This window comes from Polaromonas sp. A23 (assembly GCF_002001015.1).
Classification (GTDB): Bacteria; Pseudomonadota; Gammaproteobacteria; order Burkholderiales; family Burkholderiaceae_C; genus Polaromonas.
Map to the genome: position 1 here is coordinate 279921 of NZ_MUNO01000018.1, position 43431 is coordinate 323351.

A 43431-nucleotide genomic window follows, 5' to 3' on the forward strand; every position below is an offset into this window, starting at 1 on the left:
GCCATTGCCGTAGGAGCCGTAGTTGTGCCTGTTGGGATTGGACTTGGCCAAGATGATGAAGTCCCGCATCGTTTTGGCCGGCGAAGCGGCAGGAACCGCAAAAAGGCTGGGGGTGCGGGCCACTTCGGAAACGGGTGTCAGGTCCCGTATTGGGTCATACGGCAACTTGCGGTACAGGGCTGGTGCCTGAATCAGGGCCGTGATGCCCATCAGTACGGTGTAGCCGTCGCCCGGTGCCTTGGCAACAACGTCATTGCCGATGTTACCGCTGGCGCCCGGCCGGTTTTCGACGATAACGGGCTGCTTCCAGGCTTCGGACAGTTTGGCCCCGATCATGCGCGCCAGGGTGTCTGTGGCGCCCCCGGCCGGATAGGGCACGATGATCTTGATGGGCTGGGAAGGGTAGTTGCCGGCCGTTTGCGCCATCAGCGATGTGCCGCTGGCCAGCAGGGCCGCAAGCATCAGGCTGCGCCGGGCGATGAATCGTGATTTCATTTTTTTGTCTCCTGAGAGGGTGGTTGGTGTGTGATGCGCTTACTGCCGGAGGTGGCAGGAACTACTGACAATGGAAAGCTTCAAGAAGCGCGAGCCCGATCGCCTGCGCTGCATGGGATGGCGAGGTCGTGGGTCGGCCGTGCAGATCAGTTCGCTCCACAGAAAATTGCATGTGTGCATTTTTTTGTCTCCTCCACGGAGGGCGCCAGATGTCCCTCACGTGACTGGAGAGTACGCACGCGTTGGCATGCAGGCAATGACCAAATAAATCAAAAAGGGGTGGCAGAAAGTGCCAGGCCGTGCGAGTGCTTCGAGGTATGCACTATGGATTGCAGGTTAAATCCACAATGGCAGGAGCAAGATTACTCAGGCACCGGCGTCTTGGGCGTGAAGTCGCAATACGGCGCCACCGCGCACTGCCAGCACATGGGCTTGCGCGCCACACACACATAGCGCCCGTGCAATATCAGCCAGTGGTGCGCGTCCACCAGGTACTCAGGCGGAATGCGTTTGAGTAGCTTCAGCTCCACTTCCAGCGGGGTCTTGCCCGGCGCCAGGCCGGTGCGGTTGCCGAGGCGGAAGATGTGTGTGTCTACCGCCATGGTGGCTTCGCCGAAGGCGGAGTTGAGCACCACATTCGCCGTCTTGCGGCCCACGCCGGGCAGGGCCTCCAGCGCTTCGCGGCTGCGTGGCACCACGCTGTTGTGCTGCTCCACCAGCATGCGGCAGGTTTCCATCAAGTGTTTGGCCTTGCTGCGGTACAGGCCGATGGTCTTGATGTAGCCCTCCAGCCCTTCAACGCCGAGGTCCAGGATTTTCTGCGGCGTGTTGGCCACCGGGAACAGCTTGCGCGTGGCTTTGTTCACGCCCACGTCCGTTGCCTGCGCGCTCAGCAGCACAGCGGTCAAAAGTTCGAACACGCTGGTGTATTCGAGCTCGGTTACCGGCAGGGGGCTGGCGGCTTTCAGCGTGGCAAAGAAGGGGGCGATGTCGACGGTTTTCATGGCGCCAAGTCTAGCCGCGCTTCAAAAGCCCTCCGGCTTACAGCGGCCGCACCGGAACACACAACAGGCAGCGGAAAGCCCCGGTCTTTTCGTCCACCACAAAATCACCTTCGTGCAGTTCCAGTGAAGGTTTGTCGTCGGCCTGGTAGCCGCTTTGCGGCAGCCACTCGCCGAACAGGCGCATCCAGGCATCGTGAATGGTTGCGCCCGTGCCGGTGAAGGGCGCGCAGGCATAACGCCCGCCAGCAAAAGTCTGCACACCCATTTCGCCTTGCGGCTGGAAGGCGGCATCGACCTCAAAGCTGCAGTCATAGCGGCATTTGTCGGCGGGGGTGACTTCGGGATCGTCCTGAACGATGCCGTAAATCCGTTCCGGGTCCAGTCCGTGCTGTCCGACCCATGCCCAAAAGCGTTGCCAGGTGGCGCCAATATCGGGGTGGCCATAGGGGCCGGTATGGCGCATGTAGGCCAGGCGAAGGGCGGGCAGGGTCTTGAGTTCGACTTGCATAAGCATTCCTTTTTCAGTGGTGGGCTGACCCGATGGCCAGCTGTCACCATCCTGCGGAAAACCCGGGTCGGCGGCTTGATTCGCCTTGCGCACCTCTTGATGAATCTTGCTCAGTTGCTCGCGCCGGCTGGCCGACCAGCTGCGCCAGCCACCACGCCGCCACGCGGTGGGCGTCATGCCGAAGTGCGCGCCAAATGCCCGTGTGAACACTTCGGCCGACGCAAAGCCTACCTCCAGTGCCACCGCCAGCGCAGCCTGGGGCGGTGAAGCGAGCAGGCGCTGCGCTGCCGCCTCAAGCCTCAGACGGCGCACGCAGTCGGCCAGCGTCTCGCCAGTCATCGCCTGAAACATGCGATGGAAATGCCAGGGCGAAAAATGCGCCACGCCTGCCAGTGTCTGCAGATCCAGCGTGTGGTCCAGGTGCGTGCTGATGTGATCCACCACCCGGTTGATGCGGGCGACGTAAGCACGCCTGTGGTCGGGCACGCTCATGGAAGCTCTGCAATGAATTGTTCAGCCTGCGCCAGCATGCCGGTGCGTATGGTCTTGAAAACCCGCTGCGGAAAGCCCGCCGGCAACTGCGCTTCAACCTGATCCAGCGCTTCAGGCACTTGCAGCACCAGCGCCACCATGTGGTCAAAGGCGCCGGGCACACCGCATTGCTGCGCCAGCAGTTGCCAGTGGCGGGTGCGGATCTCATGCAGATAGTAGTGCGTGTTTTTGCTACGCAGTGCCATTGCCAGTTTGGCCCTGCGTGGGTGCAGCTGGTTGGGGCCCGTGCCCATGATGGGCCAGACCGACAGCACGTCATACAGCGGTGTCATGCGGTAGCCACCACCCCGTTCAAGAAAGATGGAAAAGTTCTTTGCGTGGCCATCGGTGGCGGCCATGAGCCAGAAAGCGAGCTGGGTGCTGACAAAGGTCTGCTTGTCCTCATCCGCGCGGCTACTGTTGTCCAGCTGGCGAAGAATGGCCCGTATTCCCGGGCCGCCCTCGTTTTCATACTTTCGCTCGCCGGCCACGCCAAGCGCCTGGCAAAAGTCTTCCTGCGGCAGGCGTGCAATCCATGGCGCGCGTCCTTGCGGCTGCTGAAGCGCGCGATCGAAGCGTTCCACCACCAGCACTTTGCGCTGGCCGAAGTGGGCTATCTCGCATCCGGCGACTGGCAGTCCAAGCTGTGCAAGTATCTGAGCGCATAACCATTCGTTTTCTACAGAGGAGCTCATGTCAGCGCGCATGTTTCCCACAAGCCCCAAAGGCAGTTTGAAAATATGCGTGGTGGGTGTTGCGCCCACCGGCCTGCACCACTGGTCTTTGTGCCAGAGCAGGGCAGTTTTCTCCTGCGCGCCAGCTATGGAGATACGGAAATCATCCGTTAATTCCTGGCCCACAACACGCCCGCCAGTGACCGCGTGGTTGATTGCACGCTCTACTTCCGACTCATTCAACGGCAAGTACTCGATGCGGTCGAAGCCATCAGGTGCCATGTCAGGCGGGAGCAACTGCACAGACCCCACGCAGTCGCGCCCGATTGCAGCCAGCAGATCAAACGCTTCGATGCTGCCAGTGGTGAACTTGTCACGCAATCGCCGGCGAATGGAGTCGCTGTCGGGCAACAGATTGTCAAAAAAGTTGCGGACCACTTCTCCGCGGTGCGGGAGGTTGTCCGGTGTGAATGGCAGGGAAAGCGACAGCCAGCGCGCGGCGGGCGAAGCGGGCCAGTTTTCGTCATAGTTGAAGCGATGTTCTCCATCAACCATCGACCAGGTGCCCACACGTTCGCCATTGGCCCAGACGCCGAGAACACTGTCTTGCGGATTTGTGCGGGGGCGGCGAAAAGTCACCATGTGTCGGGCCCTGGCTCGGCGACTCGGTACGCAGATGGCTCTTCAACCATCAGGCTGTAGCCCATGGCCGTGACCATGCGGGAAATCTGATCGAAGGCGGTGACTTCTGGCGCGGCCTCTATGCGGGCAATACGCTTTTGCGTAACGCCCAACCGTTCGCCAAGCTGTGTCTGCGTCAGGCCTCGCGCCTGCCGCAACGAACGCAGGATGGTGCGTAGCTGCTGTGGGTTGTCAACGGGGTATTTCATCGATACTCCTCAAAAGTAGTTATGTGAATTTACTACTTTAAAGTAGTTAAGTCAAATTACTACCTTTAAGGAGTTAATTCAACCCCCTGGCAGTGGCAAGCTACCCCGCCTTCCGAATCGTCCCCTGCGCTGCCGCGCACAGCGTGCGCTCCCCACCGCGCAGCACAAAAATATCGCAACGGCACACCGCCTGCGTCTTGCCGCTGCCCACCACCGTGGCCACGGCCAGCAGGCGCTCGGCGTCTTTGGCGGGGCGCAGGTAGTTGATCTTGAACTCCGACGTCACCGAATCGCCCAGCACCGAGCCGCCGGCAAAGGTCAGCGCGTTGTCGGCCAGGTAAGACAACACACCGCCGTGCACAAAGCCGTGCTGCTGCAGCAGGGCGGGCGCTACCGGAACAGACAGCTCTGCGCTGCCGGGCGCAAAGGCGTCGAGCCGCGCATTCAGTATGGCGCTGAAGGGTTGCTGGCTGAGAATGTGTTGCCCTTGGGTGAGCATGTCAGCTGGCATGTTGGCTCCTGGGAAAGGATTGTGCGGGCGCCTTGCCGCTCGACCGCCACCAGCGCAGGAAGCGCACCCAGGGCGACCAGGCGACGAACTTGGGTGAGTTGCCCAGCTCGTCCTGAGCCCGCGACAGAAGGTCCTCGACCAAAGCGTTGTGCAACGGACGCACTACCAGCGGCCAGAGCAGGCGGGCGCTGCCTTCGAGCTTCATCTCGATGCGGTGCTCCAGCACGCAATGCTTGGCCGTCGCGTCCAGGATTTCGCAGGCGTGCCAGCCGTTGAAACCTTTTGGCTCGGTGAACCGAAAGCGGATCGATTGGCCCGGCACATGCGCTTCGACGAAGTAGCCGATGGGGCCGTGGCCGCCCGTTGCGCCCACGCCCAGCGGCCGGTCGAACTTCATGCGCGGCCACACGTCGCTGGGCCACAGCGTGTCGGTCGGCGAGGACAGCGCGTCAAGCAGCGCGCCGACCTGCTCGGGGCTGGCGTACAGCAGGCGTTGATGGACATTCACCACTTTCATAAGAACACTCCTTTTGAAATTGTTCAGGCAGCCACCGCCATCCAGGCGGCATGCTCCAGTGCCGCACGCACCTTGGGCGCCACGGCGGGTGGGTTCTCGCTGGCCCAGTGCGGCGTGAGCGATATCGACGGCGAAAACACCACCGCCATCCAGACCGGAAAAGGCAGGGCGCGCATTTCACCGGCCGCCACCTTGGTGTCAATCCATTGCGCCAGCGTGCCAAAGGCCTCGGCGTTGGCCGCGCCCATTTCTGCGCCACCCGTCATGTCGCCGGTGCGCCGCAGTTCATGCAGCAGGCGCGCGCGGTCGGGGTGTTGCTCTACCCAGGCGATGTAAGCGCGTATCAATCCCTTCACACCCGACTGTGCTGTGGCTCGGCCGGTAATCGGCCCCAGCAGAGCGGCATGAAAGTCGCGCAGGGTGTGGGCGTACAGCGCATCGGCCAGCAAGGCCTTGGTGGGGTAGTGGTGGTACAGGCTGCCGTTGCTCACGCCGGCTTCCTGCCGCACCATGTCCATAGACGCGGCGCTAAAGCCGTGCGCCAGAAACACCTTGGCTGCGGCGTCCAGCAGTTTTGAGGAGGTCGAAGTCGGGTCCATGACTAGAGTATCACTCCAGAGTAACGCTCTAGTCAAGTACTCAGTATGAAAGTCTCACTAAGACAATTGTTTTGTCGGCCTGCCTCCCCGCGCTGCGGCCCAGTGCAGGCCCAGCAGCTTCACCATTTCGCGGCCCGCGGCCGACAGGGGGCGTTCTGTGCTGCTCAGGGCATAGGCCTGGTAGCGCACCGGTTTGGACAGCGGCCGAACAACCAGGTTAGGGCTGGGGAAGAGGCAGGCTGTCAGGTCGTCAACCACTGCCACGCCGTAACCGCTGGCGGCAACGCTGCAGGCCACATAGGCGTAGCGCACCTCCACCGTCGGCGTGAACGGCCTGCTGCGTTCGCCCAACACCTTGGCGATCATCTTGCCGTGTGCTGTTTCGGCGCCGAAGGAAATGATGTCGTGCTGCGCCAGCGCCTCCAGAGTCACCCGCTTGTGGCTGGCAAGCGGGTGCGTTGCAGCCATGGCGCACAGCACGTCGCCTTCGCCGATCAACTGCGCGGAGAGGGCCGGGTGCCCGGTTTGCACAAAGGCCACCACACCGATGTCGCACCCGCCGCTCAGAAGCTGGTCGGTGATCTGCGCATGGGTGGCAATCTCCACCGAAACATGCAGCTTGGGCATGCTGGCCTTCAGCCCGGCGATGGCGCGCGGCACCAGCTCCAGGGCGGTGCTCAGGTTGGTGACAATGCGCAGCCTGTCGGCCACGCCATGGTGCAGCTGCTCGGCGCAGGCCCTGACGCGGTCGATGCTGTGGTACGCGTTCTCGATCTCGCGCATCAGTGCCCGCGCCTCGGGCGTTGGGTGCAGGCGGCCGCCGGTGCGGTCAAAAAGCACCACACGCAGCTTGACCTCCAGGTAGCGGATCAATCGGCTCACGGCCGGCTGCGACACATGCAGGGCGAGGGCCGCGCCCGAGATCGAACCCGCCAGCATGACGGCCCGGAACACCTCAATTTGGCGCAAGTTCATGGCTTAACACGAAGTTATATGAAGTGGCTATTTTGGCATTACCCCTCATGACCTGTCCGCCCTAAACTGCGGCCATGTCACAAGTTCGCCACACCCGCTTTCTGGAACTGGAGAGCATTGCCGTCTGCGGCCTGGGTCTGATTGGCGGCTCCATCCTCAGAGCGCTGCGCGATGCGGGCTTCAGAGGCCATGTGACCGGCTACGACGTGGACGGTGCCACCTGCGATACCGTGCTGGCGCAGGGCTTTGTTCATGAAATAGTTGCTTCACCTGACGGGCTGTTTCTGGACCATGACCTCGTGGTGCTGTGCCAGCCCGTGGGCACACTGCTCGAATGGCTGGCCCACAACAAGATGCAGATGGCCGGAGGCCACGCGGTGTGTATCGACGTGGCCAGCGTGAAGATGCCCGTGGTGACGGCCCTGCGGGCGTGGCCGCACCACGCTGCCGCGCGTTTTGTTCCCTGCCACCCGATTGCCGGCAAAGCCAGCCATGGGTGGGCCGCTTCGCAGGGCGACCTTTTCCAGGGCAAGCTGTGCGTCATGACCCCCGACGCCAACACCGCGCAAGGCGCGTTTGAACTGGCCAGTGATTTCTGGCGCACCCTGGGCGCCAGCACCACCACCATGGCCGCGCCCGAGCACGACGCCGTGTATGCAGCCGTCAGCCACCTGCCGCAGGTGCTGAGTTACGCCTACCTGCACAGCCTGGCCTCGCGCGAGGGAACGGCGGCCTGGCTGGCCTACCGCGGCACAGGTTTCCAAAGCTTTGCCCGGCTGGGTTCGTCCGACGCGCAGCTGTGGGCCGACATCGCCATCCACAACGCGCAGCCCTTGATCGACGAGATCGACCGCATGAGCGATTCGCTGGCGCTGTTTCGCCAGTACGTGCATAACCGCAAGTTCAGGGAGCTGGCCACGGCCTTTTCATCGGCACGAAACTTCCATGCCAAAAGCGGGCCGATGGACGCCAGCTTTACCCCTTCGGCCTGAGGCTCAAGGAAATCATGTATTCCCACTCCCGCGTAAAAGCCGCTTTTTCGACCGGATTGCTATCATCCATTCGGCTTATCGCAAGCGGGCTGGAGCCCACGTTTTCGCAACCCTTAACCTCACCACCTCCCAGGAGTTTTTCATGAAGCTAAAGCAGTTTTTTGCCACCGCGCTGGTTGCCACCCTCGCCCTGGGCGGCGCCGTGCAGGCCCAACAGTTCTTCCGCATCGGCACGGGCGGCACAGCCGGCACCTATTACCCCGTGGGCGGCATGATCGCCAACGCGGTGTCCCAGCCCGGCAAGATCATCGTGACGGCCCAGGCGGCCAATGGTTCGCTGGCCAACGTCACCGGCATTGCCGGCGGCGCCATCGAGTCGGGCTTTTCCCAGTCCGACGTGGCAAGCTGGGCCTACACCGGCACCGGCGCCTTCGAAGGCAAACCCAAGATCAGCGACCTGCGCATGATTGCCAACCTCTACCCCGAGAGCATTCACCTGGTGGTCAAGAAGGGCTCGGGCATCAAGAGCGTGGCCGACCTCAAGGGCAAGCGCGTGGCACTGGACGAGCCCGGTTCCGGCACGCTCATCAATGCCCGCATGGTGCTGGCGGCCTACGGCGTGAAAGAAACCGACATCAAGCCCGAATACATCAAACCCAACCAGGCCGGCGACAAGCTCAAGGACGGCGCACTCGACGCCTTCTTCTTCGTGGGCGGTGCACCGGCCGGCGCTATTGCCGAGCTGGCCTCCAGCGGTGCCGGCATTGAACTCGTCGCCCTGGGCGGCCCGCAAGCCGATGCCCTGCGCGCGGCCAGCCCGTACTTCGCCGTGGACACCATTGCCGCCAATACCTACAAGGACACCGCAGCCGTGCAAACCCTGGCCGTGGGCGCCCAGTGGGTGACCAGCGCCAAGGCCGACACCGAAACCGTCTACCAGATCACCAAGGCGCTGTTCAACGACGCTACGCAGAAAACACTGGCTGCCGGCCATGCCAAGGGCAAGTTCATCACCAAGGAAAACGCCGTCAAAGCGGTGGGCATTCCGTTTCACCCCGGTGCCGAGAAGTACTACAAAGAAGTGGGCCTGCTGAAGTAATTCCATTTCTAAATCATCCGTGCACTTTGTCGGCTTCGCTAGCCGTACGTCTGTACTGTCGTCGCTTCGCCTTCGCGTTCACGAATGATGTAGAAAAGGAATAAGCAGCGCTTCCGCGCGACGTATTGCGGGCGAGCCATGACTCGCCCGTTCTTTTTTCTGGAGCTTGCCCCATGACCGCACCCGCCATTGCCACCGCCTTGCCTGACGACAAAACCCTGCTGGAGCTGGAAGAAAAGTTCGACCCCGAGATGCGTTTTCGCCCCTCGGTGCCGCCGGCCACGCAGATCATCAAGTGGCTGCTGGTGGCGCTGTCGTGCTTTCATTACTACACCGCCGGGTTCGGCCTGCTGCAAGAGGTTACGCACCGCGGGGTGCACCTGGCCTTTGTGCTGGGCCTGATTTTTCTGGTGTTTTCGGCCAGCAAGAAAGCCCAGGCTGAGCCCATGGCCCACGGTTGGGCCACCCCGGGCGGTGTGCCGCTGGTGGACTGGCTGCTGGGCCTTGCCTGTGCGGCCAGCGTGCTCTACATCCCCATGGTGTTTTCCGATCTGGCTTTCCGCGTCGGCAACCCCAGCATGCTGGACGTGCTGTTCGGCTCCGTATTGATCATCACCCTGCTGGAGGCCACCCGCCGCAGCATGGGCTGGCCGCTGCCGCTGATTGCCATTGGCTTCAGCATCTACGCCATGGCCGGCCCCATTTTCCCCGGCCTGCTCAAACACGCCGGCGCTTCCTGGTCGCAGCTGGTCAACCACCAGTACCTCACCAGCCAGGGCATTTATGGCGTGGCGGTGGGCGTGGTGGCCACCTATGTTTTTCACTTTGTGCTGTTCGGCGTCATGGCCACGCGCATCGGGCTGGGGCAGCTGTTTCTTGACATGGCTTCCAGCGTTGCCGGCCGCTACGCCGGCGGCCCGGCCAAGGTCAGCGTGTTCGGCTCCGCCATGTTCGGCATGCTCAGCGGCTCGTCGGTGGCCAACGCGGTCACCGTGGGTTCGCTCACCATTCCCGCCATGATTCGTGTGGGCTACAAGCGCGAGTTTGCCGGGGCGGTAGAAGCTGCGGCATCCACCGGCGGGCAAATCACGCCGCCCGTGCTGGGCGCTGCCGCCTTCCTGATGGTGGAGTTTTTGAATGTGTCCTACCAAACCATCATTGCCGCCGCCATCGTGCCCGCCTTCATGCATTTCTTCGGTGTGTTCATGCAGGTGCATTTCGAGGCCAAGCGCCACGGCCTGCGCGGCCTGACCGAAGAGGAAATGCCCAAACTGCGCGAGTCACTGCGCCAGCGCTGGCCCACGCTGATTCCGCTGGTGCTGATGATCTGGATTTTGGTGTCCGGTCGCACGCCTTACCTGGCGGCCTTTGTCGGCATCACCTCCTGCGCCATCGTCGGGCTGAGCACGCTGGCGCAGGGCAACACCGCGCGCAACTGGGGCCTGCTGGCGGTGCTGCACGGCATTCTGGTGGCCATGGCTTTTGTGGACTGGGGCACTGAAACCGAATGGATTCGCCTGGGCCTGTTTGCCGGCGGCGGCGCGGTGCTGGGTGCGGCGGCCTTGCTGGGCGGCGTGCGCGGGCGCATTGGCTACCCCGTGATTGGGGAAGCCCTGGAAACCGGCGCAAAGTACGCGCTGGCCGTGGGTGCCGCAGCCGCCACCGTGGGCCTGGTGATCGGTGTGGTCACGCTCACCGGTGTGGGCTTCAAGGTCAGCTACATCATCACCAGCGCGGCGCAAAGCATCTCGCAGGTGTTCAGCGTCATCGTGCCGGCCGGGCTGGCCAGTCAGCAGGGCATGACCCTGTTCGCCGCACTGGTCATGACCGGTGTGGTCTGCATCCTCATGGGCTGCGGCATTCCCACCACGGCCAACTACATCATCATGGTCACCGTGGCCGCACCCACGCTGGTGCAGCTGGGGGTGGAGCTGCTGGTGGCGCACTTCTTCGTGTTTTATTACGGCGTGCTGGCCGACATCACCCCGCCGGTGGCACTGGCCGCCTATGCCGCGGCGGGCATGGCCGGCGGCGACCCCTTCAAAACCGGCAACACCGCCTTCCGCCTGGGGCTGGCCAAGGTGCTGGTGCCCTTTGTGTTTGTGTTTTCGCCCAGCTTGTTGCTGGTGGCCAAAGGCTTCACCTGGTACGACTTTGTAGTCACCTTCACCGGCTGCGTGCTCGGCATCACCGTGCTGGCCGCGGCGCTGAGCAAGTTTGCGCTGGTGGAAATGAGCCGCTGGGAGCAAGCCCTGTGCGTGCTGGCCGCGCTGCTGCTGATTGCCCCCGGCCTTACACCCACGCTGCTGGGTGCGGCGCTGTGCCTGCCCGTGCTGCTGCGGCAAATCACCGCCTGGCGCCTGGCGCAGCGGGGGCTTATACCCGCTTGAGGCGGCTTGAAGTGGCCTGAGGGGAGGGCGGGAAGGTTGCCATAGGGTTTGCCGTTGCGAAAGCAGGAATCCTGCGCGCGACGGCGCTACCATCTACACCTACCTACCCATTCCTCCCAACTCAACGCCCCTCACCATGTCACTTCCCTTTGCCGACCGCCTCAACAACGTAGAAACCTCCGCCATCCGCGAACTGTTCAAGCTGCTGGGCAAGCCCGGCATCATCAGCTTTGCCGGCGGTTTCCCCGACAGCGCCATGTTTGACGTGGCCGGCATTCAGGAAGCGGCCAACAAGGCCTTGACGGAGGAGCCCGGCGGCGCGCTGCAATACGGAGCCACCGAAGGCTACAACCCCCTGCGCGAACAGCTCGCCGCCTTCATGGGCACCAAGGGGGTTGATGTGTCGGCCGATGGCCTGATCGTCACCACCGGCAGCCAGCAGGCGCTTGATTTGCTCGGGAAAACCATGATCAGCCCCGGCGACAAAGTCATTGTGGAAGGCCCCACCTTCCTGGCCACCATCCAGTGCTTCCGCCTTTACGGTGCAGAACTCATCAGCGCACCCATTGACGCCAACGGCGTCAAAACCGACGAGCTGGAAAAGCTGATGGCCGAGCACAAACCCAAGTTTGTGTATTTGATTCCCACCTTCGGCAACCCCAGCGGCGCCATGCTGAGCCTGGAGCGCCGCAAGAAAGTGCTGGAGCTGGCCGTCAAGTACAACACCCTGATCGTCGAAGACGACCCGTACGGCGACCTCTACTTCAACGCCGCACCGCCTCCCAGTATCCTGAGCCTGTCGAAAGACGTTCCGGGAAGCAGGGAACTGATTGCCCATTGCGGCAGCATGAGCAAGGTGCTGAGCCCGGGCCTGCGCGTGGGCTGGATGATCGGCCCCGCCGAGCTGCTGGCCAAGGCCACCATGTGCAAACAGTTCAGCGACGCGCACACCAGCACTTTCGCTCAGGCGACGGCAGCGCAATACCTCAAAGCCGGCCGCATGCCCGCCACCCTGGCCAATGTGCGCAAGGTCTACGGCGAGCGCGCCCTGGCCATGGGCGCTGCGCTCAAGCGCGAGCTGGGTGACGCGGTGGAGTTCACGCAGCCGCAAGGCGGCCTGTTCTTCTGGGCCCGGCTCACGGGTGCGGGCGGCAAAACCAAAGATGCCGGCGAGTTTGCGAAGAAGGCGATTGCGCAGGGTGTGGCGTTTGTGCCGGGGGCGCCGTTTTATGCGGGCAAGCCGGATATGTCTACTTTTCGGCTTAGCTTTGCTACGGCGGATGTGGGGAAGATTGAAGAAGGCGTGGGTCGTTTGGGAAAGGCGCTCTGACGCTTGTCGGCCGGCCGGCCAGCTGGCTCCAGGTTCGCAACAAGCTGAGGCCGTAAAAAAGCTTGCTGCGCATTTGCAACAGGCTTTTTTGTCGGACGTTGGGAGCCGGTTGCTCAGCCCGCGAGCTGTTCGTCCTTGTCAACAGCTTTAGCGGCTCCCCGCTTGGCCTCTGCACATGCAGGGGCTTCCCCGATTACTTTTCGTCGATACTGTCCCCCAAATAGTGGGGAGAGGTAATGAAAAAACTGTATATCGAGCTGGGGATTTTTTTTACTGCAAAGCGGAGTAGAAAGAATGCCAAGAAACAGCTGAAGAAGGTACACAGGAGGGAGTCAAGGGCCAGGGCGATTGCGCATCGACAGCGGCGCTCAGCCATATTTGGGCCTCGTTCAATTATCGCGGGAATGCTCAGTGAGCAAACCAGTATCGAGATTTCAATGCCGCAGACGTCGCTGCACCTCGATGTGCCTTCCACGTTTTCAATGCTTCAGGCACCAGAGCAGGCGCTAAACCTAGTCAGCTCATTTGCTCTTACTCATCGGAACAAGTCGATCTCCGATGTATTTGTCGATTTCTCCAAGATCTCTGCCCAGGACTTGGGCGCTCATGCTGTACTTGGAAAGCTCGTTGAGGAAGTGGGTCTCCAAGCTAGATTTCAAAATGCCAAGATTGCTTGGAAGGGGAATTATCCGAAGGACAAGGCGCAACAGCGCTTTATACGATCGATGGGCATCATTCGCTTGTTAGGAATCTCTGGTCACTACCTGTCGCTAGCGGAAGCGAGCAAGATACATCTGTTTGCTAGAAAAAGTAGACATGATGTGCGTGCGTTAAACGTGAAGGCAGAGACAAAGACTGATCAGCACAATGCAGTGCAGCGATTCGCTGATCACGTAAATCGGTGTTTGCAGAGAGAAGATATTAAGTTAACTGACACCGCACGCATGGAGATGTGCACATACGTGGCTGAAATTATCGACAACGCAGAAAATCATGCGGGGATGGTGGATTGGACCATTCAAGGATATCTCGACACCCATTTGGAGCAACCTGAATGTGAAATTGTCATTTTCAATTTTGGCAAGTCAATAGCCGAGACGTTGGAGGCGTTGCCTAGGGATGGATATACCTGGACGGATCAAATCGGGCCTTATTTGGAAAAGCATCACAACAACGGATGGTTTTCACCAAAGTGGCGCGAGTGCGACTTGCTGACACTCATTGCTCTTCAGGGCTCGGTGAGTTCTATGAACAACACCGACGAAACCGACAGGGGGCAAGGCACTGCAGACCTGATCGAATTTTTCCAAACGATGAATAAGGAAAGGAATCTTGAAAATCGCGGAGCAGCCACCATGTATATCCTGTCGGGAAAAACTCAGGTGCTCTTTGACGGTACTTATGAGTTGAAAAGTAAAGACGATGGACCGAGGGTTATTGCGTTTAATGTCGAAAACGATTTGAATTTGCGACCAGACCCCAGTTGTGTTAGGGCATTAAATGAAGCGTCCTTTCCTGGCACCATAATCGGTATAAAATTTCCAGTTAAAGCTGATAGCTTAGAACCCGCACCCGCAGAGGCACACAAATGAACACTTTGACTGTTGACCTCAACAGATTGGCTGGGCCCGTTTTTTCGGGGCGCAATCGAGGTGCGGCTGCACGCCAAGAATACAACTTGGATCAGGCCGAGGAGCAGGCTGACGTCATCCAGGTAGTAATCCCGGATAGTACCTACACCGTTACGAGTTCTTTTTTTCTGGGGCTTTTTGGCGATAGTGTCAGAAAGTGCGGCTCGCTTAGTAAATTTGAGAAAAAATTCCGCTACAGTGCTCCCGATTTTTTGATACCTGTGCTGAGAGGTCACGCATCACTAGCTCTGCAGAATAAAAAGCTATTCGCACAAAAGTGATGAGGGACGGTCTAAGCTCTCGAACAAGGTCCTTCGGCGCCTTATTTGGCTTTTTCCTTTCGTCAACCGTAGCAGTTGCAGCGATACCGGCCAGCTATTCACCAGCGGCCTCTGCGCCCATTCCGGTTGTTTCAAGTGCGCCACCAGTCTCTCAGGTTAACGTTGTGGCGCCTCTATTAGCCGCTACAGCCGACCCTAATGCAAAGGCAAGTCCAACAACAGAATCCTCCGGAAAGGCGGTTGACTGGTGGGCTCGAGCAATAGGTGGCTTTAGCTTGCTCGTAAGCGTTGCATTTGGTTTGTGGAAAATGCGTCGCGATCGGCGGCTATCGATAGAGGACGATTTTTGGCTTCGGAAGATTATTGCACCCACTTCGGTGGAGCCACTTTTGAAGGCGATTGTTAAGCTGCTTGAGGATCTGCCCACCTCTGAATCTTCTGAAGGGGAATTGGCTGCCTATGCGATTCGCGTCACAAAAGAATTGCAACTGCATTCCTCCTCTGTCCAAACCTTTGCGCTTCTGGATCCGAAACTTCCCGGGGAAGTCTTGTCTCATCTCAGCAATTGTGAAGATGTGTTTGCCGACCACTGCCAAGCATTATCTGAGAAGAAATCGTCTGATTCTTCTGTGGTGCGAAATGCTGTCTGGACCAGCGTAAACAATGCGTTCCTGCCGATTCGTGATTGGCAGGTTAAGCGCTAAGTTGCAGGGTTCAGGGTCAGATTCCAATTGAATTTCGAGAACTGCGCCACCGTGTTGAGTTTTAAAACAAGGTCGCTGTAAATCACCAACACCCATTACTCCTGAACGTTCATACCAGGAAACCAGAGCCGGCCGCTCAGCCCGCAGGCTGTTCCTCCTTGTCGGCCTGCTCACTGTCGTTATCTGGAGCGTCCGCCTGAGGTTGCATGTGCGGCTTCTTGCCAGGCTGAACAGCATGCTCCGCACCTGGAGTGATCTCTTCGCCGCGGTGTTTCTTTTCCTGCTGGACTTTTTTGTCGTGAGCAATGTTGCGTGGGTCGGTCATGGGGGGGCCTGTGGTGTTGATAGTGAATGCAGGGCCTGAGTGAACTTGTTCCTTCACACTGCGCGCTAAGTTAACCCGGCGATACCACTGCAATGCCTGAGCTTGTGTGGGAGGGGCCCACGCAGCGTCCTAAGTGGTTCAACTTGGACGCCTGCATAGCGAAACCCGGAATCCCACCGTTTGATGGGCTGACACGTGGGTAGCTACGTCTTCACAGCATCATAGAGCCGGGTGGTGGGCGCCACTGCCAGCGGCAGCAGCCTCATCCAATTAGAGGAGATCAATTTGTAACAAAAACCAGTAGTATGTGTGCTGTATTTATTACCTCCCCGTGTTACCTGACCGGGGGTTTAGGACATCTATGACAAGCACAAACGCCAAGATTCAAATTTCAGTGGGGCCGATGAGTTTCTCCGGGGAGGGCACGGAAGACTGGCTTGAGAAACAGCTCGATAAGCTTCTCGCCGCCGCCCCCACGCTAGCCGTCATTCATCCGCCCACGGATTTGGGGACTGGTTCTGGGGCAGGAGCAGGAGCAGGTAAAACGTCCACTGAAACTGGAACGCTACCGAGCTTTCTCCAAAAGAAGAACGCCATGAAGAACCACGTTCGCCGATTTCTTGCTACTGCTGAATGGCTTCATCAGAGAGGCGCAAACCGCATTCAGACGGCAGATGTCGCCAAGGCTCTTGCGACTGCAAACCAGCCGCGACTCACGAATCCATCGGAATGCCTCAACCAAAATGTCGGTAAGGGCCACTGTGAAAAAGACGGAAAGACCTTCTTTGTCACGCCTGACGGCAAGACGCACCTTGGATGATCACCTCCGCAGCTGCATTCGGCGCGCTGCCGGTAGGACTACGCGATTCTCTCCTCGCAGAATACCGTGCCATTGTTCAAAATTATCTCGAACGGCGCTGGACGCCCGCATCATTGGGCGGTGGCAAATTTTGCGAAATTGTCTACACAATCATTGATGGCTATGGCTTAGGTACCTATGCTGCCAAGCCAGCGAAGCCCAACAACATGGTGCAAGCCTGCAAAGCTCTGGAAAACCGCCCTCATGTTCCCCGCAGCTTTCAAATTCTGATTCCGCGTTTACTACCCGCCCTGTACGAGGTTCGAAACAATCGCGGTGTAGGCCATGTTGGGGGCGACGTAGATTCAAATCACATGGACAGCGCCGCTGTGCTGGCTATTGCGGGCTGGATCATGTGTGAACTTGTGCGCGTGCTTCACTCCATGAGCACGAAAGACGCTCAACAGGTAGTCGATGCGCTCGCGACCAGGCGAATCCCACTCGTCTGGGATGGTGCGAATGGGATGCGGAGAGTACTGGACCCAAAGGTGCAGCTTAAGGACCAGGTCCTGCTTCTTCTCGGGGAAGGAACAGAGATCGGTGTGACCGACCTGATCGCCTGGACCGGTGCCACCAACAAGGCATATTTCAAAAAACTGCTCCGCGAACTGGCTGACACACGAATGATCGAGCTTGCAGCAGATGAATCCACGGCAACGATCCTGCCTCCCGGCAGCGTCCGGATCGAAGGTGTAATCCAATCCCACGAGCTCAAGTTTCCAACTTAGCCGACGCGGGGCCGGTTCTCAGACCCGGCCTGCAGCTCGACCTCCCAGTTCTCAGATTCAACTGCACCGGGGAGTCGTCACCGGCTCGAAACATAACGCATAGGCGGAAGTAAATTCTGATCATTCGCGCAGCCTTCGTCGCACGTTGCAATGAGACATAACCGGTTAACGTGAGCCCGGCCTCGGTCGAAAAGGTGGTAGTCCCGCGACGGTGGAATGCAGCGATGTGGTGGACATTGCCGCGCAGTGAACGTTGGTCCGATCTGGAAAACTCACACAACGCGCCGAAACCACACCAACGACAGAACCCCCGCCGCCAGCGCAAGCACCGCTGACAACAAGGCCAGCAAAGCCGTGACTTCAGTCTCGCGCGTCTGCACCTGCACCCGCGACCCCAGGTTTTCATAAACGCTGCGCAGCGCTTCCGCCGTGCCCGCATGGTGGTACTCACCGCCGGTCATGCGTGCGACCTCGCGCAGGGTGGGTTCGTCCAGTTGCAGGTAGATGGGCATGCCTTCGGGCATCGCGTCGGGGCCGCCCACGCTTCCCAGGCCGATGACGTAGATGCGCACGCCCCGGTCAGCGGCCATTTTGGCTGCTTCCAGCGTATCGACCCCCGTCGTGCGGCGGCCGTCGCTCAGGAGGATGATGGCCGCGGCGTCGTACGAGCCCGGCGCCACCGGTGTGATCTGCCGGGGCGGCGGCTTGTCTTTGTCGTCCAGGCTGCGTCCGCGCGGCTTGCTGCCGAAGGTCATTTCTTCGAGATTGATGTTTTGGTCGGGGAACAGTTCGGCCAGGCTGGTCACGATGGCGCTGCCGACGGCGGTGCCGATCTGCATCTGGAATCCGTCGATCGCCTTCACCAGTGTGGGGCGGTCCAGCGTTGCGGCCTGCGCCACCTGGCTGCTGGCTGCAAAGGTGACCAGCCCGACTTCGATGTTTTTGGGCAGGTCGCTCAGGAACAGTTTCGCCGCATCCTGCGCGGCCACCATGCGGGTGGGCTTGACGTCGCTCACGCGCATGCTGAGGGAAACGTCCATCGCCAGGATGATGGTGGAGCGTGCCCAGGGCAGCGGCACCCGCGCCATGGGGCGCGCCGCAGCAAGCAACAACCCGGCGCACGCCAACAGCAGCAGGGCGGGCGGCACGTGCCGCCGCCACTGGCGCCCGGCAGACGCGGCGCGAACCATGCCAAGGCTGCTGTAGCGCACAGCCAGCTTGCCCCGACGCCGCAGCAGCCAGAGGTATGCCACCGGCAGCAGGGGCAGTGCCAGCATCAGCCAGAGGTAGTGGGGCCACAGGAAGAACATGCGGGCCTTATCTTGCTCCGGAAGCGGCCGCTCGGCAACCGCTCCAGGGTCGAGCTGCAGGCCTGGCTACCGCTGCCGCAGCCTTGCGCCAAAATGGTGCCATGTTCGGGGCGGTGATGGCTTTTCTGCAGTCGCTGCAGGGCTTTCCTGCTTATGCGTTGCTGAGCGCCGCGACGCTGAGTTGGGGTGCCGGCCACCGGGCTGGCGTACAGATTTTTTGAAAGACGGAGGGTCCACGGGATGTTGATGCAGCGCTTCATGGAAAACTACAAAAAGGCCTGGGAAACCAGAGACGAGTTTTTGCTGGCGTCGCTGTTCACCGAAGACGGCCAGTACCACAACACACCGTTTGCGGTGCAGACCGGGCACGCGCAGATCAGGCAGTACTGGCAGCGCGTCAAGCTGCAGACCGACATTGTGCTCACCTTCGACATCCTGCATGCCGAGGCGCTGGGCGGCATTGCGCACTGGCACACCACTTACCAGGTCACCTCGGAAGAGATGTTTGCGATGTGGGCCGCCTCCACCGGTACCAGCCAGCTCGCGCGCCAACCGGGAAGCCCCTTGCCTCGCCTGGCGCTCGATGGCGTGGCCGTCGCCGAGTTTGAAGCCGGGGGCTTGTGTCGCGACTTCAGGATCTGGTGGCATTCGGTGGTGGAGTCGTAGGCTTGCCTCGCCACCGTTCCGGCCCGCAATGACGGCAAGGCGCTACGCGATCACTGGTTGATTTCTGCCTCCACCAGCTGACCCAGCAGCACCAGCGACTGCTGCCAGCCCACGTAGCACTGGTCCGTTGGAATGACGGCGGGAATACCTTCCTGCACGATGTTGATTTCAACCCCGGCGGACACGGCCTTGAGGGTGATGGAGGTCACCATTTCTCCGGGCAGGTTTTTGTCGTCGAAGGCGCTGGTGTAGCTGATGCGCTCGTTGGGCACCAGCTCGAGGTATTTGCCGCCGAATGACATTTCGCTTTGTGTGGTGAAGTTGAAGAACGACATGCGCCAGCCGCCGCCCAGCTTGACGTCCATCTGGTGGACCTTGCCGGTGAAGCCGTTGGGCGGCAGCCATTTGGCCATGGCGTTGGCATCAAGAAAGGCGCGGTAGACCCGCTCGGGGGTGGAGCGCAGCACGCGGTGAAATTTGACTGTGCCTTTGGACATGATCGGTTTCCTTTATGAAGTGCAGAGGAAGGACCCTCTGACCATACGACGATTTTGTGTGCCTGGAATCGACATCGAACGGCAACAAAGGGCAACAAAAAGGTAGTAAAGGCTGTGCAACCAGGCGTCACTTGGCATCAGACGCTATTGAATATATAGCTGCTTGCGCCCGTGGACAAAGGGCTAGAGGCTGATTTGACTAGTGAGTCAGTCCCTGGGCCACGTGGCCAGCTCATAGCCGTCTGCATCCTCGAAGCGAAAGCGCCTGCCGCCCGCTTTCTGAACCTAGTTGATCGGTAGCTGCGGAACCACCTGGAGCCGGCTGATAACCGGCGCGCCATACTTGGCCCAGTTCTCTGCCCAAGTATCTTCGGGGCTCTCGAAGGTGAAAACGTGCATGCTGTCGGTGACGTTGTTCGCCAGAATAAACTGGTGAATGATGACGGGCTTCAAGCCCGGAGGCGCATCGCGGAAGCGAAAGACGGTGCGCTCGAAGTCGCCGCTGGGCATCTGGCTTAGCATCAGCACTTCTTCTTTCTTGTGTTTGTCCAGCGCAAGTTTTACAAACATGACCGCGGCCTTTTTTGCTTCAAGACCACGCAACCGTTGCGTGCCGCTGAAGATCTGTACTGTGATGCCCATCTCAAACTGCTTGTTCTCGGAAAAAGGTTCCGGGCTGGTGGCATAGGTCCCCATCGGGAAAGCGTTCGCGGCCGCTTTGCCTTCCAGCTCATGCCAGCCTGCAGGCTTGAGGAAAACCGTGTTTTTGTACATCTTCCATTCAAAGCCCGATGGTGGCGGCGGCAATTGCGTGCTTATCGCTTGCCGTACCTCCTCCGGCGTGGGTACAGCGCCGGGGCCAGGTTGCGCGGCGGCAAGCTGGGCTGCCGTTAGTGATGCTGCGACGCACCATGAACATATCTTGTTGATATTCATCTCCACTCCCTTTATTTTTTGCGATTATTGCAGAGCGTTTGATGAACTGCCACGCTCGCAAACCATCAACAACGCCATGCCGTCCGGAGTCTGCACTTTCCTCATCGCACGAAACCCGGCCTTTTCATAACAGTGGATAGCGCGCGCATTGCGCGGGTCGGGGTCGGTCTGGATGTGGCTGACTTGCGGGTCGGCGAACAGTTTTGCCACAAAGGCTTTCACCATCTCTGTACCCAGCCCGCGGTTCAACTGCGCTGCGTCAGCTATCGACTGGTCGATGCCGCGTACGCCGGGGTCGGTTTCGGCTTCCCACCAGCCGCCGCCTGAACCCATGGCCACATAGGACTGGATGTAGCCGAAGGGCTGACCATCCAGCAGCGCGATGTGCGGTTGCACTTTGGTCGGGTCGGCTATCCATGCACCATATTCGGCTTCGACTTCTGCAAGCGTGGGAGCCGGGCCCCACCATTCTGTCCAGTGCGGGCGGGCCTGCCACTCGTGCAGCATGGGCAGGTCGGCCATTTCGAGTGGCCGGAAGCTGAGGCGTAGCGTCGGGGCGGCTACGCTGGTGTGCGCTGTCTCCATTTTGGGCGAAGGCATGAGGACTAGCGTTTCAAGAGATCCGAATACATCTGGAGTACAGCCCCATATTTTTCACAGGGAACCCCTCTCTTTGAGATATTTTCTTGCGACAGGGTTTTCGCAGCCTTGATACTCTCGGCCAGGATCAGTTCCTGTTCCGCTTTTGGTAAACCCCGTTTCGCTGCTTCGTCCCGTATGGCATTCACCGTTTCACGATAGGTGTGCTCGTTCTTTTCGCGCCAGGCCGAATAATCCGCACGCCTCGAAAATCCCCGGCTTTCACAGTGTTCGACGCTAAGCTTTGCATGTTCAAAGTAGGTCATATTTTCTCCGGCACCTGCAAACGTCATTGCAAAGAGACCTGGAGTAAAAGCGACAAAAAAAGCGATCGGTAGCAAGTTCTTTTGCATGTGATTTCAACGCAGCCTGGATTTTTAGATTGTGCAATTTAGCAGGACGATGCTTTCGGCTCAGGCCGCAAAGACAGCATTGAGCTATCGAAATAATAGCTGCTTGGATCCGTAGATAAAGGGCTGGTGGCCGATTTCATTCATAAGCTAGTCTTTGGACCAAACCGCCAGCTCGTAGCCATCCGTATCCTTGAAGTGAAAACGCCGCCCACCCGGAAAAGCGAAGATCTCTTTGCAGATGGCGCCACCGGCGGCCAGCACGCTGTCGCGCGCGGCTTCGAGTTTGTTGGCGTAAAGAATGACGAGCGGACCGCCAGCGGGCGAGGGTGGCGCCTGGGTTGTCAGGCCGCCTTTCATGGCGCCGTCTGAAAACTCTGCGTACTCGGGGCCGTAGTCGGTGAAGGTCCAGCCGAAGGCTTTGCCGTAGAAGGCCTTGGCTTTGCCGATGTTGCGAACGTTCAGTTCGATGTAGTTGATGCGGCAGTTTTCAGCGTTGGCGGGCATGGCAAATCCTTGAGGGTGCTAGCCTGCATTTTTGCTCACAAGTCTGCAGGCGGCCAGTCGGCAAAGGGGAAGGGCAGATCTTCAGTAGCGAAAGATTCGAAAGCCGCAATTTGCCCCAGGTAGCGGCCCACGCTGCGGCCAAAATCCTTCAGGCGCGGGTTGGGCTCTTCGGCGAAAAGAACAAAGCCCAGCTGCAGCAGGGCGACGATGATGAGCACCCAGGCGGCGATCTGGAAGGCCACGCACATCAGCAGCATGAGCAAGGCGCGCACCCACAGTTTTCGGGGTGGTGGAAGGGTGACGAGGGCATTGTCGGTCATAGTGGTTCCTTCACATTGGATCGAGATGCTGCGCGTGGAATGGCCCAAAGGAGTTGACGCGTGTCAAGCAACTGTAGTGTGCCGTCATATGAGGTGGTTCCAGTGCACTGCGTTGGTACTAAATTACTGGTCTGGCGTTTCCTCCGAGTGTTGCGGCAATGCCGCAGGCGAGTCTTGATCTGAAACTGCCGCAGCTTTTCCGGGCTACATTCGTGGTCCAGGGAGAAAAAGCTCATGACATTTATTTCGCGTTTTGTAGTTGCCGCGGTCATCACGCTTGCGGCTTTTTCACCGTTTGCCGGCGCGCAAGACAAGGCAGAGTTTCCGTACATCGAAAAGGCCTGGCACGGCACTTACGATGTTGACAAGGACGGCCGCGTCACACAGACCGTGATGACGCGCTATCAGGTGTTGCAGGAAAGCATGCTTGAAAGGCTGAAGGTCTTTTCCTTCTCGTACAGCACCAGCATTCAGACCGGTGAGGTGCTTGAAGCCTATACCCTGAAGAAGGACGGCCGGCAGATCGCCGTGCCGCCGGGCAATTTCCAGAAGGAAACCAACGACGGACAGAAGGGCGCCGGCCCGATGTTCTCCGACCGCACACGTGTTTCGGTCGTTTACCCGGACCTGATGGTTGGTGACACGGTGCACGTCCGGTACCGGCTGACGGAGAAGGAGCCCATGTTCCCCGGGCACTATTCGCTGGCCCTGGGTTTTTCGCCATACAGCGTGTCCGAAGACACACGCATTACCCTGCGGGTTCCGAAAGACATGGTATTGAAGAAGGAAGCGTACTTCTTCACTGCACTGGAAGAGAAGGCAGAAGACGGCAAGCGCGTGCTTGAATGGCGCTACAGCAACCTCAAGCCCCGCCGTTATGTGGAGGAAGAAGACAGCGGCCTCTGGTCCCAGCAAGAGTTGCCAGGTGTTCTGGTTTCCACCTTCCCCGACTATGAAGCCATTGCCAAGGCCTATGGCGACCGCGCTCTGCCAAAGGCGCAACCCACGGACCGTATTCATACGCTGGTGCGGGAAGTGGTCGGCAAGGAAGCCCAGCCTCGCGAAAAGGCACGGCTGCTTTATGAATGGGTGTCGCGCAACATCACCTACGGCGGCAACTGCATCGGCGTGGGTGCTGTGGTACCCCGCGACGTGAATGTTGTTCTCGACAACAAGATGGGCGACTGCAAGGACCACGCGACGCTGCTTCAGGCAATGCTTGCCTCCGCAGGAATCCGCAGTGAGCAGGTGTTGGTGAATGCCGGCAGCAAATATGAGCTCACAGCCACGCCCGTGGTGTCGCTGGTGAACCACGTGATGAACTTCCTGCCGGATTTCAAACTTTACGTTGACGCCACCGCCAAGGAAGTGCCGTTTGGCCTTCTGCCAACCGGCACTTATGCCAAGCCGGTGATTCACGTGGGCGCGGCCAAGGCGCTTGCATCCGTGCCGCACGAAAACCATCTCAACAACGAGCAGCGCCTGCGCATGACGCTGAAGATGGCGGCAAACGGCTCAGCTTCGGGCAGCATGCGTGTTTCCTTGAAGGGCCTGGAGGCAGCCCAGTTCCGCGCCTACATGCGTGACCTGAGCGCTGACGGAGAGCGTGAGTTCGTCAAGCAGGCCCTGTCGTCTTACGGCTACAAGGGCCGGGGTACCCTGGAGAAGGGCGCCACCACGGGCTTGTCGGACCAGTATGAGTATTCGGTGAAATTTGACATGGACAACTTCCTGCGCAGCGGCACGTCGGGCGCATTCGTTTTCTCACCGGTGATGGGAACGCCGCTGTCGGTGCAGTCTTTCTCGAACGTCGAGGACAGGTTTGTGCCCAAGCGCAAGGAGGCCTGTCACGGGTTCCACAGTTACGAAACCTATGAGATTGAGCTGCCTGCCGGCCTGACGCTGATCGACATGCCGGAAAACGCCCAGGTACGCGGCACGCTTGTGGACTACTCGGCCAAGTACCAGAAGACCAAGTCGGGCGTGCTTGTTACGCGCGAGCTGCACGACAAGACGCCCGAGAGCATCTGCACACCCGAAACAACGGCTGATTTCCTGAAGCAGGCCAAGCCGGTGGGCGAGAACCTGAGAACACAGGTTCTTTACAAGCGCAAGATGCCCTGACCCATCGGCGCCCATTGCATCCGCTTTTGACCTTCTTCCTTGTTCCCCCTTGTTGACTCAAGGGAGCGATGATTTTTCCTTTTTTGAGATACGCATGAAATTCTTCAAATCGGTCCCAAGGTCCATAGCTGTTTTCGCCGTAATCCTCCTTGGAGGCTGGTTGCCTCTGAGTGCTGCCGCAGCGGCAAAGCCGGAGTCTAAAACTGTCGCACAAGCCAGAGAGCTGATTGACGCGGACTACGGCAATGGAAATGTGGCGAAAGCGATTCCATTGATCGAGGCGGCCTACAAGACAGACCCGGACGATGCCAATTTGTTGATACAGGCTGCGCGGGTGGCCGTCAAAAATGGCGTGCTCTCTTTCAGCCCCCACCGCGACAGCTGGGCAAGCTACGCTGCGCTTCTCGATAAGGCCTTGGCCATCGATGCTGCACACCCCAAGATCCACATTCTGAGGGCGCAGGTTTTCGAAAGGCAGGGTAATTTTGCTGAGCAGTTGAACGAGCTCAACAAAGCCTTCGATTTAAAAACGACGGACCCTTGGCTTTTTGTCGGTTATGGCAATCACTTTCTCAATGTTCGAAAATTCAATGAAGCCGTCGCTCATTACGAAAATGTGGAGGCGCGGGGGCCGGGTACGATGGCCTCGGAAAGAAGGGCCTTCATCATGGCTATCTCCGAGCTTGCGAGTCTCGCATCGCAGAATGAGGACCCTGCGGTGAAATTAAGAAAGTATGCGGCCTTGGCACTCAAGACCAAAGATCCGGCCGATGGCTGGACGCCTCAACGTTATGCGGCCGCATTCATACCCCAACATCTATTTGACGAAGCAATTTTTTACGCCCGGGAAGCGCTCAAAGCCATGAACTTCGGTATGGCCAGAATCACGCTGGCAGTGGCCTTGTACGGCAAGGCAGCGCAATTGACTCTGGCAGACAGGCCCATGCAGGAAGTCAAGCCTTTCCTGGACGAAGCTAAAAAACTCGGCTACAAAAAAGCCGACATCTATGGCTACCTGAGCAGTTGTTCTCCGTGCCGCGCCAGGTTTGCGACGATAGGCCCCACGCTAGACAAGATCATTCCGGAGTAGACCGATCGAAAGGCACTGCTGTGGGGGCGGCGACCTGTCATTCTCACTGATTCATTCCAAAAACAGCAACCCAAGGACCTCTGTGAGCTTATTTACGAAAATGTTTGGTAAAAAAGAAACTCCCGGTTTACTCCCGCAGGAGAAAAATTCCCGAGTGATCAAAGCGTATCAAATCGTCCATGACGACATCACTCGTGAGCAGCGGGACCCCGGTTTCGAACCATTGGAAAATTCCAACAGCACTGAGCCAGACTGGTACGAATACTGGCCGATTCGAAATTACTTGCACACGATGCCGCTGGATGAATCCACTTTGTATGGGTTCGTATCACCCAGGTTTAAGGAAAAAACGGGACTGTCGGCCGATAAAGTCCGCCGGTTCATTCAGTCGTCAGAAGATGCCGACGTCTATATATTTTCTCCATTCCCTTTGCACGGAACATCATTTCTGAACGTTGTTGAGCACATGGATTTTTTCTTCCGTGGTTTTATGGAACATGGGGGAAATTTTTTCCGTCAGTTCGATCAAACCCTTGATGTGCGCAATATGGTGAACAATTCCAGCAACACCGTTTTCAGCAATTTCTTCTTCGCCAAGCCCGTTTTCTGGCGCGAGTGGTTACGGATTTGTGATCAACTGTTTGAAGAAACAAAAGACGCCCGGCATCCCTTGAATTCGAAGTGCAGCTATGCGAAGGACAATGGCGATCTGAAAATTCTTCCGGTCAAGGTCTTTGTGGTGGAATGTGTTGCCTCATACGTGCTGGCAACTTCGAAGCGATTTTCGAGTATCAGTTATCCATTCCAGTCCATGCCATCGTCAGACGCCCACTCGAGCTTGGCCCATGAAAATGCCCGGCTTGACGATCTCAAACGTCAATGGGAGAAAACGAGGCAACCCCAAATACTGAGGCAATACAGACTTGAACAGAATCGGGTCATTGGGCTGGCCTGGCCGGGCCAGGAGCCGCCAGATTTTGATCTGCCGCAAGCCTTGTAACCCCTGGTGTTTCTTCCTGAAATTTGCCTGAACTGCCTGCCGGTGAGTTAGAAGACGGGTTCTTTCTCCGTGTCGCGCCAAGTTTGCGGCTACAGGACCACGCTTGACAAGATCATTCCGGATTCCCGATCGGGGCGAGTGTTTAGTTAGGAAGCCCGGTCAGGCTTGTTTCTTTTTGCCTTGCGGGTAAATGGTTTCGCCGCGCGACAGCATTTGCGCAAACTGGTCGATTCGCCTGGCACGTGTTTCAGGCTTCTTGGCGCCCTGAACCCGAAACAGCACGGCGAACCGGTTCTGCGCACTGACGGTGGCGAAGAATTCTGCGGCGCCCGGCGTGGCGTCCAGCGCGGCTTGCAGGTCGGCGGGTATTTGGGCGCGGCTGGCTGGGTCGTAGGCGGCGTCCCAGCGGCCGTCTTTGCGGGCGCGTTCAATCTCTGCCAGGCCGGCGGGCTGCATGTGCCCGGTCTGGATGTAGCCGAGAACTTTGTCGCGGTTGACTTTGGACCAGACACTTCGTGCGCCGCGTGGGCTCCAGCGCTGTAGATAAAAGTGTTCGCTCTCGCCTTTTCTCTGGCTGTCGATCCAGCCGAAGCAGAGGGCAACTTCGAGCGCTTCCGCATGAGAAAGCGTTGATACCGGCGCGCCTTTTTTGGCGTGGCGCAACCACACGCCTTTGGAGTCCGCGTGATGCGCGGCCAGCCATTGCGCCCACTCGGCTTGCAAGGCGAACTGAAGAGTGGCTTCACTGTGTATGTCGTTGGGCATGGTTGAGGCAGGTTCGGGCAGGCCTGGGTTGGCCGGGGTGTCAGAGATGCTTCATTGTGCTGCATGGGTGGAGTATTTCTGTTCGCAGGCATGCGGGTCAACGCCGCCGCGGCAGCGCACAGGTATTGAGTGAGCCTGCCAGACGTGGCACCATGCGCTGACTCCCACCCGCACACTCACCATGACCCTGCCCACGCCCATTCCCCACAAGGTCGGCATCACGCTGGCGCTGATCCAGCTGTTCTTTACCCTGACCTGGACGGTGTACGTCATCTTCCTGCCGCAACTGGCCGCGCAGGTGGGCCTGGGCAAAGAGATGGTGCTGGTCATCCTGATGCTGGACCAGCTGATTTTTCTGCTGGCCGACACCGCCATGGGCGTGATGGCGGACAAGTCTGTGCGGGTGTTCGGCCGGCTGGGTCGCTGGGTTGTGCTTGTGACGCTGGTCTCGTGCGTGGCTTTCTTGCTGCTGCCGCTGCTGGCCGCCAAAGGGCCGGTGGCGCAGTGGCTGTTTCTGGCTTTCACGGTGGTCTGGTCTGTCACCTCGTCGGCATTGCGTGCGCCACCGCTGGTGCTGCTGGGCAAATACGCGGCGCTGCCGGCCATTCCGTGGCTGGCCAGCCTCTCATTTTTCGGGCTGGGCGTGGCGGGCGCGCTGGCGCCTTACCTCACCGTGAGCTTGCGTGGCATTGACCCGCGCTGGCCGTTTGCGCTGTCCAGCCTGTCGCTGGCGCTGGCCACGGCAGGTATTGTCTGGGCCGAGCGCACATTGAAGCAGGGCGGCCAAGCCCAGGCAGGGGCTGCGGCCACCAGCCACGACGCCCTCGCGTTCAAGCCGCCGTTGGCTCCTTTTCTGGCGGCCATGGCTTTGCTGGGGTTGGGTTTTCAGGTTCATTCATCGCTCAACTCGGCGCCGCAGTATTTGCGCTTTGCCAAGCCGGCCGACCTGGAGTTTCTGCTGCCGGTGTTCTGGATCGGCTTCAGCCTGCTGATGCTGGCGGCCAGCCGGCTCACGGCGCGTTATGGCGGCGTGCTGGTCATGGGGGTGGCCGGCTGCGTGGGCGCCGTGGCCACCTGGCTCACCACGGTGGCTGGCAGCCTGAACTTTCTGATGGCCGCCCAATTCGTGGCCGGCGGTGCCTGGGGCATCCTGATGATGAGTGCGTTCACCGGCGCGCTGGTCATAGGCCGCACCGGCCGCGAGGGGTTGGTCACCGGCACGATGTTCTCCCTGCTGGCGCTGGCTGCCTTTGCGCGGATTGCGCTGGTGGCGGCCGAGCTCAACAAGGACGCGCAGTTTGCGCCGCTGCTGCCATGGTTGCCGAGCGTGGCGTGGGCTGCTGCCGGGTTGCTGCTGCTTGGCATGGCGTGGCTGCTGCGTGGCTCCCGGTCGCTCCGGCCCGCATAACAGCGCAGTTTCTCCTTACGTCTACGGTTTCAGGCGCGGGGTGTGCTGCCGAATTTGCTATAAAAAATGTAGCTGCTTGTGCCCGTAAGCAATGGGCAAATGGCACATTTGGCTATGTAAATCGGGCGAAAGTGCCTCTAACGGCCAGTCAGCGCCTGGGCGCCTTCGCCTTGCGTACGGAGCTTGGCGCCGCAAGCTGCCCCGCCTCCAGGCGCCGCAGGCCGAACAGGTCTTTGATGGTGATGCGGCCACGCTGGGTTTTGACAAAACCGCCGGCCACCAGGTCTTGCATCAGCCGGGCCACCACCTCCCGCGTGGTGCCCAAGTGGTTGGCAAGCTGCTGCTGGGTGGTTTCCAGCAGCCCTTCGGAAGAGGCGTGCATCAGCAGAAAGCGCACCAGCCGCTGTTTGTGGTTGCTGGAGTGGATGTCGTTCAACTCGGCCATCAGCCGGTACACCAGCGTGGAGAGGGCCTGCACCGTCAGGTCTTGTATGGCGGGCTCTTTCGCGAACAGGCGGCGGAACAGCGGCCCCGGAATGATGGCCAGGCTGGTCGGCGCTTCGGCCTCTACCCACGCGGGGTAGAGCAGGTCGTTGAACAGGCAGTTGAGCGCAAGAACGCAGGTCTCGCCGGGGTCTACCATGTAGAGCGTTGCCTCCGTGCCGGAAGGCGTGACGGTAAATACACGCAGCCTGCCAGACAGCACCATGTAAGCGCCCGAGGCCGGCTGGCCCTTGTACATGACGCTGGCACCGGCGGACATGCTCTTGCGCACCACGCCCTGGGTCAAGAGGCCGCGCGCCTCGTCGCTGAGCCGGTTGAAGGGCTCAAACCGGACCAGCTCACCCAAAGACTGCATGCTGCCTCCGCATTGTTTTTAAACCCGGCCGTGCAAGTGACCCCGTTTGACCCAGAGCAGGGCGCCACTGATGCTGTGAAGCGCGGGCAGTGGGGGAAGGGGTTGGCGAATCCAGCTCCAGCTGCCCAGCATGTGCCCTGTCCCAGGCACGCTCACCGCACCGTCAATGACCAGCAGCTCTTCGCCCCCGGGGACGGAACGAGCGGGAATGGTACACCCCGCATCCAGCCGCAGCAGGCGCACGGTTTCCAGCGCGTCGGCATACAACATGGCCTGCTGGCACTCTGGGGCGCAGCCGTCTGGCGCCCATGGCATTTGTTCGGGGGTGACGACGACGCGTCGGTCTTGTGACGGCGCCATCTGCCGCAGCTTGACGTAAATAACGCAGCCCTCGCTGCTAAAAGGGCTGTGGCTGGAGCCCGGCGGATTGCGCACATAACTTCCCGCGGGGTAGTGGCCGTGTTCGTCGGAAAACGTTCCGGACAGTACAAAAAATTCTTCGCCCAGCGCGTGTGCATGGTGCGCAAAGCGGCTGCGCGGCGCATACCGCACGATGCTGCTGGCCACCGCCACCTCGCCGCCTGCGCGCTCCAGCATCTTGCGCTGCACGCCTTGCTGCGGGGAGTCCAGCCAGGGCAAGGTGTCTGCGTGTACCAGGGCCGGCTTGCTGCGGTCGGCATGCAGTTGCAGGGCATCCATCAAAACTTCTCTGAAGGGGTGCGCAGGTCCAGCTCATGCGTCCAGGCGGTTGGCGCTTGTTCCACCAGCCAGCGGTAGCTGCCGGCCACGGCGCGCGGGTCCAGCGGCGCAGCTTGCCTTGCGCCGAAGCGCTCGGTGGAGGGCGAGCCTTCCAGCAAGCCGTCCAGCAGCACGTGCGCCACATGAATTCCCTGCGGCTGAAACTCTCTGGCCAGCGACTGGGCCAGTCCGCGCAGGCCGAACTTGCCGCAGGCCATGGCAGAAAATCCGGACGAGCCGCGCAGAGACATGGTGGCACCGGTGAACACCATGCTGCCGCGCCCCCGCTGCAGCATCTGCGGCAGCACGGCCCGCGCGCAGTTGGCGGCGCCTGCCGGGCCTGCGCGCCAGCAGGTGTCGAAGGCCGCCGCATCCAGCTCCAGAAAGGGCGCAATCAGCAGATGCCCCGCATTGAAGATCAGCGCATCCACCGGACCATGGGCGGCCGTCAGTTGCGCGATGTGCTGCTCTGCGGCGGCAGCGTCCGCCAGGTCGCAGTCGGCCTTGCGCAGGCCGGCAACCACGTAGCCCGCGTCGGCAAATTCGGCGAGCAACGCCTGGCCCAGCGGGCCACCGCTGCCCGCCACCAGCGCGAAGGGTCGGCTCACACCCACCCCAAGGCACGGGCGAGCAGCCAGGCGGTTGCAGCCCAGCTGGCCAGGTAAGCCAGCGTGCGCACGCCAACGATGCCGGTGGTGTAGGCCAGGTAGTGAAGCACGCGCGCGGCGAAGTAGACCGCGCAGGCCATGGCGGTGCCGGCATTGCCGAGCGAAAGAACATGCACCGCCAGTGCCGCTGGCGCAAACACCGCCAGGTTCTCGATGGCGTTGGCATGGGCGCGCTGGGCCCGTTGCGCCCAGGGGGCCAGGGGCTTGTCGTCAGGCAGGGGGTTGGCCAGCAAGCCGCCAATGCCGCGAACGACCAGGCGGTTGAGCACATAGGGAAACACAAACAGCGCCGTGGCGCCAAGGGTCAAAGTGAGCCAGAAAATTTCTCGGGACATGGTATTTCTCTCCATCAACGTGCCGCAAGGCGGGCACGGGGAGAACGATAGGGCGCGGTGAGCGCCAGATCTGTAGCTTTTGATACGCAGCGACGAACAGTTCAACTTGCCGGCGGCATCGTGGAATTTTGTTGCTATTAAAAATGTAGCTATTGGCGACCGTGAAATAAGGGCAAACGGCACATTTGATCCATAGTTTCTTCTCAAAAGGCCTTCAGGTGCCTTTTGGAGCCTTTGGCGCTGCCCGCACCAGCCGATGACCGCATTGCCTGCCGTCCTACAGCCCGGCCTTGCGGCACCCCTCAAGCTCGTTGCAGATGAAAACGCTCTCCCTTCCTCCCCGTCTTTGGCAGCTCGTCAGGCAGTTCGGCGCCTCCCTTGCCGCGGGCTTGCGCCACCCCACGCTGCGCGGCCTGGCCTGGGGGCTGGCGGCGGTGCCGGTTGTGCTGCTGTTGTATGTGCTGGCACTGATTCCCTTCACACCCAGCATTGACGACCTGCACAAGATCAAGGCGGCCAAGCCTTCGGTGATCCTGTCGGCCGATGGCCAGCAGTTGACTGTTTTTGAACGTGCCAACCGCGACTGGGTCAAGCTTGCGGATATTTCCCCGCATGTGGTGGCGGCGCTGGTCTCCACCGAAGACGCGCGCTTTTACCAGCACCACGGTGTGGACGTGCGGCGCACATTGTCTGCGGCGGCAAACACGCTGAAGGGCAAGGTGCAGGGCGGCTCGACCATCACGCAGCAGCTGGCGCGCAACCTCTACCCCGAAGACATTGGCCGCGCGCGCACCATGACGCGCAAGATCAAGGAGGCCATCACGGCGCTGAAGATCGAGGCGGTTTACTCCAAGGACGAGATCCTGGAGACCTACCTCAACACCGTGCCTTTTCTGTACAACGCCTACGGCATTGAAATGGCGGCGCGCACCTACTTTGATAAAACCGCCGACACGCTGGACGTGCTGGAAAGCGCCACGCTGATTGGCATGCTGAAAGGCACCAGTTACTACAACCCGGTGCTCAACCCCGAGCGCGCCCTGCAGCGGCGCAACACCGTGCTGAGCCGCATGGCACGGCACCAGAAGCTGCCGGCTGCCAGCCTGGCTGCGCTCAAGCAGATGCCCATGGCCGTCACCTTCGAGCGGCAGGAGCCCGAGCTGGGCCCGGCGCCGCACTTCACCCAGCAGCTGCGGCGCTGGCTGATTGAATGGGCCGACCGCAACAGCTACAACATTTATGCCGACGGGCTGGTGGTGCGCACCACCCTTGACTCGCGCCTGCAGGCCATGGCCAATGAAGCGGTGACGCGTCAGGCCGACAAGCTGCAGGCCATCTCTGATGCCGAGTGGGCGCAAAAATCAGGCTGGGCTGCCAAGGGCGCCAAGCGCGAACTGATGCTGGCTTTTGTGCGCGACTCCGCCGAGTACAAGGCCGCGCTGGCGAGCGGGAAGACGGACGAGCAGGCATTGCGCCAGCTGCTGGTGGACGGGCCCTATCTGCAAAAACTGCGTGAAGACAAGACGCGCCTGCAAGCCGGCTTTCTGGCGCTGAACCCCACCAACGGCCATGTGATGGCGTGGGTGGGCAGCCGCGGCTTTGCCGGCGACCAGTTTGACCACGTGGCCCAGGCGCGCCGGCAACCGGGCTCGACCTTCAAGCCCTTTGTGTACGGCGCGGCTTATGAAAACGGCTCGCGGCCTTACGACGTCTTCATGGACCAGGCGGTGGAGATTCCGTTGGGCGACGGCACCTTCTGGCGCCCGTCTGACGGCAGCGGCCCGAGCGGCGCGCCGATGACGCTGCGCGAAGGCCTGATGTATTCCAAAAACACCATCACCGCGCAGGTGATGCAGGTGGTGGGCCCGCAACGCGTGGCCGCGCTGGCGCGCAGCATGGGCGTGCGCCAGAGCCAGTTAGACGAAGTGCTGTCGCTTGCGCTGGGCACCAGCCCGGTGACGCTCAAGGAAATGGTGTCCAGCTACAGCACGCTGGTCAACAACGGCCGCTACATCGAACCGATGGTGGTCACCCGCGTGGAAAACCGCGTCGGCAGGGTGCTGGAAGAGTTTCAGCCCGCAGTGGCGCAGGCGGCCATGTCCACTCACGCGGCCAACATGCTGGTGGACGTGATGCGCGGCGTCGTGGACCAGGGCACGGGCGCCGCCATTCGCAGCCGCTACGGCATCCGCGCCGACGTGGCGGGAAAAACCGGCACCACGCAAGACAACACCGACGGCTGGTTCATCCTGATGCACCCGCAACTGGTGGCCGGCGCGTGGGTGGGTTTTAACGACAACCGCGTCACCATGGGCAACCGGTGGGGGCCGGGTGCGCAGAGCGCGCTGCCGATGGTGGGTGAGTTTTTCCAGCAGGCCATCAAGGCCAAAGTACTGGATGTGCGCGCCAAATTGTCGGCTACCGCAGGCATGAGCAGCGCCGTCCCGCCGGCGGGCCAGGAGCCGCTGGTTCCTGGTGCGCCTTTGGTGGAAGTGAATGGCACGGAGGCGCCGGTTGGTGCTGGCCAAGGCCAGAACGGGCCGGGTGGCCAGCCACCTTCTTCGGGAAACTTCTCTCCGCCACCCATCAAGTACGTGAACATCCAGATTCAGCCGGTGACCACGCCGGGCGCTTCGGTACCGGTGACAGTGCAGGTGCCGGGAGACGCGCCAGCACGTGAGCTGCCGGAGCCGGCTCGGCGCGTGGAGCCGCCTGCTGAGGCACCGCCGGGCGTGCCATTGCCGGAGGGTGCAGCGCCCCGGGCTGCTACGGCGCGCTGATTTTCTTTCGAGGGCCCTGCCTGCGCTGGCGCACGGCGGTGGCCAGTTGCTCCAGCACGGCCACCGTCGCGTCCCAGCCAATGCAGGCGTCGGTCACGCTTTGGCCGTAACGCAGGCCCTGGCGGCCATTGACAATGTCTTGCCGGCCTTCAACCAGGTGGCTCTCCAGCATGACGCCGCAAATGCTGTTGGAGCCGCCCGCAATTTGCCGTGCAATGTCGGCGGCCACGGCGGGCTGTCTGGCGTAGTTCTTGTTGCTGTTGCCGTGGCTGCAGTCAATTACCAGCCGCGCCGGCAGGCCTGACTGGGCCAGGGTGGCAGCGGCCTGCGCCACGCTGGCGTCGTCGTAGTTGGGCCCATCGCTGGAGCCGCGCAGCACCAGGTGGCCGTCGGGGTTGCCGGTGGTGGTGATGACGATGGCCTTTCCTTCGAGCGAGATGGTGGGAAAGCGGTGCGACTGGCTGGCCACGTGAATGGCGTCTATGGCCGCAGCCGCGCTGCCGCTGGTGGCGTTTTTAAAACCAACGGGCGCCGACAGCGCTGAAGCCATTTGCCGGTGCAGCGGGCTTTCCACCGTGCGCGCGCCAATGGCACCCCAGGTCAGCAGCTCGGCGTAATACTGCGGCGTCACCAGGTCCAGGATTTCCGAGGCCGCCGGCACTTGCAAACGCGCGCATTCCAGCAGAATGCGCCGCGCGGCGCGCAGGCCTTCGCCGATGTCGCCCTGGCCGTCCAGGCTGGGGTCGTAGATCAGGCCCTTCCAGCCCATGCGGGTGCGCGGCTTCTCGAAGTAGACGCGCATCACCAGCAGCAGCGCATCGTCCAGCCGGCCGGCCACTTCGCGAAGGCGGGCTGCATAGTCCAGCGCAGACTCGGGTTCGTGCACGGAGCAGGGGCCCACCACCACCAGCAGCCGATCGTCTTCGCCACGCAAGATGGCGCGGGTGGCGGCGCGCGACGCCGCAATAAACACGGCCTCGGCTTCGCCCGCCGGCAGTTCTTCGCGCAGCAGCCGGGGCTCCGGCAGCGGGTCTGCGCGGGCGATGTGGACGTCCGAGATGGGTGTCGGCATGGGTTCTCCGTGTTGGGTGATGTGTGTCAGATCGAACCTTTATAGCCCATGGCATGCAGGCACGGCCCGCAACGCGCGGGCTGCGGCGCGGCCGCCTTGCCATTCGGGACGTCATTCGGGCTGGTGTTAAGGAAAAAGTACGCTCTTCAAGCTCCTAGGCACGGCGACACATAACCCCTACAATTTCCCGAAAACAGCGGCCTGGTAAATCCACAGGCCCAATGGAGGAGGACGATGCGACCCTTGCCCAGACCGAGCCCCCGTGCTTTTCAGTTCGCCGCGCTGGTGCTGCTTGTGGCATGGGGCGGCGCAGCGTCCGGCGTTGAGCCCAACTCCGTACAGGTTCGCGGCTCCACCACCTTCATGCCGGTGGCCCAGCACATTGCCGAGTCCTATATGAAAGAGCAGCCCGGGGCAGCAATCACCCTGGCTGGCAGCGGCTCCGCGCGCGGCTACAAGTCCATCATGGACGGCACCACCGACATCGCGCTGGTCGACGGCCCGCCGCCGCTCGACCTGAAGCGCGAGATGGACCGGCACGGCACCAAGCTTGTCAGCCTGACCGTGGCCTACAGCGCCATGGTTGCGGTGGTTCATCCGTCCAACCCGATCATCAGCCTCACGCCAGAGCAGCTGCGGCATGTTTTCACCGGCCGCATCACCGACTGGAAATTGCTGGGCGGCAAGGCCGGCCCCATCCAGGTCTTCATTGGTTCGCCCACCAGCGGCATGACGCAGGCCTGGAAAACAGCTGTTCTTGGTGCAGACGATGTCTTCATGGCGAAAGCCGTCGTGCTGCGCGGCCGGGAAAAGTTGCCGAAGGTCGCCAGCAACCCGGCTGCCATTACCTTCATGTCGTCTTCAGAGGTTGATAAACATGTGCGCGCGCTGCAAACCAGCGGCATTGCCGCCACCACGCAGACGGTGCTCAACGGCACCTATCCCTTGCGCATCTCGGTGATGCTGATAACCAGCGACAAGCCCAGCCCGGCGACGCAGCGCTTCATGCAGTACTTTTCTGCGCATCGCAAGGGCATTGAGATGGCCGGCCTTGTGATTGCAGACAAAAAATGAGGAGCCTCGCATGCATGTACCCATGAGCAGGCGTGCGGCCTTGCTGGCGCTTGCGGCTACGGGCGTTGTCGTCGGCGGTGCCGCCATCGGTTGGCGCCGGCTGCACCGTCCGGCTCCGCGCAAGGAACTGCTGATTGCCGGGGCCAGCGCGATGGTGGGCCTGAATGAAGCGCTGGCGAAAGAGTTTTCCAGGCTGCACCCTGACGTCGACATTGTGGTGGACAAAGGCGGCTCTTTGCCCGCCTTGCTGGCACTCAAACGCGGTGCGATTGACCTCGCGGCGATGTCGCGCGACCTGACGGTGCTGGAGGACGACCTGCGCGTTCGCAACTTCATGATCGCCAGGAACGAAATCAGCATTCTGGTGAACAAGGCCTTGCCGCTCAAGGCCTTGTCGTCGCAGCAGGTCAGGTCTGTGTTTGCGGGTGAGGTGACCAACTGGAAGCAGGTGGGCGGGCCCGACGCGGCGGTGCATGTGATCTCGCGCACGGACGGCTCCAGCTCGCGCCTTTTTATTGAAGACGTGGTGCTTGATGGCCGGGACATCGTGCCCACCGCGCAGGAAATGCAGACACACCAGGAGGTGGCGCAACGGGTCGCAGCCGACCCGCTGGCCATCGGTTTTATTGCGCTGAACTACCAGCATGATGTGACCGCCACGGTCAAATACCTGGAGATCGACGGGGTGGCCGCTTCGCGGGAGACGATTCTTTCGGGGCGTTATCCGTTCATGGAGTCGTTTTACCTGGTGGGCACACGCAAGGAGGGGCCGGCGCACGACTTCATTGCGTTTGCGCTGAGCCCTGCGGGGCAGAAGATCGTGGCACAGCGATTTTTCATACCGATCGGCTAAGGCGATGCTTGAAAACACCTTGTCCTCTCATTCCTTCATGAATCCGGGAGCAGGCCATGGCCAGCGAAGCTGAGAAGATAGTTTTTGATGTGCTGGACAGGATGCAGCGCAATGCGCGCGTGCGTGCGGTGCTGGCCGTTTCCTTGCTTGCGGCGTTGGTGGGCATAGGCGCTTACATGCTGTATGACGTGTTGCCGCGCCAGCATACGATCACCATCACCGGCGGTGACATTCTGAGCAACCGCCATTTCCTGGCCAAGGTACTGCAGGAAGAGTCTGCTGAACGCGGTGTGTCGCTGCGCGTCAACCCCAGCTTCGGAACGCACGAAGCACTGGCCATGATTGACCGGGGGGAACTGGACATGGCCTTGATCCAGGGTGGGCTGGAGACTCACTACCCCCATGTGACGCATGTGGCCACCTTGTTGCCGGAGCTGCTGCACGTGATCGTGCGGCCGGACATCACCGACGTGGCCAGCCTGCGCGGAAAGATGGTCAACCTGGGCAGCAGAAACGGCGGCACGCGCGTGGTTGCCCGGCAAATGCTCGAGTTCTCAGGTCTGACGCAAGTGGATTACACCGAGTCCAACCTGGACATGGAGGAGCTGGTTTCCGCGCACCCGGAAAAGCTGCCGGACGCCGCCATATTGATTTCTTCCGCGCCCTCGGAAGTGGCCGAGTTTCTGGTGAAAGAGCGTGGCTACCGGGTGCTTGAAATTCCGTTTCCGGCGTCGCTGGCTTTGCGCCTGGGCTGGGTGACGGACAGCAAGATGCTGGCTTACACCTACAGCGTCAAGCCGCCCGTGCCGGCCTCCGACATCCGGACCATCGGCGTCAACCTGCATCTGGTTGCCAATGAAGACGTGGACCCGCGCGCCGTCTACAAAGTGCTTGAAACCCTTTTCAGCCCTGGCCTGGAGGTGCGGCTGCGCACGAAGATGGACGAGGCCCGGCTGACCGTGCCTTCGGGCTACCCGCTGTCGGAAGGAACCAAAAAATTCCTGGCCCGCAAGAACCCGATTCTCTCGGCGGAAAACTTCGACAAGGTCAAGTCTTTCCTGGGCTTGTTGCTGTCCGCTGCTTCGGCCCTGTTGATCATCTTCAAATGGTTCAAGGGCAGCCCCGAAGAAGTCAAAGCCCCGGAAAAGCCAGCGGGTTAGCCGGCAGCAGAGTGACGGGGCAGGCCAGGCGCTTGACCTCGAGTGCACTCTAGCTTTTCCAATCAGGTTCTCTTCAATTTTTATGAAATGAAAAGGACCTGATATGCACAAGCAAGCCAACGCCCAAATAGCGGCGAAAAACCCTGCAGCGCAAAACCCCGCGGCGCAAACCCCGACCGAACGCAACCGCCAGTTGATGCAGGCCATCTTTGACGAACTGGCCAAAGGCAACGGCAAGCCCTTTGTAGACGCCATGGCCGACGACTTCTGCTGGATATTGCCGGGCCAGACGGCGTGGTCTCGGCGTTATGAAGGTAAGCAGGCCGTGCGCGAAGAACTCTTTCGCCCGCTGTTCGCACAGTTTGAAGGCCAGTACACCAACCGGGCCATCAATATCATTGCCGATGGCAACAAGGTGGCGGTGGAATGCCGCGGCAAGGTGACCACAAAAAAAGGCAAGCCCTACAACAACACCTACTGCTACGTCTGCCGGCTGGAGGGCGGCAAGCTCAAGGAACTGGTGGAGTACATGGACACGCAACTGGTGGACGCCGCACTGGATGCGCCGGGCTGAGGATGGTTTGCTTACTTGCTGGTCGCAGCCCGCGCCAGCCACTTGTCGTACATGGCGATTTTGTGGTCCACCAGGGCCACAGCGTCACGCAGTTCGTCGGCGCGCTGCTGCACCTGGGTGCGGTGCTGCAGCAGCAGCTCGCGGCAGTCGGCCAGCGCGGCCTTGCCCTGGCGCACCAGGCGTGCGTAGGCCTGCATGTCGCGCACACTCATGCCGGAGGCGCGCAGGCGGCTGATCAGGCCCAGCCATTCCACATGCGCCTGCGAGAACACGCGCCGTCCACCCGCGTCGCGCGCGGCGCCGGGCATGAGGCGCTGCGCTTCGTACCAGCGGATGGTGTGCACGCTGCGCCCGCTCAGGCGGGCCAGCTCGCCGATACGCAGAGTGGGTGTGTCGTTCAAGAGGGGTGTTGCAGTGGTGGCCATGCCGGGATTCTGTCGCAGCCGAGCGCTGCGTTCAAGCCCGGGTTGAATTTGTACAGGTTGAGTTTGCTATGAAAATAGTAGCTGCTTGCGCCCGTAAGCAAAGGGCTGCAACCCGATTTCATTCATAAAAACCCGCCAAACACGCTTTTGAGTGCCCTGGCAAGCGGCCCTCATGCGAGCGCAACGGCCAGGAGCTGCGAGGCAACAGCCGGGTCGTCTGAGTCGGTGACCATCAGCAGTTGCCCGTTCCCGGCCAATGCAATGCCTTCTATCTTGGGTGCGCCGCTAACAGCTTGCACGCGCTGCAACTTGCCGTCAGCGCTGACCCAGCCTATGGCAGATCCGCCGCAGCGGCCGTCGGTGTAGCTGTCGCGCGTGTCTTCTGCCACGGCGCTGAAGATCCAGCCGCCGCCGGGCAGGGCGGCACCGTCGGTAAAGCCCAGAGGAATGCCGTCCACGTCGCCCAGCTCCAGGTGCAGGATGCGGCTGGCCTCAGGCGGTGCGCTTTGGTGGCCGGCAAGCCAGCCGAGCATGGCGTGCAAGGGGAATTCGACGCAGGCGTTGCGCGCGTCGCCCTTGTTGCCGCGCTGCAGCAGGCAAAAGCGCTCGCCGGCCACAAAGGCGCCTTCGATGTTGAGCATGGGAAAGTCGGCGGCCAGAGGCTGGTACATCCCGGCCAGGTCCACGACGCGGGCGGCGCCGTGCAAGCCACCTTCGGCATCCAGCGGCAACACCAGGGCTTGTTGCCGATTAGGCTTGGAGCCGGAACCCACGGCCAGCAACGCGCCGTGCGGCTGGCCCGCCATGGCCGGGAGCAGGGCCAGGGCTTCGAAGTCGGGTTTGCGCTTTTTGCGCTTGTCCTTGTCATCAGGCAGATCGCCTGGAACAAGGCGGTGCAGATGCACCGGCGTTGCAAACTCGCCGCTGGCGGCGAAGCGGCCGAGGTGATGCTCATCGTCAGCCACCACGTACAGCCAGGGCCCCGCCTGTACCATGCCGCTGGCTGCGCTCAGGTGCGCCTGCCCGCGCGGATGGGCGGCAGGCTCGAGGAGCAGGTCTCGGAGATGAAGAGGAATAAGCATGGGAGAGTGAGCGAGATGTAAGGCCTTCTGGCGGTGCGGTCAAGCCGGCGGGGGGAGCTTGCTGATGCCAGTCTGAGAAAATGCAACTGTCACCCTTCAACGAAGTTTCTCATGCCTCTGCCTGCACCCCAAGCCCGAACCCATTTGCACACCCGCGCTGTTGTTTACCGCGGCTATCAGCGTCAGGACGGGCTGTGGGACATCGAAGCCGAAATGTCCGACGTGCGCACCTACGAACATGTTCGCTCCGAGCGCGGCGTGCCGGCGGGCACGCCGATTCACGGCATGGCCATACGCGCCACGGTAGACGACGGGCTGGTGATTCGCGAAATCGCCAGTGCCAGCGACCATGCGCCCTTCGGTGAATGCCAGCAGGGCATTGACCCGATGCAGCAGATGGTGGGCGTGACCATGGGGCCGGGCTGGCGCCAGGCCATCGAGAAGGCGCTGGGCGGCATACGCGGCTGCACGCACCTGCGGGAGATGCTGTTCAACATGGCGACGGCGGCTTACCAGACGGTGCCGGTGTACCGCGGCCACCTGCGCGCGCAGGCCGGCCTGACGGAGTACGACAACGCCAACCCGCCGTACCACCTGGGCAAATGTATTGCCTGGGATTTCGACGGCGCGGTTGTGGCGCGGCACTACCCGAAGTTTGCGGGCTGGCAGCCGCTCAAGCGCAAGGTTTGAGTTGGCGGAGCTGGCGGGTGGACGGACCGCTCGGCCTGGCCTGAGTGGGCTGGATTTTTGGCTCCATTTGCTGCAAAAATAATAGCTGCTTCTCCTTGCAGATAAAGGGCCGGGGCCTGATTTTGTGCAGCAAACAGGCACCGACACACCTGGAGCCCGAAAAGGCAGCATGGGGCCCGCTGTTACCGACAGAAACCGTCCTGACAGCCGCTTCACGCGCAGCGCCTACACTGGCAGGCGATGAAAAACCTACTCGCCCGTATTCAACCTTTTGTGACGCAGGCATGGGCGCAGGCGCTGCACCATGTGCGCAACCCCACCCGGCGCGGTGTGGCCTTGTGCGTGGCCGCCTTGCCGCTGTTGCTTCTGCTGTATGCGCTGATCCTGATCCCCTTCACGCCGAGCATCATGGACATCCTGAAATCCAAGACGCAGCAGCCGGCGGTGGTGATGTCGGCCGATGGCAAGGAGCTGGCTGCGTTCAAACGCACCAACCGCGACCGCATCAAGCTGGCCGATATTTCGCCCAACGTGGTGGCGGCGTTGATTTCTACCGAAGACCACCGTTTTTACGAGCACCACGGTATTGACCTCAAGCGCACCTTTGCGGCCGTGTTTCACACGTTCAGCGGCGACCTGCAGGGCGGCTCGACCATCACGCAGCAGCTGGCCCGCAACATGTACCCGGAAGAGGTGGGCCGCTCGCGCAGCGTGACGCGCAAGATCAAGGAACTCATCACGGCGCTGAAGATCGAGGCGATTTATTCCAAGGAAGAAATTCTTGAGACCTACCTCAACACCGTGCCCTTTCTCTACAACGCTTATGGCATTGAGATGGCGGCGCAGACTTATTTTGACAAACCGGCCAACAAGCTGGACGTGCTGGAAAGCGCCACGCTGATCGGCATGCTCAAGGGCACGAGTTACTACAACCCGGTCATCAACCCCGAGCGCGCAACGCAGCGCCGCAACATCGTGCTGGCGCAGATGGTCAAACACGGCAAGCTCGAGGCCAAAAAACTGGACGCCCTGAAGAAGAGGCCGCTCAAGCTGGACTTTGAACGGCAAAACGAGCCGCTGGGCGCCGCCCCGCACCTGAGCCAGCAGATCAGGCGTTGGCTGATCGACTGGGCCGACCGCCATGACTACAACATTTATGCCGACGGCCTGGTGGTGCGCACCACCATTGACTCACGGCTGCAGGCGCAGGCCAACCAGGCGCTGGTGCGCCAGGCCGAGCGGCTGCAGGGCGTGGCCAACAACGAGTGGGGCCCGCGCCGCTGGGCTTCAAGCAAGGACGTGGTGCAGACCTTTGTGCGCGAAAGCGCCGAGTACAAGGCGGCGCGCGAAACGGGTCTGACGGAGGCCGAAGCCTTGAAGCAGGTGCAGGCCAATGCAGCTTTCATGCAGACACTGCGGCAGGACAAGACGCGCCTGCAGGCCGGCTTCATGGCGCTGGACCCGCGCAATGGCCATATCAAAGCCTGGGTGGGCAGCCGCAGTTTTGCGCAGGACCCGTTTGACCACGTGTCCCAGGCGCGCAGGCAACCGGGTTCAACCTTCAAGCCTTTTGTGTACGGCGCTGCGTTTGAAAACGGCGCACGCCCGAGCGACACCTTCATGGACGGCGATGTGGAAATTCCCCTGGGCAATGGCACTGTCTGGCGCCCACGGGACGGCAGCACTCCGCCTTCCTATGCGCCCATGAGCCTGCGCGATGGCCTGGCGTTTTCCAAAAACACCATCACTGCCCAGGTGATGCAGAGCGTGGGCCCCGCCAAGGTGGCCAGCCTGGCGCAGGCCATGGGCGTGCGGCAGAGCAAGCTTGACGTGGTGCCCTCGCTCGCGCTAGGCACCAGCCCGGTGACGCTCAAGGAAATGGTGTCCGCCTACGGAACCATTGCCAACAGCGGCAGCTATATTGAGCCCTTCCTGATTACCCAGGTGGAAGACAGGAACGGCAAGGTGCTGGAGCGCTTTGCCCCCCTTGCGCCCGAGCTTGCGCTGTCTATACCTTCTGCGCAGGTGCTGCTGGACGTGATGCGCGGCGTGATTGACCGCGGTACCGGCACCGGCATTCGTTCGCGCTTCGGCATTCAGGCCGACGTGGCGGGCAAGACCGGCACCACGCAGGACAACACCGACGGCTGGTTTGTACTGATGCATTCGCAACTGGTGGCGGGCGCCTGGGTCGGCTTCAACGACAACCGCATCACGCTCAGCGACTACTGGGGCCAGGGCGCCCATAGCGCGCTACCCATCGTGGGCGATTTTTTCCAGCAGGCGTTGCGCAGCAAGGTGGTGGACCCGAACGCCACCTTCGAAGCGCCGCGCGGCGGCGGCATGGCGGAGCAGATTCCGCAGGCGCTGGACCAGGTGCAGGAGTGGCTCAGGGGCCTCTTCCCGCCCCGGCCTGACCAGCCGCAAGGCCCGGCGTCGCCGCAACCCGACGGGCCACCCTACAAC

At 61.0% G+C, this 43431-nt stretch carries 46 protein-coding genes (1 of these 46 cut by a window edge); 21 read left to right on the top strand and 25 right to left on the bottom strand.

The genetic code is table 11. The features are described 5' to 3' along the window. From B0B52_RS10230 to B0B52_RS10270, 9 genes are all read right to left on the bottom strand, one after another. Positions 1-495: the 5' portion of a tripartite tricarboxylate transporter substrate binding protein gene (locus B0B52_RS10230; RefSeq protein ID WP_077593515.1), read on the bottom strand. It extends 489 nt beyond the left edge of the window; only the first 495 of its 984 coding nucleotides appear in the window; its start codon is at positions 493-495; its stop codon lies off the left edge, out of view. Between the two features lie 362 nt (positions 496-857). Next, positions 858-1499 carry an endonuclease III gene (gene nth, locus B0B52_RS10235; protein WP_077593516.1) on the bottom strand — a complete coding sequence of 214 codons (642 nt, stop codon included), beginning with the start codon at positions 1497-1499 and terminating at the stop codon, positions 858-860. A gap of 37 nt (positions 1500-1536) precedes the next feature. Beyond that, the gene (locus B0B52_RS10240) at positions 1537-2499 is read right to left on the bottom strand and encodes a GyrI-like domain-containing protein (RefSeq protein ID WP_077593517.1); all 963 of its coding nucleotides are present in this window, start codon (positions 2497-2499) and stop codon (positions 1537-1539) included. Beyond that, complete coding sequence (locus tag B0B52_RS10245) at positions 2496-3854, bottom strand: type II toxin-antitoxin system HipA family toxin (protein ID WP_077593518.1); 1359 nt, start codon at positions 3852-3854, stop codon at positions 2496-2498. Before B0B52_RS10245 ends, B0B52_RS10240 begins: the two co-directional genes overlap by 4 nt. After that, entirely contained in the window at positions 3848-4102 is a 255-nt protein-coding gene (locus B0B52_RS10250) for a helix-turn-helix transcriptional regulator (protein WP_077593519.1), read from the bottom strand. Before B0B52_RS10250 ends, B0B52_RS10245 begins: the two co-directional genes overlap by 7 nt. Before the next feature lie 100 nt (positions 4103-4202). Continuing rightward, the gene (locus B0B52_RS10255; RefSeq protein ID WP_077593520.1) at positions 4203-4613 is read right to left on the bottom strand and encodes a PaaI family thioesterase; all 411 of its coding nucleotides are present in this window, start codon (positions 4611-4613) and stop codon (positions 4203-4205) included. Further along, positions 4603-5130, bottom strand: coding sequence for a hypothetical protein (locus tag B0B52_RS10260; protein ID WP_077593521.1), 528 nt, complete (start codon positions 5128-5130; stop codon positions 4603-4605). The genes B0B52_RS10255 and B0B52_RS10260 overlap by 11 nt, the downstream gene beginning before the upstream one ends. Positions 5131-5153: 23 nt before the next feature. Continuing rightward, positions 5154-5729 (bottom strand): TetR/AcrR family transcriptional regulator, encoded by a 576-nt coding sequence (locus tag B0B52_RS10265; protein WP_077593522.1) that lies wholly within the window; start codon positions 5727-5729, stop codon positions 5154-5156. A gap of 57 nt (positions 5730-5786) precedes the next feature. Beyond that, on the bottom strand, positions 5787-6704 hold the full coding sequence (locus tag B0B52_RS10270; protein ID WP_077593523.1) for a LysR family transcriptional regulator: 918 nt from the start codon (positions 6702-6704) through the stop codon (positions 5787-5789). Positions 6705-6778: 74 nt separating this feature from the next. Here B0B52_RS10270 and B0B52_RS10275 point away from each other — a divergent pair, with 74 nt between their 5' ends. The 7 genes from B0B52_RS10275 (at position 6779) to B0B52_RS22145 (ending at position 15131) form a co-directional block, all read left to right on the top strand. Further along, positions 6779-7696: a prephenate dehydrogenase gene (locus tag B0B52_RS10275; RefSeq protein ID WP_077593524.1), complete on the top strand. Its 918-nt coding sequence runs from the start codon at positions 6779-6781 to the stop codon at positions 7694-7696. A gap of 142 nt (positions 7697-7838) precedes the next feature. After that, on the top strand, positions 7839-8795 hold the full coding sequence (locus B0B52_RS10280; protein ID WP_077593525.1) for a TAXI family TRAP transporter solute-binding subunit: 957 nt from the start codon (positions 7839-7841) through the stop codon (positions 8793-8795). A 173-nt stretch (positions 8796-8968) separates the two neighbouring features. After that, on the top strand, positions 8969-11185 hold the full coding sequence (locus B0B52_RS10285; protein WP_077593526.1) for a TRAP transporter permease: 2217 nt from the start codon (positions 8969-8971) through the stop codon (positions 11183-11185). A 136-nt stretch (positions 11186-11321) separates the two neighbouring features. Next, positions 11322-12515, top strand: a complete 1194-nt coding sequence (locus B0B52_RS10290; RefSeq protein ID WP_077593527.1) for a PLP-dependent aminotransferase family protein — start codon at positions 11322-11324, stop codon at positions 12513-12515. A 236-nt stretch (positions 12516-12751) separates the two neighbouring features. After that, a complete protein-coding gene (locus tag B0B52_RS10295; RefSeq protein ID WP_077593528.1) occupies positions 12752-14107 on the top strand; it encodes a hypothetical protein in 1356 nt (451 codons plus the stop codon). Further along, on the top strand, positions 14104-14427 hold the full coding sequence (locus B0B52_RS10300) for a hypothetical protein (protein WP_077593529.1): 324 nt from the start codon (positions 14104-14106) through the stop codon (positions 14425-14427). The genes B0B52_RS10295 and B0B52_RS10300 overlap by 4 nt, the downstream gene beginning before the upstream one ends. 164 nt (positions 14428-14591) lie before the next feature. Further along, positions 14592-15131 (top strand): hypothetical protein, encoded by a 540-nt coding sequence (locus tag B0B52_RS22145; protein ID WP_139351884.1) that lies wholly within the window; start codon positions 14592-14594, stop codon positions 15129-15131. Between the two features lie 136 nt (positions 15132-15267). Here B0B52_RS22145 and B0B52_RS10310 read toward each other — a convergent pair whose 3' ends face one another. Further along, positions 15268-15456 carry a hypothetical protein gene (locus B0B52_RS10310; RefSeq protein ID WP_077593531.1) on the bottom strand — a complete coding sequence of 63 codons (189 nt, stop codon included), beginning with the start codon at positions 15454-15456 and terminating at the stop codon, positions 15268-15270. A 361-nt stretch (positions 15457-15817) separates the two neighbouring features. On the opposite strand from B0B52_RS10310, the gene B0B52_RS10315 reads away from it, so the two are divergent. Together B0B52_RS10315 and B0B52_RS22150 are read left to right on the top strand one after the other, a co-directional pair. Continuing rightward, positions 15818-16276 carry a hypothetical protein gene (locus B0B52_RS10315; RefSeq protein ID WP_139351885.1) on the top strand — a complete coding sequence of 153 codons (459 nt, stop codon included), beginning with the start codon at positions 15818-15820 and terminating at the stop codon, positions 16274-16276. Beyond that, positions 16273-17043, top strand: a complete 771-nt coding sequence (locus B0B52_RS22150; RefSeq protein WP_139351886.1) for a hypothetical protein — start codon at positions 16273-16275, stop codon at positions 17041-17043. Before B0B52_RS10315 ends, B0B52_RS22150 begins: the two co-directional genes overlap by 4 nt. Before the next feature lie 272 nt (positions 17044-17315). Here B0B52_RS22150 and B0B52_RS10325 read toward each other — a convergent pair whose 3' ends face one another. Continuing rightward, on the bottom strand, positions 17316-18353 hold the full coding sequence (locus B0B52_RS10325) for a VWA domain-containing protein (RefSeq protein ID WP_077593534.1): 1038 nt from the start codon (positions 18351-18353) through the stop codon (positions 17316-17318). Between the two features lie 258 nt (positions 18354-18611). Here B0B52_RS10325 and B0B52_RS10330 point away from each other — a divergent pair, with 258 nt between their 5' ends. Next, positions 18612-19019, top strand: coding sequence for a nuclear transport factor 2 family protein (locus B0B52_RS10330; protein ID WP_217349792.1), 408 nt, complete (start codon positions 18612-18614; stop codon positions 19017-19019). Positions 19020-19069: 50 nt separating this feature from the next. On the opposite strand, the gene B0B52_RS10335 is transcribed toward B0B52_RS10330, so the two are convergent. The 6 genes from B0B52_RS10335 to B0B52_RS10360 all read right to left on the bottom strand — a co-directional run bounded on the left by B0B52_RS10335 (position 19070) and on the right by B0B52_RS10360 (position 22268). Further along, entirely contained in the window at positions 19070-19516 is a 447-nt protein-coding gene (locus B0B52_RS10335; protein ID WP_077593536.1) for an SRPBCC family protein, read from the bottom strand. A gap of 285 nt (positions 19517-19801) precedes the next feature. After that, on the bottom strand, positions 19802-20452 hold the full coding sequence (locus tag B0B52_RS10340; protein ID WP_139351887.1) for a hypothetical protein: 651 nt from the start codon (positions 20450-20452) through the stop codon (positions 19802-19804). 24 nt (positions 20453-20476) lie between these two features. Next, positions 20477-21037 (bottom strand): GNAT family N-acetyltransferase, encoded by a 561-nt coding sequence (locus tag B0B52_RS10345; RefSeq protein ID WP_077593584.1) that lies wholly within the window; start codon positions 21035-21037, stop codon positions 20477-20479. 20 nt (positions 21038-21057) lie between these two features. After that, positions 21058-21444: a hypothetical protein gene (locus B0B52_RS10350; RefSeq protein ID WP_077593538.1), complete on the bottom strand. Its 387-nt coding sequence runs from the start codon at positions 21442-21444 to the stop codon at positions 21058-21060. Positions 21445-21591: 147 nt separating this feature from the next. Further along, positions 21592-21948, bottom strand: a complete 357-nt coding sequence (locus tag B0B52_RS10355) for a VOC family protein (protein WP_077593539.1) — start codon at positions 21946-21948, stop codon at positions 21592-21594. A 35-nt stretch (positions 21949-21983) separates the two neighbouring features. Further along, positions 21984-22268 (bottom strand): DUF4389 domain-containing protein, encoded by a 285-nt coding sequence (locus B0B52_RS10360; RefSeq protein ID WP_077593540.1) that lies wholly within the window; start codon positions 22266-22268, stop codon positions 21984-21986. A gap of 234 nt (positions 22269-22502) precedes the next feature. Here B0B52_RS10360 and B0B52_RS10365 point away from each other — a divergent pair, with 234 nt between their 5' ends. From B0B52_RS10365 to B0B52_RS10375, 3 genes are all read left to right on the top strand, one after another. Continuing rightward, positions 22503-24392 (top strand): DUF3857 domain-containing protein, encoded by a 1890-nt coding sequence (locus B0B52_RS10365; protein WP_077593541.1) that lies wholly within the window; start codon positions 22503-22505, stop codon positions 24390-24392. A 94-nt stretch (positions 24393-24486) separates the two neighbouring features. Further along, positions 24487-25482, top strand: coding sequence for a M48 family metallopeptidase (locus B0B52_RS10370; RefSeq protein WP_077593542.1), 996 nt, complete (start codon positions 24487-24489; stop codon positions 25480-25482). Between the two features lie 82 nt (positions 25483-25564). Then, entirely contained in the window at positions 25565-26482 is a 918-nt protein-coding gene (locus tag B0B52_RS10375) for a hypothetical protein (RefSeq protein WP_139351888.1), read from the top strand. Between the two features lie 159 nt (positions 26483-26641). Here the strand turns inward: B0B52_RS10375 and B0B52_RS10380 are convergent, their stop codons facing one another. Further along, complete coding sequence (locus B0B52_RS10380) at positions 26642-27247, bottom strand: YdeI family protein (protein ID WP_077593544.1); 606 nt, start codon at positions 27245-27247, stop codon at positions 26642-26644. A gap of 181 nt (positions 27248-27428) precedes the next feature. Between B0B52_RS10380 and B0B52_RS10385 the strand changes: the two genes are divergently transcribed. Beyond that, positions 27429-28655: a hypothetical protein gene (locus B0B52_RS10385; RefSeq protein ID WP_077593545.1), complete on the top strand. Its 1227-nt coding sequence runs from the start codon at positions 27429-27431 to the stop codon at positions 28653-28655. Positions 28656-28803: 148 nt separating this feature from the next. On the opposite strand, the gene B0B52_RS10390 is transcribed toward B0B52_RS10385, so the two are convergent. The 4 genes from B0B52_RS10390 to B0B52_RS10405 are packed head-to-tail and all read right to left on the bottom strand — an operon-like array spanning position 28804 to position 31255. After that, positions 28804-29514 (bottom strand): Crp/Fnr family transcriptional regulator, encoded by a 711-nt coding sequence (locus tag B0B52_RS10390; RefSeq protein ID WP_077593546.1) that lies wholly within the window; start codon positions 29512-29514, stop codon positions 28804-28806. Between the two features lie 18 nt (positions 29515-29532). Further along, complete coding sequence (locus B0B52_RS10395) at positions 29533-30213, bottom strand: cupin domain-containing protein (RefSeq protein ID WP_254425677.1); 681 nt, start codon at positions 30211-30213, stop codon at positions 29533-29535. Beyond that, positions 30213-30860 (bottom strand): SDR family NAD(P)-dependent oxidoreductase, encoded by a 648-nt coding sequence (locus tag B0B52_RS10400; protein ID WP_168173526.1) that lies wholly within the window; start codon positions 30858-30860, stop codon positions 30213-30215. The genes B0B52_RS10395 and B0B52_RS10400 overlap by 1 nt, the downstream gene beginning before the upstream one ends. Continuing rightward, entirely contained in the window at positions 30857-31255 is a 399-nt protein-coding gene (locus tag B0B52_RS10405; RefSeq protein WP_077593548.1) for an MAPEG family protein, read from the bottom strand. The genes B0B52_RS10400 and B0B52_RS10405 overlap by 4 nt, the downstream gene beginning before the upstream one ends. 317 nt (positions 31256-31572) lie before the next feature. Between B0B52_RS10405 and B0B52_RS10410 the strand changes: the two genes are divergently transcribed. Then, entirely contained in the window at positions 31573-34035 is a 2463-nt protein-coding gene (locus tag B0B52_RS10410; RefSeq protein WP_077593549.1) for a penicillin-binding protein 1A, read from the top strand. Here B0B52_RS10410 and B0B52_RS10415 read toward each other — a convergent pair. Beyond that, positions 34022-35107 carry a 3-deoxy-7-phosphoheptulonate synthase gene (locus B0B52_RS10415; RefSeq protein ID WP_077593550.1) on the bottom strand — a complete coding sequence of 362 codons (1086 nt, stop codon included), beginning with the start codon at positions 35105-35107 and terminating at the stop codon, positions 34022-34024. The two genes, B0B52_RS10410 and B0B52_RS10415, sit on opposite strands and share 14 nt — an antisense overlap. A gap of 243 nt (positions 35108-35350) precedes the next feature. Here B0B52_RS10415 and B0B52_RS10420 point away from each other — a divergent pair, with 243 nt between their 5' ends. From B0B52_RS10420 to B0B52_RS10435, 4 genes are all read left to right on the top strand, one after another. Beyond that, positions 35351-36181 (top strand): phosphate ABC transporter substrate-binding protein, encoded by an 831-nt coding sequence (locus B0B52_RS10420; protein WP_168173528.1) that lies wholly within the window; start codon positions 35351-35353, stop codon positions 36179-36181. 10 nt (positions 36182-36191) lie between these two features. After that, positions 36192-37034: a phosphate ABC transporter substrate-binding protein gene (locus B0B52_RS10425; RefSeq protein WP_077593552.1), complete on the top strand. Its 843-nt coding sequence runs from the start codon at positions 36192-36194 to the stop codon at positions 37032-37034. A gap of 56 nt (positions 37035-37090) precedes the next feature. Continuing rightward, the gene (locus B0B52_RS10430; protein WP_077593553.1) at positions 37091-38194 is read left to right on the top strand and encodes a TAXI family TRAP transporter solute-binding subunit; all 1104 of its coding nucleotides are present in this window, start codon (positions 37091-37093) and stop codon (positions 38192-38194) included. Positions 38195-38297: 103 nt separating this feature from the next. Continuing rightward, the gene (locus B0B52_RS10435; RefSeq protein WP_077593554.1) at positions 38298-38768 is read left to right on the top strand and encodes a nuclear transport factor 2 family protein; all 471 of its coding nucleotides are present in this window, start codon (positions 38298-38300) and stop codon (positions 38766-38768) included. A gap of 11 nt (positions 38769-38779) precedes the next feature. Here the strand turns inward: B0B52_RS10435 and B0B52_RS10440 are convergent, their stop codons facing one another. Then, entirely contained in the window at positions 38780-39193 is a 414-nt protein-coding gene (locus B0B52_RS10440) for a MerR family transcriptional regulator (protein ID WP_077593555.1), read from the bottom strand. Between the two features lie 170 nt (positions 39194-39363). After that, entirely contained in the window at positions 39364-40275 is a 912-nt protein-coding gene (locus B0B52_RS10445) for a hypothetical protein (protein ID WP_077593556.1), read from the bottom strand. A 111-nt stretch (positions 40276-40386) separates the two neighbouring features. On the opposite strand from B0B52_RS10445, the gene B0B52_RS10450 reads away from it, so the two are divergent. Both B0B52_RS10450 and B0B52_RS10455 read left to right on the top strand, forming a co-directional pair. Next, positions 40387-40965: a DUF2889 domain-containing protein gene (locus B0B52_RS10450; RefSeq protein WP_077593557.1), complete on the top strand. Its 579-nt coding sequence runs from the start codon at positions 40387-40389 to the stop codon at positions 40963-40965. A 240-nt stretch (positions 40966-41205) separates the two neighbouring features. Beyond that, a partial coding sequence (locus tag B0B52_RS10455) for a penicillin-binding protein 1A (RefSeq protein WP_077593558.1) occupies positions 41206-43431 on the top strand: 2226 nt, incomplete at its 3' end.

Bases quoted from the DNA above. Each gene is read 5' to 3' on its own strand.
- B0B52_RS10280 (WP_077593525.1), top strand. From the start codon at position 7,839: ATGAAGCTAAAGCAGTTTTTTGCCACCGCGCTGGTTGCCACCCTCGCC.
- B0B52_RS10255 (WP_077593520.1), bottom strand. From the start codon at position 4,613: ATGCCAGCTGACATGCTCACCCAAGGGCAACACATTCTCAGCCAGCAA.
- B0B52_RS10405 (WP_077593548.1), bottom strand. From the start codon at position 31,255: ATGTCCCGAGAAATTTTCTGGCTCACTTTGACCCTTGGCGCCACGGCG.
- B0B52_RS10270 (WP_077593523.1), bottom strand. From the start codon at position 6,704: ATGAACTTGCGCCAAATTGAGGTGTTCCGGGCCGTCATGCTGGCGGGT.
- B0B52_RS10440 (WP_077593555.1), bottom strand. From the start codon at position 39,193: ATGGCCACCACTGCAACACCCCTCTTGAACGACACACCCACTCTGCGT.
- B0B52_RS10450 (WP_077593557.1), top strand. From the start codon at position 40,387: ATGCCTCTGCCTGCACCCCAAGCCCGAACCCATTTGCACACCCGCGCT.
- B0B52_RS10350 (WP_077593538.1), bottom strand. From the start codon at position 21,444: ATGCAAAAGAACTTGCTACCGATCGCTTTTTTTGTCGCTTTTACTCCA.
- B0B52_RS10290 (WP_077593527.1), top strand. From the start codon at position 11,322: ATGTCACTTCCCTTTGCCGACCGCCTCAACAACGTAGAAACCTCCGCC.
- B0B52_RS10325 (WP_077593534.1), bottom strand. From the start codon at position 18,353: ATGTTCTTCCTGTGGCCCCACTACCTCTGGCTGATGCTGGCACTGCCC.
- B0B52_RS10300 (WP_077593529.1), top strand. From the start codon at position 14,104: ATGAACACTTTGACTGTTGACCTCAACAGATTGGCTGGGCCCGTTTTT.
- B0B52_RS10295 (WP_077593528.1), top strand. From the start codon at position 12,752: ATGAAAAAACTGTATATCGAGCTGGGGATTTTTTTTACTGCAAAGCGG.
- B0B52_RS10340 (WP_139351887.1), bottom strand. From the start codon at position 20,452: ATGAATATCAACAAGATATGTTCATGGTGCGTCGCAGCATCACTAACG.
- B0B52_RS10345 (WP_077593584.1), bottom strand. From the start codon at position 21,037: ATGGAGACAGCGCACACCAGCGTAGCCGCCCCGACGCTACGCCTCAGC.
- B0B52_RS10415 (WP_077593550.1), bottom strand. From the start codon at position 35,107: ATGCCGACACCCATCTCGGACGTCCACATCGCCCGCGCAGACCCGCTG.
- B0B52_RS10310 (WP_077593531.1), bottom strand. From the start codon at position 15,456: ATGACCGACCCACGCAACATTGCTCACGACAAAAAAGTCCAGCAGGAA.
- B0B52_RS10380 (WP_077593544.1), bottom strand. From the start codon at position 27,247: ATGCCCAACGACATACACAGTGAAGCCACTCTTCAGTTCGCCTTGCAA.
- B0B52_RS10425 (WP_077593552.1), top strand. From the start codon at position 36,192: ATGCATGTACCCATGAGCAGGCGTGCGGCCTTGCTGGCGCTTGCGGCT.
- B0B52_RS10395 (WP_254425677.1), bottom strand. From the start codon at position 30,213: ATGGATGCCCTGCAACTGCATGCCGACCGCAGCAAGCCGGCCCTGGTA.
- B0B52_RS10315 (WP_139351885.1), top strand. From the start codon at position 15,818: ATGACAAGCACAAACGCCAAGATTCAAATTTCAGTGGGGCCGATGAGT.
- B0B52_RS10410 (WP_077593549.1), top strand. From the start codon at position 31,573: ATGAAAACGCTCTCCCTTCCTCCCCGTCTTTGGCAGCTCGTCAGGCAG.
- B0B52_RS10365 (WP_077593541.1), top strand. From the start codon at position 22,503: ATGACATTTATTTCGCGTTTTGTAGTTGCCGCGGTCATCACGCTTGCG.
- nth (WP_077593516.1), bottom strand. From the start codon at position 1,499: ATGAAAACCGTCGACATCGCCCCCTTCTTTGCCACGCTGAAAGCCGCC.
- B0B52_RS10385 (WP_077593545.1), top strand. From the start codon at position 27,429: ATGACCCTGCCCACGCCCATTCCCCACAAGGTCGGCATCACGCTGGCG.
- B0B52_RS10260 (WP_077593521.1), bottom strand. From the start codon at position 5,130: ATGAAAGTGGTGAATGTCCATCAACGCCTGCTGTACGCCAGCCCCGAG.
- B0B52_RS10275 (WP_077593524.1), top strand. From the start codon at position 6,779: ATGTCACAAGTTCGCCACACCCGCTTTCTGGAACTGGAGAGCATTGCC.
- B0B52_RS10370 (WP_077593542.1), top strand. From the start codon at position 24,487: ATGAAATTCTTCAAATCGGTCCCAAGGTCCATAGCTGTTTTCGCCGTA.
- B0B52_RS10435 (WP_077593554.1), top strand. From the start codon at position 38,298: ATGCACAAGCAAGCCAACGCCCAAATAGCGGCGAAAAACCCTGCAGCG.
- B0B52_RS10265 (WP_077593522.1), bottom strand. From the start codon at position 5,729: ATGGACCCGACTTCGACCTCCTCAAAACTGCTGGACGCCGCAGCCAAG.
- B0B52_RS10330 (WP_217349792.1), top strand. From the start codon at position 18,612: ATGGAAAACTACAAAAAGGCCTGGGAAACCAGAGACGAGTTTTTGCTG.
- B0B52_RS10445 (WP_077593556.1), bottom strand. From the start codon at position 40,275: ATGCTTATTCCTCTTCATCTCCGAGACCTGCTCCTCGAGCCTGCCGCC.
- B0B52_RS10390 (WP_077593546.1), bottom strand. From the start codon at position 29,514: ATGCAGTCTTTGGGTGAGCTGGTCCGGTTTGAGCCCTTCAACCGGCTC.
- B0B52_RS10250 (WP_077593519.1), bottom strand. From the start codon at position 4,102: ATGAAATACCCCGTTGACAACCCACAGCAGCTACGCACCATCCTGCGT.
- B0B52_RS10285 (WP_077593526.1), top strand. From the start codon at position 8,969: ATGACCGCACCCGCCATTGCCACCGCCTTGCCTGACGACAAAACCCTG.
- B0B52_RS10335 (WP_077593536.1), bottom strand. From the start codon at position 19,516: ATGTCCAAAGGCACAGTCAAATTTCACCGCGTGCTGCGCTCCACCCCC.
- B0B52_RS10355 (WP_077593539.1), bottom strand. From the start codon at position 21,948: ATGCCCGCCAACGCTGAAAACTGCCGCATCAACTACATCGAACTGAAC.
- B0B52_RS10430 (WP_077593553.1), top strand. From the start codon at position 37,091: ATGGCCAGCGAAGCTGAGAAGATAGTTTTTGATGTGCTGGACAGGATG.
- B0B52_RS10245 (WP_077593518.1), bottom strand. From the start codon at position 3,854: ATGGTGACTTTTCGCCGCCCCCGCACAAATCCGCAAGACAGTGTTCTC.
- B0B52_RS10240 (WP_077593517.1), bottom strand. From the start codon at position 2,499: ATGAGCGTGCCCGACCACAGGCGTGCTTACGTCGCCCGCATCAACCGG.
- B0B52_RS10360 (WP_077593540.1), bottom strand. From the start codon at position 22,268: ATGACCGACAATGCCCTCGTCACCCTTCCACCACCCCGAAAACTGTGG.
- B0B52_RS22150 (WP_139351886.1), top strand. From the start codon at position 16,273: ATGATCACCTCCGCAGCTGCATTCGGCGCGCTGCCGGTAGGACTACGC.